The sequence below is a fragment of the Ruminococcus sp. RTP21359st1_H3_RTP21359_211015 genome, assembly GCF_040909065.1.
GTDB lineage: Bacteria > Bacillota > Clostridia > Oscillospirales > Ruminococcaceae > Hominimerdicola > Hominimerdicola aceti.
In genome coordinates this window covers 1-49,682 of the sequence record NZ_JBDGDD010000022.1, presented here as the reverse complement: position 1 = coordinate 49,682, position 49,682 = coordinate 1, and the positions used below count along the sequence as shown (strand labels likewise).

At 43.9% G+C, this 49,682-nt stretch carries 62 protein-coding genes and 1 other annotated feature; of the genes, 48 read left to right on the top strand and 14 right to left on the bottom strand.

What is annotated here, in order from left to right:
• Positions 1 to 258 precede the first annotated feature (258 nt).
• The 11 genes from AB5Z01_RS10050 to AB5Z01_RS10000 all read right to left on the bottom strand — a co-directional run bounded on the left by AB5Z01_RS10050 (position 259) and on the right by AB5Z01_RS10000 (position 14,330).
• Positions 259 to 4,551 carry a hypothetical protein gene (locus tag AB5Z01_RS10050; protein ID WP_287214311.1) on the bottom strand — a complete coding sequence of 1,431 codons (4,293 nt, stop codon included), beginning with the start codon at positions 4,549 to 4,551 and terminating at the stop codon, positions 259 to 261.
• Positions 4,535 to 5,227, bottom strand: coding sequence for a DUF6063 family protein (locus tag AB5Z01_RS10045; protein WP_287214313.1), 693 nt, complete (start codon positions 5,225 to 5,227; stop codon positions 4,535 to 4,537). Before AB5Z01_RS10045 ends, AB5Z01_RS10050 begins: the two co-directional genes overlap by 17 nt.
• Positions 5,224 to 6,750, bottom strand: a complete 1,527-nt coding sequence (locus AB5Z01_RS10040) for a hypothetical protein (protein ID WP_195220611.1) — start codon at positions 6,748 to 6,750, stop codon at positions 5,224 to 5,226. Before AB5Z01_RS10040 ends, AB5Z01_RS10045 begins: the two co-directional genes overlap by 4 nt.
• 4 nt (positions 6,751 to 6,754) lie before the next feature.
• Positions 6,755 to 7,777 (bottom strand): Wadjet anti-phage system protein JetD domain-containing protein, encoded by a 1,023-nt coding sequence (locus tag AB5Z01_RS10035; RefSeq protein WP_195220612.1) that lies wholly within the window; start codon positions 7,775 to 7,777, stop codon positions 6,755 to 6,757.
• A gap of 205 nt (positions 7,778 to 7,982) precedes the next feature.
• Positions 7,983 to 9,761, bottom strand: a complete 1,779-nt coding sequence (gene aspS, locus AB5Z01_RS10030) for an aspartate--tRNA ligase (RefSeq protein ID WP_287214315.1) — start codon at positions 9,759 to 9,761, stop codon at positions 7,983 to 7,985.
• Positions 9,762 to 9,803: 42 nt separating this feature from the next.
• A complete protein-coding gene (locus AB5Z01_RS10025; protein ID WP_368365511.1) occupies positions 9,804 to 10,322 on the bottom strand; it encodes a hypothetical protein in 519 nt (172 codons plus the stop codon).
• On the bottom strand, positions 10,322 to 10,636 hold the full coding sequence (locus AB5Z01_RS10020; RefSeq protein ID WP_022287018.1) for a hypothetical protein: 315 nt from the start codon (positions 10,634 to 10,636) through the stop codon (positions 10,322 to 10,324). The genes AB5Z01_RS10025 and AB5Z01_RS10020 overlap by 1 nt, the downstream gene beginning before the upstream one ends.
• A 3-nt stretch (positions 10,637 to 10,639) precedes the next feature.
• Positions 10,640 to 11,968 carry a histidine--tRNA ligase gene (gene hisS / locus AB5Z01_RS10015; protein WP_278461515.1) on the bottom strand — a complete coding sequence of 443 codons (1,329 nt, stop codon included), beginning with the start codon at positions 11,966 to 11,968 and terminating at the stop codon, positions 10,640 to 10,642.
• 145 nt (positions 11,969 to 12,113) lie between these two features.
• Positions 12,114 to 12,707, bottom strand: a complete 594-nt coding sequence (locus tag AB5Z01_RS10010; protein WP_287214320.1) for a YdcF family protein — start codon at positions 12,705 to 12,707, stop codon at positions 12,114 to 12,116.
• A 147-nt stretch (positions 12,708 to 12,854) separates the two neighbouring features.
• Positions 12,855 to 13,062: a binding site (T-box leader), on the bottom strand.
• A 14-nt stretch (positions 13,063 to 13,076) separates the two neighbouring features.
• The gene (gene mgsA, locus AB5Z01_RS10005) at positions 13,077 to 13,484 is read right to left on the bottom strand and encodes a methylglyoxal synthase (RefSeq protein ID WP_022287015.1); all 408 of its coding nucleotides are present in this window, start codon (positions 13,482 to 13,484) and stop codon (positions 13,077 to 13,079) included.
• Positions 13,485 to 13,592: 108 nt separating this feature from the next.
• The gene (locus AB5Z01_RS10000) at positions 13,593 to 14,330 is read right to left on the bottom strand and encodes a P-loop NTPase (protein ID WP_022287014.1); all 738 of its coding nucleotides are present in this window, start codon (positions 14,328 to 14,330) and stop codon (positions 13,593 to 13,595) included.
• A 459-nt stretch (positions 14,331 to 14,789) separates the two neighbouring features.
• Between AB5Z01_RS10000 and AB5Z01_RS09995 the strand changes: the two genes are divergently transcribed.
• From AB5Z01_RS09995 to rplQ, 48 genes are all read left to right on the top strand, one after another.
• A complete protein-coding gene (locus AB5Z01_RS09995) occupies positions 14,790 to 15,245 on the top strand; it encodes a DUF4830 domain-containing protein (RefSeq protein WP_117857149.1) in 456 nt (151 codons plus the stop codon).
• 26 nt (positions 15,246 to 15,271) lie between these two features.
• Positions 15,272 to 16,177 (top strand): pseudouridine synthase, encoded by a 906-nt coding sequence (locus AB5Z01_RS09990; protein WP_287214322.1) that lies wholly within the window; start codon positions 15,272 to 15,274, stop codon positions 16,175 to 16,177.
• Positions 16,178 to 16,330: 153 nt separating this feature from the next.
• Positions 16,331 to 17,473: an ABC transporter ATP-binding protein gene (locus tag AB5Z01_RS09985; RefSeq protein WP_022287011.1), complete on the top strand. Its 1,143-nt coding sequence runs from the start codon at positions 16,331 to 16,333 to the stop codon at positions 17,471 to 17,473.
• A gap of 112 nt (positions 17,474 to 17,585) precedes the next feature.
• Positions 17,586 to 18,833: an SGNH/GDSL hydrolase family protein gene (locus AB5Z01_RS09980; protein ID WP_368365510.1), complete on the top strand. Its 1,248-nt coding sequence runs from the start codon at positions 17,586 to 17,588 to the stop codon at positions 18,831 to 18,833.
• 486 nt (positions 18,834 to 19,319) lie between these two features.
• Complete coding sequence (gene cls, locus AB5Z01_RS09975; RefSeq protein WP_242989467.1) at positions 19,320 to 20,888, top strand: cardiolipin synthase; 1,569 nt, start codon at positions 19,320 to 19,322, stop codon at positions 20,886 to 20,888.
• 70 nt (positions 20,889 to 20,958) lie between these two features.
• Positions 20,959 to 21,843, top strand: a complete 885-nt coding sequence (locus AB5Z01_RS09970; protein ID WP_278340092.1) for a YitT family protein — start codon at positions 20,959 to 20,961, stop codon at positions 21,841 to 21,843.
• Between the two features lie 12 nt (positions 21,844 to 21,855).
• A complete protein-coding gene (locus AB5Z01_RS09965) occupies positions 21,856 to 22,503 on the top strand; it encodes an HAD family phosphatase (protein ID WP_330019434.1) in 648 nt (215 codons plus the stop codon).
• A gap of 639 nt (positions 22,504 to 23,142) precedes the next feature.
• Positions 23,143 to 23,292: a 50S ribosomal protein L33 gene (gene rpmG / locus AB5Z01_RS09960; protein WP_002848320.1), complete on the top strand. Its 150-nt coding sequence runs from the start codon at positions 23,143 to 23,145 to the stop codon at positions 23,290 to 23,292.
• Positions 23,293 to 23,313: 21 nt separating this feature from the next.
• Positions 23,314 to 23,568: a preprotein translocase subunit SecE gene (gene secE / locus AB5Z01_RS09955; RefSeq protein WP_022287006.1), complete on the top strand. Its 255-nt coding sequence runs from the start codon at positions 23,314 to 23,316 to the stop codon at positions 23,566 to 23,568.
• A gap of 44 nt (positions 23,569 to 23,612) precedes the next feature.
• The gene (nusG, locus tag AB5Z01_RS09950; protein ID WP_038672647.1) at positions 23,613 to 24,143 is read left to right on the top strand and encodes a transcription termination/antitermination protein NusG; all 531 of its coding nucleotides are present in this window, start codon (positions 23,613 to 23,615) and stop codon (positions 24,141 to 24,143) included.
• A 139-nt stretch (positions 24,144 to 24,282) separates the two neighbouring features.
• Positions 24,283 to 24,708 carry a 50S ribosomal protein L11 gene (rplK, locus tag AB5Z01_RS09945; RefSeq protein ID WP_022287004.1) on the top strand — a complete coding sequence of 142 codons (426 nt, stop codon included), beginning with the start codon at positions 24,283 to 24,285 and terminating at the stop codon, positions 24,706 to 24,708.
• Positions 24,709 to 24,812: 104 nt separating this feature from the next.
• Complete coding sequence (rplA, locus tag AB5Z01_RS09940) at positions 24,813 to 25,508, top strand: 50S ribosomal protein L1 (protein ID WP_022287003.1); 696 nt, start codon at positions 24,813 to 24,815, stop codon at positions 25,506 to 25,508.
• Between the two features lie 229 nt (positions 25,509 to 25,737).
• The gene (locus tag AB5Z01_RS09935; RefSeq protein ID WP_287214342.1) at positions 25,738 to 27,948 is read left to right on the top strand and encodes an alpha-galactosidase; all 2,211 of its coding nucleotides are present in this window, start codon (positions 25,738 to 25,740) and stop codon (positions 27,946 to 27,948) included.
• 177 nt (positions 27,949 to 28,125) lie between these two features.
• Complete coding sequence (locus AB5Z01_RS09930) at positions 28,126 to 30,414, top strand: cellulose-binding protein (RefSeq protein ID WP_287214330.1); 2,289 nt, start codon at positions 28,126 to 28,128, stop codon at positions 30,412 to 30,414.
• 115 nt (positions 30,415 to 30,529) lie between these two features.
• Complete coding sequence (locus tag AB5Z01_RS09925) at positions 30,530 to 30,661, top strand: hypothetical protein (protein ID WP_368365509.1); 132 nt, start codon at positions 30,530 to 30,532, stop codon at positions 30,659 to 30,661.
• A 1-nt stretch (position 30,662) separates the two neighbouring features.
• Positions 30,663 to 31,313 (top strand): hypothetical protein, encoded by a 651-nt coding sequence (locus tag AB5Z01_RS09920; RefSeq protein ID WP_287214333.1) that lies wholly within the window; start codon positions 30,663 to 30,665, stop codon positions 31,311 to 31,313.
• Positions 31,314 to 32,066: 753 nt separating this feature from the next.
• Complete coding sequence (gene rpsJ, locus AB5Z01_RS09915; RefSeq protein WP_022286999.1) at positions 32,067 to 32,381, top strand: 30S ribosomal protein S10; 315 nt, start codon at positions 32,067 to 32,069, stop codon at positions 32,379 to 32,381.
• A 94-nt stretch (positions 32,382 to 32,475) separates the two neighbouring features.
• Complete coding sequence (gene rplC, locus AB5Z01_RS09910) at positions 32,476 to 33,111, top strand: 50S ribosomal protein L3 (RefSeq protein WP_022286998.1); 636 nt, start codon at positions 32,476 to 32,478, stop codon at positions 33,109 to 33,111.
• 17 nt (positions 33,112 to 33,128) lie between these two features.
• Positions 33,129 to 33,752, top strand: coding sequence for a 50S ribosomal protein L4 (gene rplD, locus AB5Z01_RS09905; RefSeq protein ID WP_038672642.1), 624 nt, complete (start codon positions 33,129 to 33,131; stop codon positions 33,750 to 33,752).
• On the top strand, positions 33,752 to 34,042 hold the full coding sequence (gene rplW / locus AB5Z01_RS09900) for a 50S ribosomal protein L23 (RefSeq protein ID WP_038672640.1): 291 nt from the start codon (positions 33,752 to 33,754) through the stop codon (positions 34,040 to 34,042). The genes rplD and rplW overlap by 1 nt, the downstream gene beginning before the upstream one ends.
• A gap of 193 nt (positions 34,043 to 34,235) precedes the next feature.
• Positions 34,236 to 35,069 (top strand): 50S ribosomal protein L2, encoded by an 834-nt coding sequence (rplB, locus tag AB5Z01_RS09895; RefSeq protein ID WP_022286995.1) that lies wholly within the window; start codon positions 34,236 to 34,238, stop codon positions 35,067 to 35,069.
• A 23-nt stretch (positions 35,070 to 35,092) separates the two neighbouring features.
• Positions 35,093 to 35,374 carry a 30S ribosomal protein S19 gene (rpsS, locus tag AB5Z01_RS09890; RefSeq protein WP_022286994.1) on the top strand — a complete coding sequence of 94 codons (282 nt, stop codon included), beginning with the start codon at positions 35,093 to 35,095 and terminating at the stop codon, positions 35,372 to 35,374.
• A 19-nt stretch (positions 35,375 to 35,393) separates the two neighbouring features.
• Positions 35,394 to 35,729 (top strand): 50S ribosomal protein L22, encoded by a 336-nt coding sequence (gene rplV, locus AB5Z01_RS09885; protein WP_022286993.1) that lies wholly within the window; start codon positions 35,394 to 35,396, stop codon positions 35,727 to 35,729.
• A 20-nt stretch (positions 35,730 to 35,749) separates the two neighbouring features.
• Complete coding sequence (gene rpsC / locus AB5Z01_RS09880) at positions 35,750 to 36,532, top strand: 30S ribosomal protein S3 (protein WP_368365508.1); 783 nt, start codon at positions 35,750 to 35,752, stop codon at positions 36,530 to 36,532.
• Positions 36,532 to 36,963 (top strand): 50S ribosomal protein L16, encoded by a 432-nt coding sequence (rplP, locus tag AB5Z01_RS09875; RefSeq protein ID WP_022286991.1) that lies wholly within the window; start codon positions 36,532 to 36,534, stop codon positions 36,961 to 36,963. Before rpsC ends, rplP begins: the two co-directional genes overlap by 1 nt.
• Positions 36,963 to 37,160 (top strand): 50S ribosomal protein L29, encoded by a 198-nt coding sequence (gene rpmC, locus AB5Z01_RS09870; RefSeq protein ID WP_022286990.1) that lies wholly within the window; start codon positions 36,963 to 36,965, stop codon positions 37,158 to 37,160. Before rplP ends, rpmC begins: the two co-directional genes overlap by 1 nt.
• 21 nt (positions 37,161 to 37,181) lie before the next feature.
• Positions 37,182 to 37,442: a 30S ribosomal protein S17 gene (gene rpsQ, locus AB5Z01_RS09865; protein WP_022286989.1), complete on the top strand. Its 261-nt coding sequence runs from the start codon at positions 37,182 to 37,184 to the stop codon at positions 37,440 to 37,442.
• 73 nt (positions 37,443 to 37,515) lie between these two features.
• Positions 37,516 to 37,884: a 50S ribosomal protein L14 gene (gene rplN / locus AB5Z01_RS09860; RefSeq protein ID WP_022286988.1), complete on the top strand. Its 369-nt coding sequence runs from the start codon at positions 37,516 to 37,518 to the stop codon at positions 37,882 to 37,884.
• Positions 37,885 to 37,901: 17 nt separating this feature from the next.
• A complete protein-coding gene (gene rplX, locus AB5Z01_RS09855; protein ID WP_022286987.1) occupies positions 37,902 to 38,225 on the top strand; it encodes a 50S ribosomal protein L24 in 324 nt (107 codons plus the stop codon).
• A 16-nt stretch (positions 38,226 to 38,241) separates the two neighbouring features.
• Positions 38,242 to 38,784 carry a 50S ribosomal protein L5 gene (gene rplE / locus AB5Z01_RS09850; RefSeq protein ID WP_022286986.1) on the top strand — a complete coding sequence of 181 codons (543 nt, stop codon included), beginning with the start codon at positions 38,242 to 38,244 and terminating at the stop codon, positions 38,782 to 38,784.
• A 14-nt stretch (positions 38,785 to 38,798) separates the two neighbouring features.
• The gene (locus AB5Z01_RS09845; RefSeq protein ID WP_022286985.1) at positions 38,799 to 38,984 is read left to right on the top strand and encodes a type Z 30S ribosomal protein S14; all 186 of its coding nucleotides are present in this window, start codon (positions 38,799 to 38,801) and stop codon (positions 38,982 to 38,984) included.
• 16 nt (positions 38,985 to 39,000) lie between these two features.
• Positions 39,001 to 39,399: a 30S ribosomal protein S8 gene (gene rpsH / locus AB5Z01_RS09840; RefSeq protein WP_022286984.1), complete on the top strand. Its 399-nt coding sequence runs from the start codon at positions 39,001 to 39,003 to the stop codon at positions 39,397 to 39,399.
• Between the two features lie 13 nt (positions 39,400 to 39,412).
• Complete coding sequence (gene rplF, locus AB5Z01_RS09835) at positions 39,413 to 39,964, top strand: 50S ribosomal protein L6 (protein WP_022286983.1); 552 nt, start codon at positions 39,413 to 39,415, stop codon at positions 39,962 to 39,964.
• Positions 39,965 to 39,982: 18 nt separating this feature from the next.
• Positions 39,983 to 40,342, top strand: a complete 360-nt coding sequence (gene rplR / locus AB5Z01_RS09830; protein ID WP_022286982.1) for a 50S ribosomal protein L18 — start codon at positions 39,983 to 39,985, stop codon at positions 40,340 to 40,342.
• Positions 40,343 to 40,357: 15 nt separating this feature from the next.
• Positions 40,358 to 40,858, top strand: coding sequence for a 30S ribosomal protein S5 (gene rpsE, locus AB5Z01_RS09825; RefSeq protein ID WP_022286981.1), 501 nt, complete (start codon positions 40,358 to 40,360; stop codon positions 40,856 to 40,858).
• Positions 40,859 to 40,872: 14 nt separating this feature from the next.
• On the top strand, positions 40,873 to 41,049 hold the full coding sequence (rpmD, locus tag AB5Z01_RS09820; RefSeq protein ID WP_287214335.1) for a 50S ribosomal protein L30: 177 nt from the start codon (positions 40,873 to 40,875) through the stop codon (positions 41,047 to 41,049).
• A gap of 15 nt (positions 41,050 to 41,064) precedes the next feature.
• Complete coding sequence (rplO, locus tag AB5Z01_RS09815; RefSeq protein ID WP_022286979.1) at positions 41,065 to 41,505, top strand: 50S ribosomal protein L15; 441 nt, start codon at positions 41,065 to 41,067, stop codon at positions 41,503 to 41,505.
• Positions 41,506 to 41,507: 2 nt separating this feature from the next.
• Positions 41,508 to 42,803, top strand: coding sequence for a preprotein translocase subunit SecY (gene secY / locus AB5Z01_RS09810; protein WP_022286978.1), 1,296 nt, complete (start codon positions 41,508 to 41,510; stop codon positions 42,801 to 42,803).
• A 38-nt stretch (positions 42,804 to 42,841) separates the two neighbouring features.
• Entirely contained in the window at positions 42,842 to 43,474 is a 633-nt protein-coding gene (locus AB5Z01_RS09805; protein ID WP_287214338.1) for an adenylate kinase, read from the top strand.
• A gap of 16 nt (positions 43,475 to 43,490) precedes the next feature.
• On the top strand, positions 43,491 to 44,237 hold the full coding sequence (map, locus tag AB5Z01_RS09800; RefSeq protein WP_022286976.1) for a type I methionyl aminopeptidase: 747 nt from the start codon (positions 43,491 to 43,493) through the stop codon (positions 44,235 to 44,237).
• Positions 44,234 to 44,533 (top strand): KOW domain-containing RNA-binding protein, encoded by a 300-nt coding sequence (locus tag AB5Z01_RS09795; protein ID WP_022286975.1) that lies wholly within the window; start codon positions 44,234 to 44,236, stop codon positions 44,531 to 44,533. Before map ends, AB5Z01_RS09795 begins: the two co-directional genes overlap by 4 nt.
• The gene (infA, locus tag AB5Z01_RS09790) at positions 44,533 to 44,751 is read left to right on the top strand and encodes a translation initiation factor IF-1 (protein WP_022286974.1); all 219 of its coding nucleotides are present in this window, start codon (positions 44,533 to 44,535) and stop codon (positions 44,749 to 44,751) included. Before AB5Z01_RS09795 ends, infA begins: the two co-directional genes overlap by 1 nt.
• A 60-nt stretch (positions 44,752 to 44,811) precedes the next feature.
• Positions 44,812 to 44,925 (top strand): 50S ribosomal protein L36, encoded by a 114-nt coding sequence (gene rpmJ / locus AB5Z01_RS09785; protein ID WP_022286973.1) that lies wholly within the window; start codon positions 44,812 to 44,814, stop codon positions 44,923 to 44,925.
• A 29-nt stretch (positions 44,926 to 44,954) separates the two neighbouring features.
• Complete coding sequence (gene rpsM / locus AB5Z01_RS09780) at positions 44,955 to 45,323, top strand: 30S ribosomal protein S13 (protein WP_022286972.1); 369 nt, start codon at positions 44,955 to 44,957, stop codon at positions 45,321 to 45,323.
• 14 nt (positions 45,324 to 45,337) lie between these two features.
• Positions 45,338 to 45,736 (top strand): 30S ribosomal protein S11, encoded by a 399-nt coding sequence (gene rpsK, locus AB5Z01_RS09775; RefSeq protein ID WP_022286971.1) that lies wholly within the window; start codon positions 45,338 to 45,340, stop codon positions 45,734 to 45,736.
• A gap of 92 nt (positions 45,737 to 45,828) precedes the next feature.
• A complete protein-coding gene (gene rpsD / locus AB5Z01_RS09770; protein ID WP_022286970.1) occupies positions 45,829 to 46,425 on the top strand; it encodes a 30S ribosomal protein S4 in 597 nt (198 codons plus the stop codon).
• Positions 46,426 to 46,556: 131 nt separating this feature from the next.
• Complete coding sequence (locus tag AB5Z01_RS09765; RefSeq protein ID WP_022286969.1) at positions 46,557 to 47,516, top strand: DNA-directed RNA polymerase subunit alpha; 960 nt, start codon at positions 46,557 to 46,559, stop codon at positions 47,514 to 47,516.
• 18 nt (positions 47,517 to 47,534) lie between these two features.
• Positions 47,535 to 47,876 carry a 50S ribosomal protein L17 gene (gene rplQ / locus AB5Z01_RS09760; protein ID WP_022286968.1) on the top strand — a complete coding sequence of 114 codons (342 nt, stop codon included), beginning with the start codon at positions 47,535 to 47,537 and terminating at the stop codon, positions 47,874 to 47,876.
• A 131-nt stretch (positions 47,877 to 48,007) separates the two neighbouring features.
• On the opposite strand, the gene AB5Z01_RS09755 is transcribed toward rplQ, so the two are convergent.
• The 3 genes from AB5Z01_RS09755 to AB5Z01_RS09745 are packed head-to-tail and all read right to left on the bottom strand — an operon-like array spanning position 48,008 to position 49,294.
• Positions 48,008 to 48,880 (bottom strand): glycoside hydrolase family 25 protein, encoded by an 873-nt coding sequence (locus tag AB5Z01_RS09755; RefSeq protein WP_368365507.1) that lies wholly within the window; start codon positions 48,878 to 48,880, stop codon positions 48,008 to 48,010.
• Entirely contained in the window at positions 48,867 to 49,064 is a 198-nt protein-coding gene (locus AB5Z01_RS09750) for a hypothetical protein (protein ID WP_195220623.1), read from the bottom strand. Before AB5Z01_RS09750 ends, AB5Z01_RS09755 begins: the two co-directional genes overlap by 14 nt.
• The gene (locus AB5Z01_RS09745; RefSeq protein WP_038672626.1) at positions 49,061 to 49,294 is read right to left on the bottom strand and encodes a hypothetical protein; all 234 of its coding nucleotides are present in this window, start codon (positions 49,292 to 49,294) and stop codon (positions 49,061 to 49,063) included. The genes AB5Z01_RS09750 and AB5Z01_RS09745 overlap by 4 nt, the downstream gene beginning before the upstream one ends.
• Between the last annotated feature and the right edge of the window lie 388 nt (positions 49,295 to 49,682).

Below are 49,682 nucleotides of genomic sequence, written 5' to 3'. Positions count from 1 at the left end.
TTATATACAACATTGAGAACGTAGTAAAGATCAGAACGAATGAAGAGGGTTATGACGCACTTCAGGACGATTAAGCCTTAAAGATGACGGGTGACTACCCAATAAAATTGCCCCCATCCCACTTATAAATTATAGCTTGGAACCCGTGGTCGAGTAATTCGGCTGCGGGTTTCAAGTTTTGTGGAGAAGCTCAAGGCATTATGAATAGATAGACAAAAGGGACATTGCCGAACGTTGGCAATGTCCCTTCGTAAATTATCAGAAAAGTGATAGCTGCTCAGATAAATAAAAAGCGTGTTCCATATGTTGCTTTGCCTCTGTTTCAAGTATTTCGACATTTGAGAGTGGAAGGTTCTTGAAACGAAGCTGATAGACCATATCAAAGAAGCTCGTTACAGCCGCAGTTCCAAGATGCGTAAGACAGATCAGCTGTATATGGAAATGCCTTGCTATGCGGAACATAGGCTCAAGAAGGTGAGGCGAAGAGATCGGTCCGAATGGATTATCAAGGATCAGTACGCCGCTTGTTGAATTTAGATTGTTTGTAAGGCTTCTTGTGTAATTCATAACGGATACGATCAGGGAAAATAAAACAACAAATTGTTCTCCGCCAGAGTTTGCTTTCAGAGCGTCCTGCCATGAACGATAGCGGCAGTTCTGAATATTTTTATCGATCTTAAATACATTGATAGGAATGTTCTCATTGCCAATGTAGCAATTCAAGAGGCGTCTGATATTAAGATGATCGTTATGAGTTTTCGTTGCTGTTGTATTTTCAGACAGATGCTTTTGGACTTGTTCAGTTATGAAATGATCGATCCTTTTATAAGGCTGATCGCTGTCTGGATCAATCTCAGGCAAAACTATCTGTATCATATGTTTTTTTACGTTACCGATCTGTACGACCGATCTACCAGACAGTGTTTTTAGATTATCATATAAACGTCCGGCACGCTGTTTGCAATGATCTACAAGTTGCTTTCTGCTGTCTTCAACATCTTTAAGCTGAATGGCAAGCTGAGCGATACGATCCTGATAACGCTTGATATCGCTTTCTGTTCGTTCATAAAGTGTAAAGTATTTATCTCCCTTGATATGATCGTCGTCGATCACTGATAGAATGCCGTCCAGTGTTCCCATAAACAAAGTATGTGTATTTCTGAATGGCTCAAGTTCACGGCTATGGTATTTCTTTGCTTCGCCCTCTGCTTGTGTAAGCTGATCGATGCAATGCTTTATTGTATCGATCAAGTTATCAGTATCCTGCGGGATCTCTGATATTTTAGGAGTATACTCTGTAAAATCAAGCTTGTGATCTTTTTTGCATCTATCAATGTATATCCATTTTATATTCAAACCGTTCAATTTCTTTTTGCATTCTTCACTTTCTCGCTCAGTTGCTTCTAATTTATTTTCACATTCTTTTATACGGCGTTCAAAATCAGAACCAACCTCAGAACGTGGCAAAAGCTCTGCATTGAGTTCTGCTAGCTTTTTCTTAGCATGTTCCAGATCATTTTTCACTTTGGCATGATAGCTCGATGCTTGAGAATGTTGCTCATAAGCCTGCGATCTTGCTTCTTTTGCCAGATCAAGCTGTTGTTCAGTGTCATTATAGGCGTTGGCAGAATATTCTGTGCTTTTGTATTCTGTTGGTTCTATATGGAATCTTTTGATATCATTTTCTTTATGAACGATGCTTTCTTGCACCTGTTCCAGTCGCTTCTGCAGCGTTTTGCGGTTAGCTGAATTATTCTCAAGATAAAGTCGGTATTCCTCGAGCATGACCGAATGATCCTCTGTAAGTATTTCTGCTTTCGGTGTGTCTTTCAGCTCATGCGACAGTTTTTGATGATCGGTCAGCTTATTCTGGAGGTCACGGAGAAGAATATCATTATCCTGTATACTCTTATCCAGTTGTTTTTCTTTCTGATGCATTCCATCTATTTGTTCAGAAATCTCTCTGCAAATAGTTTCCAATTCTATGATCTTTTCGCTAACGCTCTCATATTGTGAGATGATCTTACAAATACGCTCAAATTCGGATCGTTTATTTTCAATATGGGATTTTGATATTTGACTTTTTTCGCTTATTTGACGATTTTCCTTTGCTCGTGCTTTGATCTCGCTCTTTTGCTTCTCAAGAACCGAGAGCTTAGTTTGTATCTTCTGAAGCTTTTCTTTAAGCTTCCCTATGCCTGCCTGTAATTGCTGCTCATGATCTGCGGCGTATGTAAATTGTGATAGTATGCTGCGTTCTGATTCCCATTCCGATATCTGATGCTGTAGATTATCTTTATCTGCTTGTGTTTCGCCAAGTCTTTTCTGTATATTTTCTTTATAAGTAAATGCGTCCTGAAAATATTCTTTATCATATGCAGAAATAAAACGTTCAGGCTCGTTCCAATCTCCATCAGCCATATCCGCAAGTTCAGAGCGTGAATATACTGGAACAACAGCCGATAACCAAGAATCTGGCGATTGTGACAGCAATTTGGCCTTCTCCTTTTCAGAATCAACGATCACAGAATAAGCAACGAGAGGATTGACGGTAAGGATATCTTCTCGTATTTTTGCATTTTGTAAATTTAGGTACTGCTCGCCTGTTTGATAAGCGATACCTGATTCCTGCAAAAAGCTTACAGCTGTTTTTGAGAGGTGAAGCTGACCTGCATTTATACATCGTAGCTGCTCGCTTAGCAATTCAGCACAGCGTTCCGTTTGCCGAAGCTGTTCTCTTAGCTTTGCAAGTATTTGCCCAAGGCTTGATAACGGCTCATCAGTAAATAATCTGTCTTTAGATATTGATAAATGCTCTAAGACTTTAATAACTGCATCATATGCTTGCTGATATTCTTTCAATTCTGCTTCCTGCTGCTTTAATTTGGCTTTACATTCCTCTTGCGTTCGGTGAAGCTCACCCATCTGATTATCCTGAGCGTCACGTTCCTGTTCAAGCCGGCTCTCCTCAAGCAGGCACTTTTTGATATTCTCCTCAGCAAGCCTGAGCTGCTCATCGTAGTCCGCACGAATGCTCTCAGCGTCTTTCTTAGAAAAGCTTCCGTCAAGCATAATAGTCATATGCAAAGCAAGCGTTGCCAGAGCCTTGTTGATCTGATCAAGCAAACTCTTTTTTTGACCGATATCCTGATTTAAGCTGTCATTCTTGTCATTATGCTGCTTATTAAGGCGTGAGATCTCTTTATTTATGGAATCCAAAGCTTCAGACAGTTCTTTTTTAGTTGCTTCCTTCTGCTTTAATTTGCCCTCAGTCTGCCTTATCAGCTCTGTTGTTAGCAAAGACAGTGAATATTTTAAAGAAAGTATATGGGAATCCTGCGTTCCTTGGTCAAGCTCTCTGATCTGTGCAGTCAATGCCTTCTCATCATTTTGCTGTTTAAGCAGCTCCTTGTACTCTTTCGCAGCGTTCAGGACCTTGACTTTATGTTCAAGCCTGTTATACTGACTTTCGGCATCATCTTTTTTCTGTTTGCATTCTGCAAGCCATATGGTTGATTTATCAAAATCAGCCTGTGAAAGATAAACAGCTTTTGATGCTGCTTCGGTTTTGATGTGCTTCTGTTTTGTCTTTAAGTCGGATATTGCTTTTTCAAGCTGTTGTTGTCTTTCTTTGTTCAGCTTGATTTGATGCTGAAGTGTAAATGAATGATCAGCCAATTGGTGTATAGACTGTATCTTCTGATCTTCTGCGTTCCACATATCCTTTATTAGCTGAAGCATACCCTGCAGCTTATCTGTAAAATCCCTGATCTGCGACTTTAAGAGTAGATTTTTCTCCTGCCCGGCATAGCTGACCGCATAGTTGATAAACATTTCTTCAAGGGATCTTGTTGACGTATCGTTGCTCGGCATAACGCCAGGAATAATAAATTTGTCAAGTAATCTGTCGCTCGTTTTATATTCCTCAAAGAACTTTGTAATGCCGCCTTCTACTGCATTGATCGGCACAAGAATGTTTTCCCATTCGGTATGGAAAATACCGAATTCCTCTAAACGCTTCTGATAACGGCGCAATGAATCGGAAGGATAGTATTCGACCCTTCTGTTTTGCAGATATTTGCGAAGCTCGTCAAAAGAGATCGGACGGATATGACTGCCTGTGCGCTGTGAAAGAGGGAGGCTGATAAGATCGAGCTTGTCGCCTGCTCTTGTGTAATCATGTATGAAAGTATAATAACGAATGGTCTTGCTCTCATTTTCGTCATCTGCTGTGGTGCTTGCAGCCAGTGCGATCCCTGTGAGCAGACTATTATGTGATCCGTCCAATGCCCACTCAATCAAGACAAACGCATGATCCGTGCCTTTCTGAAAATAATCGCTGATATTACGATTCTGAACTTTTGCCTTCGGGCAAATAGGCTGGAGCAACAACTGAACGATAACAGACTTGCCTCCGCCGTTATCCAGATTAAAAAGAGTATCTATTGGTTTTCCTTCAGCGTTCTCAGTGCAGAAAATCTCGTCCGGTATCAGCTTTGCACCATTATTGAACCTGAAATTTACAATTCGTATCTTACGGATCGCTGGCATCTGGTTTTCCTCCTTCAAGAATAGAATGTATTTCAGTAATGCGGTTCTGAGATAAATAATACGGCATAAGATCATTCAGCTTGACCGTTGGTTTCCATACACCGTCAGCGTCATACAGCAATTCCTCATCACGAAACTTTCTGATGATCTTCATGAAACAGCCATGTTTGGTATCTACAGAGTTGGATTCATCACCACGCTTTGCGAGCCAGTTGTCAGCAAGGTGCAGAAAATCTATGCTGTACTGTGCTGAAGCATTTTTTAAGGATTCTCCTTCAGAGCGTACCTGCTCACAATGCTTTGTGAACTCGGAAAGAAAATCTGATTCTTTGATGTAATATCTTGTTTGCAGTGTGTTTTCTTTTCCGCCGTAAAGCTCATGTAAAAGAAAGATCGCCATATAATTCAGCAAATAAAGCTCTTCAAGCTTTTCATTGCCAACGCTGCGGCGGAAATCATTGTTATCCTGCGAAAATAATTCGTTGTTTGGATCCGGCAAAAGATAAAGTCTGCCGTTCGTTTTGTAAAGAGTGAAATCGAGCTCCTGTTCCATGATCGCAAGTTCAGAAGCTATTTCCGGATCATTATAATATTCATAATACGCAGGGGACTGCTCACGGGTAATGTAACCATTTTCCATAAGCTTTGCAAATAGTTTCAGACTTTCAGGCCTCATCTTCTCACCTCGATCTTAAAATCATTCATCTCGATATGTCCGCCTTTATGATCAGACAAAGTTATAACATTATCGAGTTTATATATCATTATCGACTCAATTTGTACCGATTCTTCAGGAAGCTCGCTCAGACAATAAGAGAGATCAAATTCTCCCACAGGAACGATTATGTCATGCTGTGCCGAACGCCAGCCTGCAATATCTATCTCTCCAAGTCCGTAGAGCTTCAGCATGACGTCAGGCAATGCTTTTTCCTGCATTTGTTCATGCAGCTGCATTTTAGATACAGTGTCAAGATATTCGCTAAAATTAAAGACCGCCCTGTTTTCGGCAAAAGACAGCAGTCCTCTTATTATCTCAACATATCTTTCGTTTCTGATATCTGCCACATTTTCAGCAGTGTCATCAATTGTGATATCTATACCGTCATCTCTGCTGACCTCTCTTATAGAATTTTGCCGTCTGTAAAAAAGATCAATACCAAACAGATGCGGAAATTCTGGACGATAAAGCGGTGCAAATAATTTTCCCACATCTTTAGAATCTTTTAATTGCATTTTCTGCAATGGGAGCAGTAACTCCTGTTCAATGTCAAAGTGACCCGCCTGCAAATAAGAGAAGCTATCATCTAAAAGATCAGCATATAGTTCAGATAGTGTGAATTTCTGGTTAAATACTCGGCTTTGCTCGCTTATTACAGTATCAATGTTTTCAAGGATCTCATGTATCTCTTTTTCGGTCTGACATATTTGGCGGTCTTCTTTTATTTCAGCGACTGCGAATGCCTGCAATTTTGCCGATACAAGGCTGCGGATATCGCTGAGCTGTTTGTTTTCGTTCTCAAAGGAATCTCTGACCTGATCGACGATATCTTCGTATTCATCGATCGATACCTCAGAAATATTGATCCTACATCGAAGCATAAAGTCGTCCATTCTTGTTTTCAGATTTCTGACTCTGCTAACTAATTCACGGCTTTCACGAAGTGCTTTGCCATAGTTTCCACGCTTAATAAACTCTTGTAACTTGAATCGGCTTACGGAAAAGTCCAATTCGCTGTCGATCTCCTTGGTTCTGAAAAGAAACTCATAGGCTTCATTTGTCAGAACATAGCTTCCGCTTTGCTGCTCGAATAAGATCAGAGAGCCCTGTTCATGGAATTTTTCGTCATGACTATCGAACGTTTCAAATCTTCGCACTTTTCCTCCGCTTTGCAGTACATCTGTTACGATATAATCTGTCAGGGTCTTTGCCTCCTCCGGCTCATATCCATAAATATCGGCTAATTCACGCAGAAATACTGTGATATCCTGCTTGGTACAGCGTTCGCCATAGCGAAGTGTATTGTCCATGATAAAGACCATTACCATAAGTATGAGATTATCGGTTTTATCATCATCATTATGCAATATTTCACGGATCTCTGTGGGTTTGCTTCTTTGTAGCCAGTATTTGATGAGATTCACGAATCGCATACGTTTTTCAAAATCTTGTAATAATTCTTTGGAACCTGCTGAGATCATTATTTTACCTCATATTATCTGCCAGTACGGGATATGAGAGTATCTCCTGTGGCAATCGTTTATTATCCTCGATTATTTGTGTGATCTGTTTTTGCTCGTCATCAGAAAACAATGGCAATATCCCTGACATTTCGGGAATGATGCGTCTTCCGTCGCTGCTGTCAGGGAGCCTTATGCTTCGACTCAGTTCCAGCATTTTCTGATATGCAGGAACGAACAATTCAATATGAAGCTCTTTTGCTTCCTTGCAAAGACGAAGAAAAATGTCAAAACCAGCTCTGTCAATATCCCCGCAATACAGAAATCTTGTTTCATCTGCTCCTAAATATTGTGCGTAGGAATGAAATTTTTCTTTTCCTGTAATGTCATTCCCCTGACCAAAGATCACTCCGTCGATCTTAGTATCAAATATCGAGCAGGCTCCGGAGCTATACATTAAGCGTCTTATATTGAACCAGATATCCTTGTTTTCGCAAATAAGCAATGTCATTCTGTTTTTACGAACGGGAATATAATCGGAAAAGCACTGTTCCGGTGTTTCGTAAAATTTAAGCACATCGCCAGTGATGCCCATTCTTTCTAATAGTCTTAAATGGTCGTCTAATTTTTTCTCGTCACCAAATATAGAAAAGGAACGTTCACGTCGGGACATCATATCACTGTCCTTGTCATACGTCAGCCATTCACTTAATCGAAGTAAAAAAGCCTTATTTTTTACAAACTGTATTCGATTGCGAAGAAGATATTCATTCTTTGTCAGCCTTGGATGGAGAGCATCGATCTCATAACGTGATATTTGCTGTGGCTTTTCTATAGAGATCGTATATCTCATATACAGTGGTATTTTCAGATTGCCATTTGTTCCACTGCTTTTGACAGGAGTCAAAATGCCCTGCTCAGTAAGCTCGCTGATCTGTTGGGCTAACTGTTCATGATCTTGACATATTCGGTTTAGCTCCTCCAGTGAGATCCGTTTTCGAGTATGATCCTGCAGAGCTTTATATAACGGATTATTGTTTTTGTTCATACTTTGCCACCTCTGTTATGAATTAATAACAACATATACATATTGTATCATGATTTAGTCAAAAAAACAAGTTATTATTAACAAAAATGGTGTGCTATATGGTTTTATACGTTATTATAAAGTAAAGGGCAGATACCTCGATAATGAAGTATCTGCCCTTTGTGATTCATAACTGTAATAAAGGATCTACTTTGTTTAATGCGAATTATTCTTCTATTTCTGTGGTCTTGATGTGAAGCTCTTCAAGCTGCTTTGCATCTACTGTGGACGGACAAGCACTCATAAGTTCGCTGGCGTTCTGTACCTTTGGGAACGCTATTACATCTCTAAGGCTGTCGGCATTGCAGATTATCATGGAAAGTCTGTCAAGTCCTATGCCCATGCCGCCATGCGGTGGTGCGGCATAACGATAGGCGTCTACGAGGAAGCCGAACTTTGCTTCTATCTCTTCGTCTGTCATGCCCAGTGCTTCAAACATTTTCTGCTGAAGCTCAAAGTCTGTTATTCTCATTGAGCCTGATGAAAGCTCTGTGCCGTTGAGGACAAGATCCCACGCCTTTGCACGGACGTTTGCAGGGTCGGTGTCAAGATAGTCAAGACACTCCTCCATTGGCATTGTGAATGGGTGGTGCGCTGCTACCCATGCGTCGTTCTCGTCGTCATACTCAAAGAATGGCATTTCTGTTATCCATACAAAATTGAACTTGCCCTCCGGGATAACGCCAAGACGCTTTCCGCAGATAAGTCTGAGTGCGCCCAAAGTTGGAAGAACTACCTTGTTTTTGTCGGCACAGATAAGAACAAGGTCGCCCTTTTCTGCTCCAACGGCTGCGTTTATCTTCTCAAGGTCGCCCTCACCGAGGAACTTCTTGAATGAGCAGTTTGGCTCGTCTGCCCAGCGGATATACGCTAGACCCTTTGCTCCTATTCCCTTTGCGTGCTCAACGAGCTTGTCGATCTCTTTTCTTGTGTATGTTGCCGCACCGCCCTTGACGTTTATTGCACGAACTGAGCCGCCTGCCTCGATAGCTGACTTGAATACCACAAAGTCAATATCCCTAACGGTGTCTGTGATATCCTGTATCTCCATGCCGAAACGTGTATCAGGCTTGTCAGAGCCATAACGGCTCATAGCGTCTGCAAATGTAAGTCTTGGCAGTGGGAGAGTTACCTCTACACCGAGTATCTCTTTGAAAAGCTTTTCGATATAGCCCTCGATACAAGCCTGGATATCCTCCTGATCGACAAAGGACATCTCAAGGTCTATCTGTGTGAACTCAGGCTGTCTGTCAGCTCTAAGATCCTCGTCACGGAAACATCTTGCAAGCTGGATATACCTGTCATAACCTGATATCATAAGGAGCTGCTTGTATATCTGCGGTGACTGTGGAAGTGCATAGAACTTGCCTGCGTGAACTCTTGAAGGAACGAGGTAATCTCTTGCTCCCTCTGGGGTGGACTTCATCATCATAGGAGTTTCTATCTCAAGGAAACCATTGTCATAGAAATACTCTCTTGTTATCTGAGCGATCTTATGACGGGTGATGATATTCTTCTGAAGCTTTGGATTTCTAAGGTCAAGGTAGCGGTATTTGAGCTTCAGCTCATCGTTTACCTTATCTGAGTTTGTTACCTCAAATGGTGTTGTTTCAGCCTTTGAGAGAATTCTCAGGTCTGTTACGGCAACTTCTATCTTGCCTGTTTTTAGCTTTTCGTTCACGCTCTCACGAGGACGTACCATACCCTTTGCCATGAGGACATACTCGCTTTTTACAAGCTGAGCCTTTTCAAAAACGGCTCTGTCAGTTTCATCATTGAATGCAAGCTGTACAAGTCCAGTTCTGTCACGGAGGTTAATGAAGATAAGGTTGCCCATATCTCTTACTCTGTCGGCAAAGCCGCATACAACGACTTCCTGCTCTGTTTCAGGCACTTCGCCGCAGTAATGGGTCCTGCGTAAGCCCTTCATTGTATCAAGTTTCATTTTACATTACTTCCTTTTCTTTGGGTTTATATTGATAAAAAATTATTCGTCGCTTTCGTCTGTTTTGCTGACGGCAGGCGGGAAGCTGTCGAGATATGCTCTGACGAACTTCTTCTTGTTGTCCCAGAACATGAGGAACAATCCCACGAGCCATATTGCGGCAAAGCATACTGCGCCTGTTTTCTCTTCCAGTGCCACAAGCATAAGGGTGAGAAAAAGCACAAGCACTGTCCATATGATTCCCACAACATAGGCATAGATAGGCTTTCTGAACTTGCCGTATATCCTGGAGCCGTTGGGGGTCTTTTCTACCTTGCCATAAAAGCCTGTTGAGCCTCCGTCACGCTTTTTGGCGGTGTGGTGGAATATCTGAAAGCTTTCGGCGTCTGTGCGGTAGCCATAAAAAATGGTGTCGTCACGGTGGTTTTTCATGAACTTGCTTTGGGAGAGAATGTTTATGGTGGGTCTATGCTCGATAAGGTCACCGTCAAGCTTTCTGAGAACTCTTTTGGGCGAAAGTGAGGTCTCTACCTCATAGGTCACGGGTCTTATTGCAAGCATTATTTATCTTCCTTTTTATCGGGATAATCAGCAGGGTCAAAGACCTTGTCGTTTATCTTTATCTGTCCGCCTGTGTGGGTGTTGCAGAGCATACCATAGATAGTGCCGCATTTCGTACACCTGAACTGGTGGAAAAGCTTTTCAGCATACCACTTGTTGTCGTTATCCATTATCTTATCAAGTGGGCAGGTCTGATAGGTCATTTCAACTTCCCCTGCCAGCAGCATTCTCGCAAGAGAACCTATGCAGAGCATATATTCCTGCGGAGTGTGTATTTCTACCAGAGGTATTTTCTCGCACTGTTCACATCTCATTGCTTAGTTCTCCTTTCCGATAAATTTCTCTATATCGGCGTCGATATCCTTGAACATATCTGCCATAAGGGCATTTGAAAAGTTCTCGGCAATGGTGTTGTCAAGCCTGATATCTGTCTGCTCGCCTGTTGCCATGTTTTTGAGCTTTGCAACGCCTGATTCTATCTCGTTGTCGCCAAGCACCATAACGAACTTTGCACCTGTTTTGTTTGCATACTTCATCTGAGCGTTAAGTCCTTTGCCTATAAGGTCATATTCTACGAAACAGCCCTCTTCTCTAAGCTCGGAGGCTATGCCCATTGCCTTTTTAAGGGCGTCCTCACCCATTGGTACGATATAAAGGTCGCAGGTCTTTGGCTCCATATAGTCGCAGCCCTGAGCGTCCATTACCATGAGAAGTCTTTCAAGTCCCAGACCGAAGCCGAGGGCAGGGGTCGGCTTGCCGCCAAGCTGCTGGATAAGACCGTCATAACGTCCGCCGCCGCAGACTGTACCCTGTGCGCCTATTTCATCGGTGATGAACTCGAAAACTGTTCTTGTATAGTAGTCAAGACCTCTTACTATCTTAGGGTTGATGTCAAAGTCGATGCCCATTACGGAGAGGTACTCCTGAAGCTTCTCAAAGTGTTCTTTGCAATCATCACAGAGATAATCGAGGATAACAGGGGCGTCCTTGCCAAGCTCCTGACAGTGTTTGATTTTACAATCAAGTATTCTCATTGGATTTTTGTCAAGTCTGTCCCGACAGGTCTCGCAAAGCTGGTCTTTTCTTGCGGCAAAATACTCTTTCAGAGCCTTGCGATACTCTGCACGGCAGGTTGGACAGCCTATAGAGTTGATGTTGAGCTTGATGTTTCTGAGCCCTGCTCTGTCAAGAACGCTTTTTGCAAGTGAAATTACCTCTGCGTCTGCTCTTGGGCTTTCAGAGCCGACCATTTCACAGCCGAACTGGTGGAACTCTCTGAGTCTGCCTTTCTGTGTGTTCTCGTGTCTGAAACATGAGAGGATATAATAGACCTTCTGCGGCAGACCCTCGTTCATAATGCCGTTTTCAAGAACTGCTCTCATTGCGCCTGATGTTACCTCCGGGCGGAGTGTGAACTTAGAGTCGCCTGCTGCGGAAACTGAATACATCTCTTTCTGAACAACGTCTGTTGTTTCGCCAACAGAACGCACGAACAGACCTGTTTCCTCAAAAGTTGGTACTCTTATTTCTTTGAAGCCGTATATTTCGGCAGCTTCGGAAACTATCTTTTCTACAGTGTGCCACTTATAGACCTTTGAGGGAACGATGTCCTCTGTGCCTTTTGGCTTTTTAACTATCAATGCCATATAATAACGATCCTTTCTGTATTTTGTCTTGAACTTTTGAATACCGATATCGTTTAAATAGCTGTGATATCGGGACGTTGTTAATAAAAGGGCGAACACTGTTCACCACTACATTAAAGAGCCTTGGTGCTGTAATTACAACGTTTCAAATTTCAAAATCGTCAATAAAACCCTTTTTTATATAATAACCGAATTTAAGACATTCGTCAAGTGCTGTTGTGCTGCCTTTTTCGGTCATTGACCAATTATTTCGCTGTGTACTGCCACGGCTGGCAGGGCAGGGGATAATTTTCTGTGTGAAAAAATGCTCCGCAAGCTTTTTTGCGCGGCGCATATGATATGCGGTAGTGACTATAATAATGCTTTTGCAGTTTGGAAAATGCTTTTTTACAAGCTCGGCTGCGTTTTGCAAATTTTCCACGGTATCAAGAGAGTGTGTTTCCACAGTTATGGCGGAGGTCGGTATGCCGCATTTTTCGGCGGATATGAGCATGGCTTTATATTCTGCCATGTCACCAAGGGAAGTCTTTTGCACCTTTCCTCCGCAGAATATGAGATGTGGGGCTTTTCTTTCCTGAAAAAGCTTTGCCGCAAGGGGAACACGATAGTCGCAGGCTTTGCGGCTTCCCAGAACTATTATAACGTCGGCAGTTTCGCCTTTATAGTCAAGACCCTCGAAAAGAAGCTTGTCTACTATTTCGGGGGTGATGTTTTCTTTTGTTAGCTGGCTGGCTTTCATTGTCATACCGCCTTTGCTTTTTGATGTGCTGAGATAAGGTATTCGAGAGTAAGTGAGGAGCGAAAAAGCGGGACGTTGCATTTCTGTGAAGCAGAAATTGAGCCGCTCCCCTACGGGTGGTGGATAAAAAAATAAAGCCGTCCCCTAGTAAGGGACGACTTTTACCGTGATACCACCCTAATTATCCGAACATCTTCGTGCCGGATCACTCTAACGCTTTAACGCAGCTATACGTCCGTTCTTGAACAAACGGAAGCTCCAAGGTGTCCTTCTTCCTGCCCTTTGTGTGAACCCTCTCACCAACGGCTCTCGCTGAAACATAAGAACGGAATACTCTCCCTTTCATCGCTTTTGTATATGAAATTTCAATTATATCTTTGTAGGATTAACGATATCTCTCCAGTCAAGATCGCCTCGCTCAAGTGCGTGGATAAGCGCTTCGGCAGTGGCAATGTTTGTGGCTACCGGAATGTTGTGTACATCGCAAAGTCTGAGGAGATTCATATCATTAGGTTCGTGTGGCTTCACTGAGATAGGATCTCTGAAAAACAGAAGCAGGTCTATCTCGTTGCAGGATATTCTCGCTGCGATCTGCTGGTCGCCGCCCTGTGAGCCACTGAGATAACGCTGAACGTTAAGGCCTGTTGCTTCGGCTACCATTTTTCCCGTAGTACCTGTGGCACAAAGATTGTGCTTGCTGAGTACACCGCAATAGGCGATACAGAACTGTACCATGAGTTCCTTTTTTGTGTCATGAGCAATAAGTGCAATATTCAATGGAAACCCCCCGTTTATATATTGGTATATTAATGAACAAATAAGTTTCGTGATATAAAACAGCCGCACTATGCGCAGATATCCTCACGCACACGGCTGATAATATACTCAGACCTTGATGGAGAGGGGTATATGCTCGCCCTTTATTCTTCTTGAAATAGCAGAGAATGCAAGGAAGCCCATAGAGCTTGATGAAAGCGGCGCACCCTTTCCTGTTGCAAGAGGGATAGCGCTGTCCTCAGGGATAACACCCAGAAGCTGAACGCCGACTGTGTCGATGATAGCGTCAAGGTCGTCCATTTCGTCAAACTCGAATATTCTCTTGTTTGCCTTGTTGATAACAAGTCTTTGCTTCTGATTTCCTCTCTTATAGAACTCATCTGACATCATTCTCGCATCTCTTACGCATACAGGATCAGGAGTTGTAACTATAAGTATAAGGTCGGAATTAGTAACTATATCAAATACAGACCCGTTGATACCTGCAGAGGTGTCAATGATTATGTATTCAAAATACTTTCTCATTTCCTGTGTGATCTTTTCGATATCCTCAGCCTTGAGCTGAACGAACGGGTCGGACGGAGCACAGAGAACGCTCAGGTTTGAAGCAAGCTTAACAGTTGTTGTTGCCTTGTATACGTCGCAAGTACCCTCAAGAACGTCACCTAGATCGTATGTAATATTACCCTGCATACCAAGCATGATATCCATACATCTCAGACCAAAGTCAAGCTCAATTATAAGTGTACGGTTTCCCTGCTTGGCAAGGGCATAACCGAGACAGGCGCTTATAGAAGATTTGCCTGTTCCGCCTTTACCGGAAGTAACTGCAATAATTTTTGACATAAAACTCATTGCTCCTTTCATATATCAATCCTGCGGCTGACCGCAGAACGCATCAGCAATAATAGCTTGCCCCTTCACAGCCGTGAAAAGGCAGATTTAAGAAAACGTTTCAGTACCCTCCGCAGGCAATGCGGAGAAGCATAGCGTTACCTAATAATATTGTACCACATATTTTGAAATTGTCAAAGACATTTGTACAAAAAAATACAAAATCGTTAATTCACATTAATTTTCACTTTTATTTTTGTCAATTTTGCACAATGTCATATCAGTGCTACAGAGTTTGTGATAATAAATCATAGCAAACCGATAAATTTATTATACGATAATATTATTAATGCTATAAAAATTATTTTTGAAAATTATATAACAAAATAAAAAATCGGACAGGTAGTTATAATTTTTGGGACAACACATATAAATGTACAAACTTTGAAAACAGAAAGCGAGGAAAAGGGTATGTTTATCAAGACAATAAAAGTAAAAAAGCCAACATTTGCGGTGATCGGGGCGGTTCTGGCGGCGTTGGCACTGTTGGCGGTGATAATAGTGACAGTGGTGAGGATATCGTCGCCTGCGGTGTACGAGATGAAAAGCGAAGCACAAAGACAGGCATTTTTGAAAGAAATGGGCTGGGAGGTGTCTGACGAATACGATGAATGCAAGGCGGTGACCATACCGAAAGAATTCAATGAGGTGTATGAAAAGTATAATAAGCTTCAGAAGCAGCAGGGATTTGACTTGGAGGACTATAAAGGGAAAACCGCTGAGGTGTATACATATGCTGTGAAGAATTATGGGAATAAGAAGCAGGAGGTCAGGGCTAATCTTATCGTCTGTGAGGGACAGCTTGTGGGAGGAGATGTATGCTCAGCGGAGCTGGACGGATTTATGCAGGGGCTGAGGAAAAAGTAGGCGTCTGAGCGTGGAACGTCGGCACTATGAATAAGGGTAAACCAATGCTTCCTAGGTCGAAAAAACCGATACGAATAGTAATAAAACGCCTGTGGAGCATATCTGCAGGCGTTTGCTTTTGGTCAAGCTTTTTTTTCGCATATTTGACTTTTGGCGGTATCGTATGCTATAATCTTTATAAGAAAATTGTCAGAAAGGCTTTTGCTATGAGACTTGATAAATTTGTTTCTTCACAGCGTAATGATATTTCCCGAAGCATGGTGAGAGAGCTTTGCAAAAAAGGTCAGGTGACTGTAAACGGAAAGGTCGCCAAGGCGGCTGATGCTAAGGTCAGCGAAAACGATATTGTTGCTGTAAAGGGCGTGGAGATATGTTATAAAAAGTTTGTCTACATAATGATGAACAAGCCGCAGGGTGTGGTTTGCTCCACTCGTGACGGAGAGTCGAAAACTGTCCTTGAGCTAGTACCTCCTGAGATGTTCAGGGAGGGACTTTTCCCTGCGGGCAGGCTCGATAAGGATACTGAGGGCTTTGTGCTTCTCACTGATGACGGAGCTCTCGCCCACAGAATGTTGTCCCCTAAGACCCATGTTCCGAAAACCTATTTCGTCAGACTTCGTGACCCTTGGCAGGGAAATTATGCTCAGGCGTTCGCTGAGGGCATGACTATCGACGGCGGGGAGAAATGTCTGCCTGCGGAATTTTCCGCAAGTGTGAACTGTCCCGATGAATGTACTGTTGTGCTTCATGAGGGTAAGTATCATCAGGTCAAGAGAATGTTTGAAAAGCTGGGAAATAAAGTTGTTTTTCTTAAGCGGATAAAGATCGGAGAACTGCCTTTAGATCCGGATCTGCCTCTTGGAAGCTGTTTAGAAATAATGCACAAAGATGTTGAAAGATTATTGACAACGAAATCGTTTAAATGTAAGTAATTACCTATTATATGTGAATTTTCGTCAATATTCATAATGAGATATAATAAAGTTTAGTAAAAAAAACTCTTGCGGGTATGTTAAAAATTTGTTATGATAAAAGCATAGCTAATTAGGATATTAGTAAAATTCAAATAGGGAGGTCCTTTTTTAATGGCAAGTGTATCATTAAGGGAAATTTATAAGAAGTATGCAGGCGGCGTTATCGCTGTTTCAGACTTCAACATTGAGATCAAGGATAAGGAGTTTATCATCCTCGTAGGTCCTTCTGGTTGTGGTAAGTCTACAACACTTAGAATGATCGCAGGTCTTGAAGAGATCAGTGAAGGTGAACTTTACATCGGCGACAGACTTGTAAACGACATCGCTCCTAAGGATAGAGATATCGCAATGGTATTCCAGAACTACGCTCTGTATCCTCACATGACAGTATTTGAGAACATGGCATTCGGTCTGAAGCTCAGAAAGGTACCAAAGGATGAGATCGCAAGAAAGGTAGAGGAAGCAGCAAGAATACTTGACATCGCTCACCTTCTTGACAGAAAGCCAAAGGCTCTCTCCGGTGGTCAAAGACAGCGTGTAGCCCTCGGTAGAGCTATCGTTCGTGAGCCACAGGTATTCCTTCTTGACGAGCCTCTTTCAAACCTCGATGCTAAACTGAGAGCACAGATGAGAACTGAGATCTCTAAGCTCCATAAGAAGCTCGGTACTACATTCATCTATGTAACTCATGACCAGACAGAGGCTATGACAATGGGTGACCGTATCGTAGTTATGAAGGACGGTTACATCCAGCAGATCGACACACCAACAAATCTTTACAACGATCCAGTAAACCAGTTCGTTGCAGGATTCATTGGTTCACCACAGATGAACTTCATCGACGCTAAGCTTCTCAAGGTAGACGGCAAGTATGTTGTTGAGTTCGGTTCTGAGGATACAAAGACAACAAGAGGCGTTAAGTATCAGGTAACAGTTCCAGAGTCTAAGGTAGATCCTGAAGTTCTTGAGCCACTGGTTGATCAGGAAGTTGTTCTTGGTGTTCGTCCAGAGTGTATCCACGATGAGCCTGCATTCCTCGCTCAGGCTACAACAGGCGTTATCAACACAACTGTTGAAGTAACTGAAATGATGGGTGCTGAAACATATCTGTACCTCAACTGCGAGGGTATCCAGCTCACAGCTAGAGTTTCACCTCGTTCTGACGTTCGTCCACAGGATGAGCTTAAGGTCGCTATCGATCCTAACAGAATCCATATCTTCGATAAGGAAACTGAGAAGGCAGTTCTTAACTAATAAGAATTTTTATCATATTGATATAACCAAAAAGTACGGCTTTGTCCGTACTTTTTGTGTTATATGCGGTGTGAAACCGATTTCGTTATCATAGATTAGAAAGGTACAAATAATGGATACAAAAAAATTGTTGGCAGTGCTTGTGAGTGTTGCTATGTGCGGAGCGGCTTTTGCAGGCTGCGGAAATAATGCGGACAGCTCAAAGGCTGAAAGCAAAGCGGAGTCTTCAAGCTCGCAGGTCGAAAAAATGCCTGAAACTGACGAGGAGTGGACGCAGGCTATGTATGACAAGGCTATGGTGTCATACGGCAACACTTCTATGATGCAGAGTGTTATAAAGAAAGCACAGTCGGGCGAAAAGGTCACTGTGGCGTATCTTGGCGGCTCTATCACTGAGGGTATTTCTGCCGGTGCAGAGGGCTGTTATGCTAAGCTCACTTATGATTATTTTGCACAGAAATTCGGTACGGGGGATAACGTTCAGTATGTAAACGCAGGTCTTAGCGGTACGCCGTCTAAGCTTGGAATACTCAGGCTCGACAGAGATGTGCTGGCTTATGAGCCTGACATATGCTTTATCGAATTTGCAGTAAATGACGGCACTGAGACTGACTATCAGAACGCTTACGAGTCCATAGTCAGAACGCTTTTGCAGAAGAATATCACTCCTGTTCTGCTGTTCTCGGTGACAGAAAACGACCATTCTGCTCAGGATTATATGAAGCAGATAGGCGAGTTTTATCACCTGCCGATGATATCATACTGTGACGCACTAAGATATCTTTTCGCAAACAACAGAATGACTTGGAAAGATTTCTCTGACGATCAGTCACACCCTAACACTGAGGGTCACAAGCTTGTGGCTTCAATGGTGGACTACTATTTTGACACTGTTATGGACGTTGCGCCAGAGGGCGATTATGTTATGCCGACAGACACTGTTTTCTCTCCACGAGAGGTGGACGCTCATATGTATGAGGGCGACAGCCTTACGCCAACAAGCCTTGGAAGTTGGAAGGAAGGCTCTACTATCGCAAGCTTCACAAATGGCTGGACTTACGACAACACCGGGGATAACAGCCCTATCGTATTCGAGTTCAAGGACAAAAAATTCTTGTACATGATATACAAAGAGGTGAAGCAGGGCGAGTTCGGCAAGCTTCATGTTAAGGTGACAGCAGACGGAGAGGTGTATGACGAAAGCGATTACGATACCATAAGTCCGTCAGGCTGGGGAAATGCTCAGATACAGAATATCGCCATGATGCCTGAAGCAACTAACTATACCGTTGAAATATCAATGGCGGCAGGCGATGAGGACAAACAAGGAGAAGTGCTTGCCTTTGGCTATACTGAATAGCTGTTGGAAATTTTAGCAAAAATAATAAGGCAGATGGTTTTTTAGCGGCTGTGGGAACGGCTTGCTCCGGAAAGCCGTCTGCCTGTTTTTTTTGTGTGTATTTATGTGGCGTTATGTTTAGAATTGTAGGGGACGGCGCCCTCGACGTCCCGTTCGGAGCGGTGTGGTTTCAATTTGTCACTAAATATAAGAAGCAGACAATGTTTTGAAACAATGTGCCAAATGTTGTACGGATATCGTAGGATTGAGCAGGCGAACACAAGCGGGACGTCGCATTTCTACAAAGCAGAAATGCGCTGCTCCCCTACATTGTTCGTGCGTTGTTTCGCAAATTGTTGTCAACAATAAGATAACAAAAGTTGTGTCATTGTCACAGAAATTCGTGAAATCAGGGCGGATTAACTGCATTTTTGCGTATTGCAAAAATCAAAAATAAATGTTATAATCAGTTGTGTATCACTATTTTCAGAAAGGCAGGCGGATAATGTGGCGGAAAAGATAAGCGAAAAAATACAAAAGAAAAAACCGAAAAAACTTATAAATATGATATTCTCACAGAAAACCACTATTATCCTGCTTCTTGCATTGCAGCTTATTTTCATTTTTATCATCTTCCAAAGCTTCGCTGTGCATTATGCCTATCTGCATATCGTTTTTTCTACTGTGGCTATCGTGCTTGCTATCTATATCCTTAACAGCAGCGAGAACCCTGCCTATAAATTGGCGTGGATAGTACCCCTTGTTATCGTGCCTATCTTTACGGTGGTGCTTTATATATTACTCAAAAATCAGTTTTCAACAAGAAAGGTCAGAAACCTTTATGCTAAGAAATCCGCCAATACAAGACCTTTCCTTAAAACAAATGAACAGATAATGAGCTATCTCCATGAAAGTGAGCCTGACTTTTATAAGCTTGCAAACTATGTGGATAAGTCGGGTGGCTACCCTGTCTGCGGTAATACGGAGGTCACTTATTTTCCCCTTGGCGAAGATAAGTATAAGGCTATGCTTGAGGAGCTTCAGAAAGCTCAGGAGTTTATCTTTATGGAGTATTTTATTATCGACGACGGCGAAATGTGGCGTGAGATAGTTAAGATACTTCTTGAAAAAGCTAAGGCGGGCGTGGAGGTAAGACTGCTCTATGACGGCATGGGCTCTCAGTTCACTTTGCCTTTCAGATATAAGAAAAAGCTTACCGACCAAGGGGTAAAATGCCTTGTTTTCAATCCTTTCCGCCCTATGCTTTCTACTATACAGAATAATCGTGACCATAGAAAAATTCTCGTTATAGACGGCAACGTGGCTTTCAACGGGGGCGTTAATATCGCCGACGAGTATATAAACCGCAAGGAGCGTTTCGGCCATTGGAAAGATACCGCTGTTATGCTAAAGGGAGATGGCGTTTGGAATTTTACCATGATGTTTCTGCAAATGTGGGAGGTCATCTCAGGTGATAAAACTGAGTATAATATGTACCGCCCAACTGTAAAAAACGTTGTGAACAACGGCTATGTTATCCCTTATGGTGACTCCCCTCTCGATGACGAGAATGTGGGCGAGCTTGTCTATATGGATATGATAAACAATGCCAAGGATTATATCTATATCTCTACCCCGTATCTTATTCCTGACAACGAAATGCTCACCGTCCTGGGCTATGCGGCAAAAAGCGGTGTTGATGTTAGGATAATCACTCCTGAGATACCTGATAAATGGTATGTGAGCGTTATAACAAGGTCTTTCTACAGAGATCTTGAAACGCTGGGTGTGAAAGTCTATGAGTATAAAGGCGGCTTTAACCACGCCAAAATGTTCCTCTCGGACGATAAGTCGGCCGTGGTGGGTACGATAAATCTCGACTACAGAAGTTTGTATCTCCATTTTGAGTGTGCAACTTATATGTACAAAACAAGTTGTATAAAGGATATAAAAGCGGACTTTGACGATATGTTTGAAAACCGCTGTCATAGAATAACACATGACGATATAAATAACCGCAGCTTCTGGTCAAGGTTCATGTCGGTCATTCTCAGGACCATTGCGCCTCTTTTGTAAAAATGTATTTTACGAGGTATCAGGGGAAAAATAAGCCTATCTTTGCTTTTGCATAGCTTGGAGGGCTTTTATGATACTTCTGAATAAATTGTTTTCGGCAGAAAAGTCCGCAAAGGCCAGAGTGGACTATCCTCTCTTGCTTCTCGGTGCGGTCATATATGGCGTGAGCGTGGGGCTGGTTTTAAGCCCTAACGAAATTGCCCCCGGAGGTGCTTCGGGGCTTGCTGTCATGTTGTCAAGATTTCTGCCTCTTGGTGTCGGCTCGCTTACAATGGCGATAAATCTTCCTTTGTTGGCGGTTAGCCTTTATGTGTTCGGCTGGCGTTTCCTTTTGGGAACTGTTGTAGCTATTGCAGTTTCGGGTCTGACTGCGGATATGTGTACGCTTTTTACACCACTCACAAATGATATTTTTCTCAGCGCAATAGCAGGCGGTATTCTGTTGGGTGCAGGCTGTGGGATAGTTTTTCGCTCAGGGGGAACAACAGGCGGAACTGATATCGCCGCTAAGCTTATCAAAAGGAAAAAGCCCTACATGGCGGCAGGTCAGATCTTTATGCTTGCAGACGGTGTGATATGTGTGCTCAGCGGTTTTGTTTTCGGCAGTATCGACAATGCACTGTATTCGTTCTTTACCCTGTGGGTGTTCTCAAAAACACTGGATATGATACTCTACGGCGGCGACAGAGGAAAGCTTGCGCTGATAATAAGCCCTGCCGCAGATAAAATACTCCATAGGCTTCTTAATGAGGGCAACTTGGGGTGTACGGTCATAAAAGCCCGAACGGGATACACGGGAGAGGACAGAGATCTTATACTTTGCGCAGTGAGAAAACGCAGGATAACGGACGTTCGCAGAATAGCATCGGAAACTGACGAAAAGGCTTTCGTGCTTGTGGGTGACGTGAGCGAGATAATAGGCGAGGGCTTCAGGCTCTCTGATGAATACTTCTGAAAGGACATTACAATGGACATAAAAGATTTTAAGGGACACATTTTCGACTTGGACGGCACTCTGACAAGATCAAATCACGTTTGGTCAAAGATAGACGAGGAATTTCTCGGCAAGCGTGGGATAAAAGTGCCTGAGGACTATTTCAAGCAGGTGTCTGCAATGAATTTCGAGCAGGCGGCTGTTTATACAAACGATAGATTTTCTCTGGGTGAGAACATTCAGGATATAATGAAAGAATGGTTCGATATGGCGGTGTATGAGTATACGAACGTTATCGAGCTTTGCGGAAACGCAGGGGAGTATGTGCGAAAGCTTAAGGAACAGGGCAGGAAGATAGCATTGGCGACCGCTTCAACTGAGGAGCTTTATAAGCCTGTGCTAAAGAGAAACGGCATTTTGGGTCAATTTGATTGCTTCGTGTCTACAGAGCAGGTGGAGAGGGGAAAAGGCTTTCCTGATGTTTATGAACTGGCGGCTGAAAAACTGGGGCTTGAAGCAAAGGTTTGCGTGGTTTATGAGGATATCGTTGAGGGCATAAAGGGAGCGAAAGCAGGTGGGTTCTTTGCTGTGGCTTGCTTGAATGACCATTACTCGCATGACTGGGACGAGATGAGAGAGATCGCTGATGCGACCGTGGAGAATGGGGAGTTTCCGGTTTAATGAGGAATGAGGAATTAGGAATGAGGAATGGGCATAGCTGACCAGAGCTGTGCCCCAGCACCGAGCGTAGCGAGAGATAAAACGCAGGCTCAAGCCCGGCGTTAGAGGGCTTGCAGGGTCAAGGGACAGAGTCCCTTGTGGAGTTTGAGGCAAAGCCTCAATCGGCGTAAGCCGACCAAGCGGTGCAGATTTAATTAGAAAAAGCACGCAAAAGTCTGATATCAAATAAAGGTAATATCGGAGCAAAAATCTGCACCGCCTACCCTATCCCTAAGTAAATGTAAATCCGCAAAGAGCGTAGCGATTTTGCGGCATGGCAAATTTGCCCGAAGAAAAATAATCATCGCCGCAAGGCGATACCATAATTCCTCATTCCTCACTCCTCATTCCTCACTTCAAACAAAGAAAAAGTTTACAAAAAATTAATAAAATTCTTTGACAAATGATTGACAAAGAAGAACACAGATGTTATAATTGTAGTACCTCTTTATGAGGTCTATTTTTTTGCACTCTTTTTTTGAGCGTAAAAAAGCATAAGTTACCTCAGGGCTGTGTGACAGCTTGCGTGAAAACGTATGAGGGAGGCAGACGTACCCTGAATGTTCTTGCGGGGTATAAATTTCGTCAGGAGGTGCCGAAATGAGAGTAAAAATTACACTTGCTTGTACTGAGTGTAAGCAGAGAAACTACAACACTAAGAAGAACAAGAAGAATGACCCTGACAGACTTGAAATGAACAAGTATTGCAAGTTCTGTAAGAAACACACTCTTCACAAAGAGACTAAGTAATATTGAAAGGAGCTATTTCTAATGGCTAAAAAAACAGATGTTACTAAGTCTTCAAAAAAGGATACCGGCAAGGATCAGAAGAAAAAGGGCGGAATAAGAAAATATTTCAGAGAGCTTAAAGCTGAAATGAAAAAGGTCGTTTGGCCTACAAGACAGCAGGTGACTAAGAATACGGGAGTTGTTCTCTCGGTAATGGTCGTTATGGCTCTGTTCCTTTTCGGAGTTGATTCAGGTCTGGGTGCAGCTATCAAGGCTATCCTTAAAATCGGCGGTTAAGCCGTCACAGCGGTTTTGACAACATCAATATGGAGGTAAGAAACATGTCAGAAGAAGCAAAGTGGTATGTTGTTCACACTTATTCAGGTTATGAGAATAAGGTAAAAAGCAATATTGAAAAGGTTGTTGAAAACCGAAACCTTCAGGATCTGATCCCTGAGGTAATGATCCCAATGGAGGAAGTTACCGAAGTAAAGGGCAATAAGATCGACAAGGGCGACAGAAAGCTTTTTCCAAGCTATGTGCTTGTAAAAATGGTGCTTACAGACGATTCATGGTATATCGTTAGAAATACCAGAGGCGTTACGGGCTTCGTTGGTCCTGCGTCAAAGCCTGTTCCGCTGACCGATAAAGAGGTCGCTGCACTGGGTGTTGACACACAGAGAAGCGCTAACGTTCAGGTCGGCTTCAAGGAAGGCGACAACGTCGTTGTAACAGCAGGCTCATTCGAGGGCTTCACAGGAGTTGTGGAGAAATTCGATATGGAAGCACAGACGGCAGACGTCAGAGTATCTATGCTGGGCAGAGAAACAACTGTTACTATGCCGCTGACACAGATAAAGTCTGAGGAATAAGGAAAAAGGCGGTAAAACTCCGCAAACATTCGTGAAAATGGAAGCAAAGCCGTCAATGACGGTTCGGATATACGGCTTCCGGAAACGTGGGAGAGCGTATGGCGCTCGCCTTACCACTTAATTATGGAGGTGCGAACAAATGGCACAGAAGGTAGTAGGCTATATTAAGCTTCAGATTCCAGCAGGAAAGGCAACTCCTGCACCACCGGTTGGTCCAGCTCTTGGTCAGCACGGTGTAAACATCATGGCGTTCACAAAGGATTTTAACGAGAGAACTAAGAACGATATCGGTCTTATCATTCCTGTTGTTATCACAGTTTACGCAGACAGATCATTCACATTCATCACCAAGACTCCTCCGGCAGCAGTTCTCATCAAGAAGGCTTGCAAGATCGAGTCAGGTTCCGGTGTTCCTAACAAGACTAAGGTCGCAACTATCACAAAAGAGCAGCTTCAGAAGATCGCTGAGCAGAAGATGCCTGACCTGAACGCAGCAAACATCGAGAGTGCTATGAGCATGATCGCTGGTACATGCCGTTCAATGGGCGTTGTAGTTGAGGACTAATCAATCGTACTGTGCATTCATGCACGGCAATGGTGGGAGGAATTTTCCGCTAACCGACTAGATATCCACTGTCGGTATTACCACTTAATGAGGAGGAAATATTAATGAAACATGGCAAGAAGTATGTTGACAGCTTCAAGGCTATCGACAAGGCTAAGCAATATGACGCTCCTGAGGCTCTGGAACTTGCAGCTAAGGGTGCTAAGGCAAAGTTCGATGAAACTATCGAGCTTCACATTCGTCTGGGCGTTGACTCAAGACACGCTGATCAGCAGGTAAGAGGTGCTGTTGTACTTCCAAACGGAACTGGTAAGACTGTAAGAGTTTGCGTATTCTGTAAGGAAGACAAGTACGAGGCTGCTAAGGCAGCAGGCGCTGACTATGTTGGCGGCATGGATCTCGTTGAGAAGATCACAAAGGAAAACTGGATGGATTTCGACGTTGTAGTTGCTTCACCTGACATGATGGGTGTTGTAGGACGTCTTGGTAAGATCCTCGGACCTAGAGGACTTATGCCAAACCCAAAGGCAGGAACTGTTACTCCTGACGTAGCTAAGGCTGTTACAGAGGCTAAGGCTGGTAAGATCGAGTATCGTCTTGATAAGACAAACATCATTCACTGCCCTATCGGTAAGGCTTCATTCGGTGTTGAGAAGCTCGAGCAGAACTTCAACACACTTATCAACGCTGTTGTAAAGGCTAAGCCAGCTGCTGCTAAGGGTCAGTACCTTAAGAGCGTAGTTGTAGCTTCTACAATGGGCCCTGGTATCAAGATCAGCACTGCTAAGTACGGCAACTAATCTGATAACAGATAAATATTGAATTTTTAAGGGACTTGTGCTAAATGCATAAGTCCCTTTTTTATATATTCCCACAATTTGAACCAACCGTGTTCAAATATTTGCATTATCAAGAAAAATTAACAAAATAATTTTTAAAGTAATCGTTTTACCCTGTTGCATTATTTTTTCTATGTGTTATAATATCAATTGAGCCGTAAGGTTCAGATTTTTGCAAGGAGTGATAATTATCAATATCTTTTATAACGAAAAAGATAAGGCTTTCAAGCTGAGAGCCAATAATACAGACTATATGATGAAGGTCTGCGAGGAGGGCTACCTCGCTCACGTTTACTATGGAAATAAAGTCCCTGACGAGGATCTGACTTATCTTCTCCGTCTTGACGAAAGCCCTTTCACACCTGCCACTAACGACCGTGACAGAGCAAGCTTTATGGATACACTGCCTTTTGAATATCCATGCTTCGGCCTTGGCGACTACAGAGAGTCTGCTTTCAAAATAATGGACGCTAACGGTATGTCGACCTGCGACCTGAGATATGTTTCTCATAAAATGTATGAGGGCAAGCCAAAGCTTGAGGGTCTGCCTGCTACTTTCGCTACTGAGGAAAGCGGTTGTTCAACTCTCGAGATAACAATGTATGATAAGTATGCCGATATCGAAGTTGTTCTTATCTACACAGCTTTCGATAAGCTTGACGTTATCACACGTTCCGCTGTTATCACAAACAAGAGCGAAAAGCCGTTTAAGATAACAAGAGCCCTTTCAGCTTGCGTTGATTTCGATACTGACAAAATGGATATGATTACACTCAACGGCTCATGGGCTAGAGAAAGAGCTGTTGAAAGATGCAGACTTCACCATGCTAAACAGCTTGTTGATTCCTGCAAGGGCGAATCATCACATCAGAACAATCCGTTCGTTGCTCTTTGCGACAATAACGCTGACGAGGATAAGGGCGAGGTTTTCGGTTTCAACTTTGTTTACTCTGGAAACTTCTATGCTCAGGCAGAAGTTACTCAGCATAAGAAAACTCGTTTCCTTATGGGTATAAATCCTCTTGACTTCCAGTGGCTTTTGGAAAAGGGCGAAAGCTTCACCTGCCCTGAGGTAGTAATGGTGCACTCTGACGAGGGTATAGGCAAAATGTCAAGAACTTTCCATGACCTCTATAGAAACAACCTTATCAGAGGCGAGTATAAGGATAAAAGACGTCCGATACTCATTAACAACTGGGAAGCTACTTACTTTAATTTCGATACTGACAAGCTTATAGATATCGCAAAGGAAGCTTCAAAGCTTGGTATAGAAATGCTTGTTATGGACGACGGCTGGTTCGGTCATAGAGATTCTGATAACTCATCACTGGGCGATTGGTTCGTTTATGAGAAGAAGCTCAAGGGCGGTCTTAAATATCTTGTTGACGAGGTAAATAAGCTTGGCATGAAGTTCGGCATTTGGTTCGAGCCTGAAATGATATCCCCTGACTCTGAACTTTATAAGGCTCACCCAGACTGGGCTATCCAGATAAAGGGCAGACCTCTGACGCTTTGCAGAGAGCAGTATGTTCTTGACTATTCGAGAAAGGAAGTCAGAGATCATGTTTACGGCATGATGAAGAAGATTCTCGACAGTGCGAATATCGAGTACATCAAGTGGGATATGAACAGACAGCTTACAGAGGTCGGCTCGGCTACCCTGCCTGCTGAAAGACAGAGAGAGCTTTGGCATAGATATGTTCTCGGTGTTTATGACCTTATGGACAGACTTACAACAGATTATCCTCATATCCTGCTGGAGAACTGCTCAGGCGGCGGAGCAAGATTTGATCCTGGTATGCTTTACTACAGCCCACAGATATGGTGCTCTGACGATACAGACGCTATCGAAAGACTGAAGATACAGCACGGCACTTCAATGTGCTATCCATGCTCAGCAATGGGTGCGCACGTTTCCGATTGCCCTAACCATACTGTTGGCAGAAACACTCCTTTTAAGACAAGAGGTCACGTTGCTATGGTGGGTACGTTCGGCTATGAGCTTGATGTAACAAGGATACCGCAGGAGGACAGGGACGCTATCCCTGCACAGATAGAGGAGTTCAACAAGTTCAACAAGCTTGTAAGAACAGGCGACCACTACAGAATAGGCAATATGTTCGAGGACAACACCTGGGACGCTTGGGAGTTCGTTGCAAAGGACAAGAGCGAAGCACTCTTTGAATTCGTTCAGGTGCTTGGCAGACCAAACGAAAGATCAAGACGTATCAAGCTCAAAGGTCTTGAAGCTGACGCTTACTATTATGAGGAGAATGATCCTGACAAAAAGATATCAGGTGCGGCACTCATGAACGCAGGCATCAATATCGCAAAGATGTGGAATGGTGACGGACTTTATGGCGACTTCTGCTCAAAGATTCTTCATTTTATAAAGGTGTAAGAGCAAAGCGTTTATCAAAGTTGTGGTAAGTTTAGATAAATACACAAAAGACTATTGACAATTTGAAGATATTGTAGTACAATAGTTGTAAAATAAGTTCAAATTTTAAAGGCGGAGCTCTTCCGCCTTTAAATAACACAGAGATGTAAACGAATACAACTTATAAGGAGAATTTTTATGAGGTTAAAAAAGCTAATGGCAGTGGCTTGTGCCGCCGCCCTTACAGTGACAGCTTTCGCAGGCTGCTCAAAAAAGAACGATTCCTCCAGCGGCTCTGACAGCAAGGGCGACGCTAAGAAGGAGTATTACAACGCTCAGCCTGTTGACACTGGCTGGGAGTGGGGAAATGTCGAGATAGTTGACGGTGGTTTTATCCCTGACGTCATCTATAACCCTACTGAGGAGGGGCTTATCTACGCCAGAACAGATATGGGCGGCGCTTATAAGTATAATAAGGATACTCAGCGCTGGGAGTGCATAACAGATTGCTTTGGTGGCGACGATTGGAACTATAACGGAACAGAGAGCCTTGCAACTGACCCTGTTGAGCCAAACAGAGTTTATCTTGCGGCTGGTACATACTCCACAAACAACGGTGCAATATTTGCTTCTGACGATTACGGCAAGAACTGGACTATCTGCGAAATGCCTTTCGGCATGGGCGGTAACGAGGTCGGAAGAGGCTGCGGTGAAAGACTTCAGGTAGACCCTAACGATAACTCAATACTTTACTTCGGCTCAAGAGCTGACGGACTTTGGAAGTCCACAGACTATGGCGCAACATGGAACGAGGTCACTTCATTCCCTACAAAGGGCGGATATACTGAAGACGGATATTCTATCGGACTTACATTCGTGGCATTCGATAAATCAAGCTCTGAAAAGGGTCAGGCAACAAAGACAATAATCGTTGGCTCAGCAGGAACACAGGGGGATTATCTCTATCGTTCTGATGACGCAGGCGAAACCTGGACAGCTATCCCTAATCCAAAGTCTGAGGCTACAGGCGACAAGACCGAGAAGCTCAAGCCTTGTCAGGGCGAGATATCTTCTGACGGATACCTCTATTCAACATGGTCGTATAAGGTAGGACCAAACGGTGCTTCTGACGGAGCAGTTCAGAAGTATAACCTTAAAACAGGCGAGTGGACAGAGATAACTCCTGAGAGATCTTATACTTGCGGTTACAATGGTATCTCAGTAAACCCTAACGACCCTAACATGATAGTATGCACAACTCTTGACCTTTGGGCATATTTCGACAATCTTTTCGTTTCCTATGACGGAGGCGAAACTTGGAACGGCATTTGGGGCAGTGACGAGAACGGCAAAGAGGTAAACAACTTTAATCTCGATATAAGCAATGCTCCTTGGTTGGATTGGCAGGGACAGCTCAAGCCGGGCTGGTGGATGACAGGTGTTGCTATCAACCCGTTCAACCCAGATGAAGTTCTTTACACAACAGGTGCAACTATTTTCGGCACATCAAATCTTTCAAAGATAAAGGACGAGCCTGTTGACATAAGCGTAAAGGCAATGGGCATTGAAATGACAGCTATCTTTGACTTCGTTTCACCTCTCGATAATGGCGAGGGTACTCCTGAACTTTATTCCACAATGGGTGACCTTTACGGCTTCCGTCATGATGATGTAACAAAAGCTCCTCAGGAGCATTACGGCGACTTTAAGGCAACTTCTATCGACTGTGCGGCACAGGATTATAAGATAGTAGTAAGAGCAACCAGCGACGGTGACGGCTCAGTTTACTATTCGACAGACGCAGCCGAAACATGGCAGGCAGTGGAAACACTCCCGGAGGGTGTTGAGAAGAAAGCAGGCGGCACAGCTAAGCTTTCCGCTGACGGCAAGACCATTTTCTATCAGAGCGGCACAACAGGCGTTGCTGCGGCAGTAACAAGCGACTTTGGCAAAACATGGACTACCTGCGAGGGACTTCCTGCCGGTGCAGTTATTGAAACAGATAAGGTAAATCCTGATAAGTTCTACGGCACATATGACGGAACGTTCTATATGAGTACAGACGGTGGAAAGACTTTCAGCCCTATCGCAAATATGCTCGTTTCAGCAACATCAATAAAAGCTTGTCCTGATAAAGAGGGCGACCTTTGGATACCTGTAGGTGCGGGCGGAGTTTACTATCTTGACTCATCAACAGGCACTCTCGCTCCTACATCTCAGGACGTTACACTGTGCGATGCTATTGGTCTTGGTAAGGCTGAAAAAGACGGCGACTATATGGCACTCTACATGATGGGCGAGGCAAACGGCGACGGCTACGGAATCTACCAGTCCACCGACAAGGGCGTAACATGGAAGCGTATCAATGATGACACACAGAAGTGGGGCAACGTTAGAAAGATAATCAGCGGCGACCCTAAGGTATACGGCAGAGTTTATGTAGGCACTGACGGACGTGGTATCATTATGGGAAACGTTAAGCAGTAATACATTATAATATAGCGAACAGAGCGGTGCAGATAGTGCCGCTCTGTTTTTGTCTTTGCCCGAATGCAAAGCATTTCTGCACATTGTATAAGTGAATAAAATCGGAAGTGCAAATTTGTGCATTGTTATGATAAATCTTAAAATCATCTTAGCAAAATTACAAATGCTTGCATTTGGTGCAGATTTTTGTAATTATGTTACTGTAAGAACAGATCAGAAGATACAGACAACAGAAAGGGGCGCTTAATATGAACGATGCAAATAAAGAAACAAACGTAGCTTATGAAGAGCCGAAAAAGAAAGTGCATATAAAGCTGCTGATATTCCTTGCGCTGATAGCGGCGCTGGTCATATGTTGGGGGCTGAAAATCGTGACGTTTTATTACAAAACTCACGGCATAGGGGGATACTATTTTTATAAGGGCAGCGATGTTGAGGTCGTCCACCAACTGCCAGAGGGTCTCACTGACGAGGATATCTCAAATGCGGTGATAATACGCACATACAATAGAGGCGAAGCAAATGACTATGAGAATGCAGGCAAAAACGACTTTTTTGTGGAATCCCATTATCTTATGGGCGTGCAGAGTATCGACGATGAGACCTGCAAGGTCTATATACTGAGCAATGACGGACATTATAAAGGTGCGGGCAATATGTACAGCGGCGGTCTGGTCGTAAGAATGTTGGACTTTAAAAAGCAGGACGACAATTGGACAATGACCAAGATGTGGGAGCCGAGAGGCGGAGCAATGTATGAAGGCTCGATCAGGGAAACTATCCCCTCTGAGCTTGCTGATCTTATATTCAGCGATGAGGAAACAGAGATCAAAAAGACGATCACCGATGAAACGGAAGAGAAGGTCAAGGCGTACTATGACACTGACGAAGTGGCGTAATATAAACTTTGTATAACATGATACAGCAAAATGGGACGTCGAGGACGCTGTCCCCTATACCATTCCTCTTGTAAGGGCGACCTGTGATCGCCCGTTCTTTTTGCGATAGCAAAATTATTGCGATAAATAGTAGCATTTTACCCTGCTAAAGCCCCGAAAAACCGACTTTTATAACGAATATGAATAAAATGTAGCGGCAAATGATACTCATAGTGAAATTTGTGCAATGTGCATATAAACGCGTTGAGAAGTAGGTGAAAATTCTATATTGTAATTTGTCTGTAACCGCTTGCAAATGGCTTGAAAGTAGTGTATAATAATACTTGCGTGACTGCACAGTGTATTTAATGTACACGATGATGATATGCGATGAAGCGGAAGGTTGCTGACAGTTGGTCAGGTAATTTCCGTGGAGTATGTCCGATTTTAAACCGGGCGACTGTTAATACCGAACACAGTATGTGCTTATGCTTCTTGCGATAGCGGATAAGGTCTGCTTTAGCGTGAGTATGTGTGATGCTGTGTGCGCTGTTTTCTGAGTCCGAAAGCCTTGTGGGTTTCGGAATTTTTTATGAGAACGGCAGGGAACACACGGCAGAGTGTAAACGGGTATCAACAGAAAGCTTTTAAAGCTCGAACCTGTCAATTGCGTAAGCGATCGGCACGCCTCGATCATTTACGCAATTGACTGAGGCTTGAGTGAAAGAAAGCTGCCCCCTAAACTTTTTTAATTTGCACAAGGAGGCGATTTAAGTGGCAGTCAATGAAAAGATCAGAATCAAGATCAAGGGTTACGAGCATGCGGTTGTAGACGCAGCTGCAGCAAAGATCGTTGAGGCTGTTAAGCGTTCAGGCGCACAGGTTTCAGGTCCTATCCCACTTCCTACAGACAAAGAGGTAATCACTATCCTCAGAGCTGTACACAAGTACAAGGATAGCCGTGAGCAGTTCGAGATGAGAACTCACAAGAGACTTATCGATGTTCTGAGACCTACAAAGGAAACAACAGCAGCTCTTGAAAATCTTGAACTTCCTGCAGGCGTTAACATTGTTATGGAGATCAAGTAATCTCCAAATGAGATCGCGTGCGATCTCAAAAAACATTTAACACGCAGGTCACGTCGGACAAGTCCGACCAATAACCACATAGGAGGAAAACATAATGCAAAAGGGAATCATCGGTAAGAAAATCGGTATGACACAGATTTTCGATGAAGCAGGAAAAGTAATTCCTGTAACAGTTGTTGAAGCTGGTCCTTGCGTTGTCGTTCAGAAGAAGACAGTTGAGAATGACGGCTATGAGGCTGTTCAGCTGGGCTATGGCGACATCAGAGCGAAGAGAGTAAACAAGCCTCTTCAGGGTCACTTCAAGAAGGCTGACGTTGCAATGAAGAGAACTCTTAAGGAGTTCAGACTTGCTGACACATCAGCTCTTAATGTTGGAGATATCGTAAAGGCTGACACATTTGCTGCAGGCGACATCGTTGATGTCAGCGGTACAAGCAAGGGTCACGGATTCTCCGGTACGATCAAGCGTCACAACAACTCAAGACTTAAGGAAACTCACGGTACAGGTCCTGTACACAGACATGCAGGTTCTATGGGTGCTTGTTCATCACCTTCAAGAATCTTCAAGGGCAAGGGTATGCCTGGTCAGTATGGTAACGTAAAGGTAACTGTACAGAATCTTGAGATCGTCAAGGTAGACGCAGAAAACAATCTTATCGCAATCAAGGGCGCAATTCCTGGACCAAAGAACGGTACAGTTACAATTTGCGACTGCGTTAAGAAGGCTTAGTGGAAGGAGGAATCATAATGTCACAGATTTCAGTATTTGATATGACAGGCAAAAAGGTTGCCGACACTGAGCTTAACGATGCTATTTTCGGTATCGAGCCAAACAAGGCTATCATGCACGCTATGGTTGTAAATTATCTTGCTAACCAGAGACAGGGCACACAGTCAACTCTTACAAGAACAGAAGTAAGAGGCGGTGGTAGAAAGCCATGGAGACAGAAGGGAACAGGTCACGCAAGACAGGGTTCTATCAGAGCTCCACAGTGGGTACACGGTGGTGTTGCTCTCGGTCCTAAGCCAAGAGATTACAGCTATTCACTTAATAAAAAGGAAAGAAGACTCGGTATGAAGTCTGCACTTTCAACAAAGGTCGTTGACGAGAATCTCGTAGTTGTTGATTCAATCAAGCTCGAGAGCTACAAGACAAAGGCAGTTGTTGAGATGCTCAAGGCACTTGGTGCTGAGGGTAAGGCTCTCATCGTTACAGCAGAGTCTGACAAGACTGTTGTCAAGAGTGCAGCCAACATTCCTGGCGTTAAGACAGCTACTGTAAATACTCTCAGTGTTTACGACATTCTGAACTATGATAAGTTTATCGTTTCTTCAGAGGCTGTAAAGAAGATTGAGGAGGTTTACGCATAATGAGAACTGCTCAAGATATAATTTTAAAGCCAGTTATCACTGAAGACTCTATGGACAGACTTCAGGCTAACAGATACACTTTCAAGGTCGCTAAGGACGCTAACAAGATCGAGATCGCTAAGGCAGTTGAAGAGCTTTTCAACGTAAAGGTAGCTAAGGTAAACACGATCAGCGTTAAGGGTAAGCAGAAGAGAATGGGAAGAAGCGTAGGCTACAGACCAGACTGGAAAAAAGCGATCGTTACTCTTGAGGGTGACAAGACAATCGAATTCTTCGAGGGCTTGTTCTAAATCCTCTAAAAGAGGTGCAGCGTAAGGCTGCATTGCTCCGAAGAACTTCATGAATACCGAGAAGCCTTCGGAAAGGTCTTGCGAGGCGGCGAGGACCGCTCATCATTTCACCGCAGGACGTAAGTATGGAAGGGCGCTTGGCGTGAAAACGCTTTGACCTTTTCGCAAAACTCAGATAAGGAGTGAATTTCAAATGGCAATAAAGAGCTACAAGCCTACAACAGCCGGCAGAAGAGGTATGACAGTTACCGATTATTCCGAGCTTTCAAAGGTTGCTCCATGTAAGTCTCTGCTTGAGCCACTCAAGAAGAACTCAGGTAGAAACAGCTACGGTAGAATCACTGTTCGTCACAGAGGCGGCGGAGTAAGAAGAAAATACCGTGTAATTGATTTTAAGAGAAACAAACTCGATATGAACGCAACAGTTCTTACTATCGAGTACGATCCAAACCGTTCAGCATTCATTGCTCTTGTAGAGTATGAGGACGGCGAGAAGAGATACATCATCGCACCTTATGGTCTTAAGGTTGGTGACGTTATCAGAGCAGGCGCAGACGCAGACATCAAGCCTGGTAATGCACTTGCAATGATAAACATTCCTGTTGGTACTTTCATCCACAACATCGAGCTTTATCCTGGTAAGGGCGCACAGCTCGTTCGTTCAGCAGGAAACATGGCTCAGCTCATGGGTAAGGAAGACAACTACGCACTTGTAAGACTTCCTTCAGGCGAGATGAGAAAGGTCCCTGTAAACTGCATGGCTACAATCGGTCAGGTAGGAAACATCGACCATGAGAACGTAAATATCGGTAAGGCGGGTAGAAAGCGTCATATGGGCTGGAGACCTACCGTTAGAGGTTCTGTAATGAACCCATGCGATCACCCACACGGTGGTGGTGAGGGTCGTGCTCCAGTTGGTAGACCAACTCCAGTTACACCTTGGGGTAAGCCTACAATGGGATACAAGACCCGTGCTAAGCATCATCGCTCCGATAAGTTTATCGTAAAACGCAGAAACGGTAAGTAATGCTGAAAGGAGGCAGATGATCAATGGGTAGAAGTGTCAAGAAGGGACCATACGTACAGGAGGTCCTTTACAAGAGAGTTAAGGCAATGAACGATGCAGGCGAGAAGAAGGTGCTCAAGACATGGAGCAGAGCTTCTACAATATTCCCTGAATTCGTTGGTCACACATTCGCAGTTCACGACGGACGTAAGCACGTTCCTGTATATGTAACAGAGGACATGGTTGGTCACAAGCTGGGAGAGTTCGCTCCAACAAGAACATTCAAGGGTCATGCAGGTTCAAAGACCTCAAACAACGGTAAGTAGTGCGGAAGGAGGAATACAAATGGAAGCAAAAGCAATTCTGAGAAATGCTCGTATTGCTCCTCGTAAGGTACAGATCGTTCTCGATCTGATCAGAGGAAAAGACTATGATGTTGCAATGGCAACAGTAAAGCATACACCAAAGGCTGCAAGTGAATATCTTGAGAAGCTTCTGAAGTCCGCCGCTCACAACGCTGAGAACAACCATAACATGGATAAGAACAACCTTTACGTTGCAGAGTGCTATGTTTGTCCAGGACCGATAATGAAGAGAATCATGCCAAGAGCACAAGGCAGAGCATATAGAATCCTTAAGAGAACATCACACGTTACGATCGTTCTTAAGGAAAAGGAATAAGCTGAAAGAGGAGGTAAACTATGGGACAGAAAGTAAATCCACACGGACTTCGTGTCGGTGTGATTAAGAATTGGGACTCCCGCTGGTTTGCAGAAAAGGGTACTTTTGGCGATACACTGGTTGAGGATTACAACGTTCGTAACTTCATTCTTAAAGAGCTGAATACAAGATCAAAGAATCCAGTAGATAAGTGCGTATACGCCGGCGTTCCAAAAGTAGAGATCGAAAGATTTGCCGATAAGGACGGCGGTCAGAAGGTAAGAATCCACATCCACTGTGCAAAGCCTGGTATCGTAATAGGCAGAGGCGGCGCAGAGATCGAAAAGCTCCGTGCAAACGTTGAAAAGATGATCGGCAAGAGCGTTGCTATCAACATCGTTGAGGTAAAGCAGCCTGACATCAATGCACAGCTCGTTGCAGAAAAGATCGCACACGATCTTGAAGATAGAATCTCATTCAGAAGAGCAATGAAGCAGTCTATCGGCAGAGCAATGAAGCTCGGCGCTAAGGGTATCAAGGTTAGATGCGGCGGCCGTCTTGGCGGTGCAGAGATCGCTAGAGCAGAAACATACCACGAGGGTACAATTCCACTTCAGACGATCAGAGCTGACATCGACTATGGTACAGCTGAGGCACACACAACTTACGGTAGGATCGGCGTTAAGGTATGGATATACAGAGGCGAGGTTCTTAAGGGCGAAGTTGCTGCTTCAGACAAGAGAGAGTCAAACGACAGAAGACGCCAGAACAGAAATGGTAAGCGTGACTTCAATAAGGCTAAAAAAGAGGGAGGTAACAAGTAATGCTGCTTCCAAAGAGAGTTAAGTTCAGAAAACAGCACCGTGGCCGTATGACAGGCAAGGCTATGAGAGGTAACACAGTTTCTCACGGTGAGTATGGTCTTCAGGCTCTTCAGCCTGCTTGGATCACATCAAATCAGATCGAAGCTGCCCGTATCGCAATGACAAGATACATCAAGCGTGGCGGTCAGGTTTGGATCAAGATCTTCCCAGATAAGCCTGCAACAAGAAAGCCTCTTGGAACTCGAATGGGTAAAGGTAAGGGCGCACCTGAGTATTGGGTAGCCGTTGTTAAGCCAGGCAGAGTAATGTTCGAGATCGCAGGAGTACCTGAAGAGACAGCTAGAGAAGCAATGCGTCTTGCAATGCACAAGCTGCCTATCAAGTGTAAGTTCGTTAAAAGAGATACTCAAGAAACGGGTGGTGAGCAATAATGAAGGCTAATGAAATCAAGGATATGACAGTCGACGAGCTCAACAGCAAACTCGCTGAGCTCAAGCAGGAGCTTTTTAACCTTCGTTTCCAGCACGCTGTAAATCAGTTGGAGAATCCTAAGAGACTTCAGGCTGTGAAGAAGGATATTGCTCGTGTAAAGACATTCATTCGTAAGCAAGAGTCCAATGTTCAGTAATTTTCGAAGGGAGGATTAACTGTGAGCGAAGAGAGAAATTTGAGAAAAACCAGAGTTGGCGTTGTAGTTTCCAACAAGATGGATAAGACTATCGTAGTTGCTATCAAGGATAACGTACAGCATCCACTTTACAAGAAGATCATCAAGAGAACAGTTAAGCTTAAGGCACATGACGAAAACAATGTCTGCAATATAGGCGACAAGGTTGAAGTTATGGAAACAAGACCTCTGTCAAAGGACAAGAGATGGCGTCTTGTTAACGTTCTTGAGAAGGCTAAGTAATTAAAACGCAATAGTGCAGGTGGCAGATAACTTCTGCCGACCGCACGTTAAATTCTGAAAGGAGGAACGCACTGTGATACAAATGCAGACTTACCTGAAGGTAGCAGATAACTCCGGAGCAAAGGAGCTTATGTGCATCAGGGTACTCGGCGGAACACGCAGAAAGTATGCAAACATCGGTGACGTTGTAGTTTGTTCTGTTAAAAAGGCAACACCAGGCGGAGTTGTTAAAAAGGGCGACGTTGTTAAAGCAGTAATCGTTCGTTCAGCTAAGGGTCTTCGTCGTGCAGACGGCACATATATCCGTTTTGACGAAAACGCAGCTGTTATTATCAAAGAAGACAAGAACCCAAGAGGTACTCGTATATTTGGACCAGTAGCTAAGGAGCTCAGAGAGAAGGATTATATGAAGATCCTTTCACTTGCTCCAGAAGTTCTTTAATTGGAGGTGTCGTAACAATGAATAAGGTACACGTAAAAACAGGCGACACCGTCGTTATCCTCTCCGGTAAGGACAAGGGTAAGAAGGGCAAGGTCCTGGAAGTTTCCCCTAAGGAGGGAAAGGTAATCGTTGAGGGTCTTAACATTGCTACAAAGCACGTTAAGCCAAGACGTCAGGGCGAGCAGGGCGGCATAGTTGAGGCTGAGGCTGCAATGTATGCTTCAAAGGTACAGGCAGTTTGCCCTAAGTGCGGCAAGCCAACAAGAGTCGCTCATAAGTTCCTTGAGGACGGTACTAAAGTTAGAGTCTGCAAGAACGCAGACTGCGGCGAAGAATTTTAATTAGGAGGATATTACGATGGCTAGACTTAAAGAATATTATGTTAGCGACGTAGCTCCTGCTATGATGAAGAAATTCGAATACGCTAACGTTATGCAGATCCCAAAACTTGATAAGGTAGTTATCAACGTGGGCTGCGGCGCAGATAAGGATAACAAGAAGGTTATCGATGCTATCATGACTGATCTGGCTGCTATCACAGGACAGAAGCCGATCGTTTGTAAGGCAAAGAAGTCCGTTGCTAACTTCAAGCTCAGAGACGGACAGATCATCGGTGTTAAGGTAACGCTGAGAGCTGAGAAAATGTATGAATTCGTTGACAGACTTTTCAACGTAGCATTTCCTCGTGTAAGAGATTTCAGAGGTATCAACCCTAACTCTTTCGACGGCAGAGGCAACTACTCTACTGGTCTTAAGGAGCAGCTGATCTTCCCTGAGATCGAATACGATAAGATAGATAAGGTTCGTGGTATGGATATCAACTTTATCACAACTGCAAAAACTGATGAAGAGGCAAAGGAGCTGCTTTCACTTATGGGTGCTCCATTTGCTGATAAGTAAGAGGAGGATAAAAAATGGCTAAGAAGGCTATGATCAACAAACAGCAGGCTACGCCTAAATATTCCACTCGTGCTTACAACAGATGTAAGATCTGCGGAAGACCTCACGCTTATCTGAGAAAGTTCGGCGTTTGCCGTATCTGTTTCAGAGAGTTGGCTCACGAGGGTAAGATTCCGGGAGTTAAGAAGGCTAGTTGGTAAAAGGAGGTTAACACGCATGCAAATTACTGATACAATAGCGGATCTTCTTACAAGAATCCGTAACGCAAGTACTGCGAAGCACGCAACAGTTGACGTTCCTGCATCTAATATGAAGAAGTCGATCACACAGATCCTCGTAGACGAAGGATACGTTAAGGACTTCAAGATCATTGAAGACGGTAAGCAGGGTATCATTAGAATTACTCTTAAATATGACGAGAACAGAAATCCAGTCATCACAGGACTCAGAAGAGTATCAAAGCCTGGTCTGAGAATTTACGCAAGCTGCGAGGATATGCCAAAGGTTATAAAGGGTCTTGGCATTGCTATCGTATCTACTTCAAAGGGCGTTATCACAGACAAGAAGGCTAGAGAGCTGAATGTCGGCGGAGAAGTTCTCGCATTCATCTGGTAAGGAGGACTAAGTTATGTCAAGAATAGGTATTAAGCCAATTAGTGTTCCTGCAGGTGTAGAGGTTACTGTTGCAGACGGAAACGTAGTTACAGTAAAGGGTCCTAAGGGTTCACTCACAAAAGAGTTCCACAAGGATATGATAATAAAGTGTGCAGACGGCGTGATCACAGTAGAGCGTCCTTCAGAGGATAAGCTCCACAAGTCACTGCACGGTCTGACAAGAACACTCGTACACAACATGGTAGAGGGTGTTACAGAGGGTTTCGCAAAGAAGCTTGAGATCGTTGGTGTAGGTTACAGAGCACAGAAGCAGGGTAAGAACCTTGTTATGAACCTTGGTTTTTCTCATCAGGTAATCGTACCTGAGACAGATACTATCAAGATCGATGTACCTGACGCAAACCACATCGTAATTTCAGGTTGCGACAAGCAGGAAGTAGGTCAGTTTGCTTGTGAGATCCGTGAGAAGCGTCCACCAGAGCCTTATAAGGGTAAGGGTATTCGTTACGAAGGCGAGTATGTTATCCGTAAGGAAGGTAAGGCTGGTAAGGGCAGCAAGAAGTAATAAAAGGAGAGAATTACTATGGTTAAAAAGCTTGACAAGGCTAAGGCAAGAGCAAAAAGACATCAGAGAGTCCGCAACAAGATCAACGGAACAGCTGATTGTCCTCGCCTCAACGTATTCCGCTCCTCTAAGCATATTTATGCACAGGTTATCGACGACGTAAACGGCGTAACACTTTGCAGCGCTTCCTCAATGTCCAAGGACTTTGAAGGCAACGGCGGCAACAAGGAAGGCGCTCGTAAGGTCGGCGAAATGATCGCTCAGGCGGCTAAGGCAAAGGGCATCGAGAATGTCGTATTCGACAGAGGCGGCTACCTTTACCACGGACGTGTTCAGGAGTTGGCAGACGGAGCCCGTGAAGGCGGACTTAAGTTCTAAAGAGGAGGGTAAACATTGGCTTTAATAGATGCTTCAAACATGGAACTTACTGAAAAGGTCGTTGCAATTAACAGAGTATCAAAGACTGTTAAGGGCGGCCGTATAATGAAGTTCTCAGTCCTCGTAGTAGTAGGCGACGGAAACGGAGTAGTAGGTTTCGGAATCGGTAAATCAGGAGAAGTTCCTGACGCAATCAGAAAGGCAATCCAGGACGCCAAGAAGAACCTTATCAGAATTTCACTTAAGGGAACAACGATCCCACACGAAATTATCGGTAAGTTCGGTGCAGGCGAGGTTCTTCTCAAGCCTGCAGCACCAGGTACTGGAGTTATCGCAGGCGGCACAGTAAGAGCCGTTGTAGAAGCTGCTGGAATTAAGGATATCAGAGCTAAGCAGCTCCGTTCAAACAATCCTTACAACGCAGTAAGAGCTACAATAAGCGGTCTTGCTAACATCAGAAGCGCTGAAACAGTAGCAGCTCTCAGAGGCAAGACAGTTAAAGAAATTACAGGCTAAGGAGGATAACAGTTATGGCAATAAACATCGAACTGATAAAGAGCCTTAACGGAAGAAGCGATAAGCAGGTCGCTACCGCTAATTCACTGGGTCTCAGAAAAATCGGGGATAAGACTTGTCAGCCTGACAATCCTCAGACAAAGGGAAAGGTAAAGGTTATCTCCCATCTTATTAAAGTAACTGAAGTATAAGGAGGTGCAATCTGAATGAAACTGCACGAATTATCACCTGTTGCAGGCTCCGTAAAGGAGAGCAAGCGCAAGGGCAGAGGTCACGGTTCTGGTAACGGAAAGACCGCAGGCAAGGGACACAAGGGTCAGAAGGCTCGTTCCGGCGGCGGAATAAGACCGGGCTTTGAAGGCGGACAGACAATGCTCGCAAGAAGAATCCCTAAGCGTGGATTCAACAATATTTTCGCAACAAAGTATGCTATCGTAAATGTATCTGATCTTGATAGATTTGTTGACGGCACAGTTGTTGATACTGAGCTTCTTAAAGCTTCAGGCATCATCAAGAAGGAACTTGACGGCGTCAAGATCCTCGGAAACGGCGAATTAACTAAAAACCTTACCGTTAAGGCTGCTAAGTTCTCAGCAGCTGCTAAGGAAAAGATTGAAAAGGCAGGCGGGAAGGTTGAGGTGATGTAATTGTGATAGAGACATTTCGTAATGCCTGGAGAGTTCCGGAATTAAGAAAAAAACTTCTATTTACTTTTTTCATCATCATCATCTACAGAGTCGGCGGTACAGTTCCTGTACCTTACCTTGACTCAGTCGCATTGTCAGCATGGTTTGAACAGAGTGCTTCGTCAGGTGACTTTTTCAGCTATCTGAACGTTCTGTCAGGAGGTAACTTTTCAAAAGCTACTCTCTTGGCGCTCTCCGTTTCACCTTATATCAATGCACAAATTATCATTCAGCTTCTGACCTACGCTCTTCCACCGCTGGAAAGACTCCAGAAGGAAGGTCCTGAGGGTAGAAAGAAACTTAACAAGATAACAAAATATGCGTCACTTGCTATTGCTATCTTCCAGGCGTGGGCTTATTACCTCACCATGAAGAAAGCGGGTGCTTGTGTTTACACAGAGGGCTTTAGCAAGATATTCGCAGAGATAGTTATTATCGCTTGCTTTACAGCAGGTGCGTCACTGACGATCTGGCTTGGTGATGAGATAAACGAGAAGGGTATCGGAAACGGTATCTCAATGCTCCTGTTCGCAGGTATCATTGCAAGAGGTCCTTCAGCAGTTATCGGTCTGTTCGATTACATGAAGACAGGCGAGGCTAAGAACATCATTCTCGTAATTGCTATCCTTGTTGTGTTCGTTCTGATGATAGGCTTTATCATCTTCATGAACGAGGCTGAAAGAAGAATACCGATACAGTACGCTAAGAGAGTGGTCGGTAGAAAACAGTACGGCGGTCAGAATACTTTTATTCCGATCAAGATCGCAATGAGCGGCGTTATGCCTATCATCTTTGCAATGGCTTTCATGTCACTGCCTTCAACACTCAAAATGTTCATTGAACCAAAGAGCGGAAGCTTCTACGATCACTTCCTTCACTGGTTCGAGTACACTCATCCGTTCTACGCTTGTCTGTACTTTGTGCTGATAATCGGCTTCAACTATTTCTATGTTTCAATGCAGTATAACCCACTTGAGATCGCAAACAACCTCAGACAGAACAACGGCGGTATCCCTGGTATCAGACCTGGCAGACCAACTTCCGATTATCTTAAGAAGGTTCTGTCAAAGATAACATTGGTAGGAGCTGTGTTCCTCGGAATAATCGCTATCTTCCCTATTATCTTCACTTCGATCACAAAGATGAATATTGCAATGGGCGGTACTTCGATCCTTATCGTTGTATCAGTTGCTCTTGAAACTGCAAGAACTATGGAATCTCAAATGATGATGCGTCATCATAAGGGCTTCCTTGAATAAACCATAGGCTTTACGTTTGAGATAAAAAGGAGTTAAAAATGAATATCATTCTTTTAGGTGCTCCCGGTGCGGGAAAAGGAACTCAGGCTGAGGTCATCTGCAAGGCTCTGAACATTCCTACTATTTCTACAGGCAATATGCTCAGAGCTGCTGTTAAGGCTGGCACTGAGTACGGTCTCAAGGCTAAGGCTGCTATGGACGCAGGCGACCTTGTATCAGACGATATCGTAATTGGTATCCTTAAGGACAGGATCGCTGAGCCTGACGCTCAGAACGGTTTCATTCTGGACGGTTTTCCAAGAACAGTTCCTCAGGCTGAGGCTCTTGACGCTATGGGCGTTAAGATAGACAAGGTCATAGAGATATATGTTGCTGACGAGACTATTCAGCAGAGACTTTCGGGCAGAAGAGTTTGCCTCGACTGTGGCGCTACTTACCACACAGCTTTCAAGCCTTCAAAGGTAGAGGGCGTGTGCGATGTTTGCGGAAAGCCGATCGTTATCCGTAAGGACGACGAGCCTGCAACAGTTATCAGCAGACTTCAGACATATCACAAATCAACCGCTCCTCTTAAAGATTACTACGGTAAGCAGGGTAAGCTCGTTACTGTTGAGGGACAGGATAAGGTAGAGGACACTTCAAAGCTTGTTCTCGAAGCTGTTAAGGCATAGATCCGAGGCGTTTTTAATGATTTGCGTTAAATCCAATAAAGAGATCGAGAAAATGCAGAAGGCGGGCGCAATAACCGCCGGAGCATTGATCGCTGCGGGCGAGGCTATCAGACCGGGTATGACTACCTACGAGCTTGATAAAGTCGTTCACAGATATATCACTTCTCATGGTGCAAAGCCAAGCTTCCTTGGCTACGGCGGATTTCCAGGCTCAGCCTGCATTTCCGTCAACGATGAGATAATCCATGGTATCCCCGGTCCACGCAAGCTTTGCGAGGGCGACATAGTTTCAGTAGACGTTGGTGCTTACATTGACGGCTATCACGGAGATTCCTGCAAGACCTTTGCTGTAGGCAAGATTTCCCCTGAGGCAGAGGCTCTGATGAAGTCCACCGAAGAAAGTCTGTATCTTGCAATAGATATGGTAAAGCCGGGCGTTAGACTTGGCGACTTGGGTGCGGCCATTCAGAAATACAATGAGGACAACGGCTACTCCGTTGTAAGACAGTTCGTAGGTCACGGTGTGGGCAAAAACCTGCACGAAGATCCGGAAGTTCCAAACTATGGCAAGGCTGGTCACGGCATCAGACTTGTGGCAGGCATGGTAATAGCCATAGAGCCTATGATAAACATGGGTACGGCTGATATCAAGACAATGCCTGACGGTTGGACTGTCAAGACAAAAGACGGAAAGTGGGCGGCTCATTTTGAGCATACAATCGCAGTTACTCCTGACGGGGCAGTTATCCTGACCAAAGTATGACGGAGAAAAGCGTTGTAGATATACCGATCGGTTCAGTGGTGCTTGCGAACGCAGGCCGTGATAAGGGCAGATATTTTGTTGCGGTAGCTGCCAGCGGCGGTTTTGTGTATATCGCAGACGGCAAGGAGCGTAAGCTTGAAAAGCCAAAGCGTAAAAACATAAAACACATTTCACCTGCGGGCGTCAACATCAGCACTGATGAGCTGACAAACAGGAAATTAAGACGGCTGATACAAGGTTTTGACCCAAACCGTGTTACAGCAGACCAAAACCTTTTAGATGGGGAGGTTTTTTAATGTCAAAGGAAGACGTTATCGAACTTGAGGGAACGGTAATTGAGGCTAAGCCAAATGCAACGTTTCTGGTAGAACTTTCAAACGGTCATAAAATCCTTGCTCATATTTCGGGTAAGCTGCGTATGAATTATATTCGTATCGTACCCGGAGATAAGGTAACGGTCGAAATGTCACCGTATGACTTGACAAAGGGAAGAATCACATGGAGAGCTAAGTAAGCTTTCCCGTAAGTTTAAGAATTTTTAATTCTTGTCGCTAAATTCAAAGGAGGTATTTCAATGAAAGTAAGACCTTCAGTTAAGCCTATCTGCGAGAAGTGCAAGGTAATCAAGAGAAAAGGCAAGGTTATGGTAATCTGCCAGAATCCTAAGCACAAACAACGTCAGGGCTAACAAACCAATAATGGAGGTGCAGCTAAATAATGGCTCGTATTGCTGGTATCGACCTGCCAAAGGATAAGAGAATTGAAATTGCTCTTACTTATATCTATGGTATAGGTCAGAAAACTGCTACTAAGATTCTTAATGAAACAGGCGTAAATCCTGACACAAGAGTTAAGGATATGTCTGAGGACGATGTAGCTAAATTGCGTGAATATATTGACCATAACATCACTGTTGAGGGTGACCTCAGAAGAAATGTTGCGCTCAATATCAAGAGATTGACAGAAATCGGTTGTTATCGTGGTCTTCGTCACAGAAGAGGTCTCCCAGTTAGAGGTCAGAGAACAAAGACCAACGCAAGAACTCGTAAGGGTCCTGTAAAGACAATCGCTAATAAGAAGAAGTAAGGAGGGTGTGAACAATGGCTCAGGCTAAGAAGAAGACTACTATTCGTCGTCGTCGTGAAAGAAAGAACATTGAACAGGGACAGGTTCATATCCAGTCTACTTTTAACAACACTATCGTAACTATTACAGATATGCAGGGCAATGCTATTTCTTGGGCATCTGCCGGCGGACTCGGCTTCAGAGGTTCTAAGAAGTCTACTCCATTCGCTGCTCAGACAGCTGCTGAAACTGCTGCAAGAGCTGCTAAGGAGCATGGCCTTAAGACAGTTGAAGTTTTTGTAAAGGGACCTGGTGCTGGCCGTGAGGCTGCAATCAGAGCTTTGCAGTCTGAGGATCTTGAAGTTAGACTTATCAAGGATGTAACTCCGATCCCTCACAATGGATGCCGTCCTCCAAAGAGAAGACGTGTATAGTTTATAAGACAATTTGAGTTTGTAGTTTACTCAAAGTCGGGTAAGCAATTCGGCTAAGACCCGATAACATTTAGAAAACGGAGGTATTTACCATGGCAGTAAATAGAGAACCAATACTCAAGAGATGTAAATCTCTCGGAATCAGCCCAGCAGTTATGGGTATCGCTAAGGAAACAAAGCGTGATCCTAACGCTAACAAGAGAAAGAAAGTTTCAGAATATGGTATGCAGCTTAAGGAAAAGCAGAAGCTCAAGTTCATCTACGGCGTTCTTGAGAAGCAGTTCCGTCACCTGTTCGAGCTTGCTGAGAAAATGGAGGGTCAGGCCGGTGCTAACCTCATTACTCTTCTCGAGTCAAGACTTGACAATGTTGTATACAGAATGGGTCTTTCAATGACAAGAAGAGAGGCTCGTCAGCTCGTTGTTCACGGTCATTATCTTGTTAACGGCAAGAGAGTTGACATTCCTTCTTACAGAATCAAGGAAGGCGATGTTATCTCACTTAAGGAAAACAGCAAGAAGAGCGAGAAGTTCAAGCAGATCATTGAGGCTAACGCTTCAAAGGCAGCTCCTACATGGCTTGATGTAAACAAGGACAACCAGACAGCTAAGGTTCTTCGTATGCCTGTTAAGGAAGACCTTGACTATGACATCGAGGAGCACCTCATCGTCGAGTTGTATTCTAAATAATGTATTGATAGTGGTTCTTACGGTATGCACTCTTTAAGAGTGCGTATCGAAGAAATACTTGATATGTTTTTGGAAGTGTATGTGTTATTGATCATATAAAACAATCGAGTTTGAAAACAGGAGGGTCTTAAATGCTTGAAAAAATAGAAAAGCCTGAAATCGAAACAGCCGAGCTAAAGAGCAACGGAACATACGGCAAGTTTATTCTCGAGCCTCTGGAGCGTGGCTATGGTATTACGCTCGGAAATAGTCTGAGACGTGTACTGCTCTCCTCTTTGCCAGGCGTCGCCGTTACATCGGTAAAGATCGACGGTGTACACCACGAACTATCAACAATTCCCGGAGTTAAGGAAGATGTTACTGAGATCATTCTTAACCTCAAGGGTTTAACTGCAAAGCTTTACGGCGAGGGTCCTAAGACTATCTACATTGAGGCCGAGGGCGAGTGCGTTGTCACTGCCGGCGACATCAAGACAGATTCTGAGGTGGACATTCTTGTTCCTGATATGCACATTGCAACTTTGGGACCGGGCGCAAAGCTTTATATGGAAATTGTCATCGACAGAGGTCGTGGATATGTTTCTGCGGAAAAGAACAAGGCGCTTATGCCTAACGCCCCTATTGGTGTTATTGCAGTAGACAGTATTTATACGCCTGTATTAAAGGTGAACTTCACGGTTGACAACACCCGTGTTGGACAGATCACCGATTTTGATAAGCTGACATTGGAGGTTTGGACCGACGGTACTATCTCCGCTAAGGAAGCTGTATCAATGGCAGCCAAACTCCTCAACGAGCATCTGAATCTCTTTGTTGATCTCTCAGAAGAGACTAACGTTGTAGAGATGATGGTTGAAAAGGATGAAAAGGGCAAGGAAAAGATCCTTGAGATGACCATTGAGGAACTTGACTTATCTGTGCGTTCATTTAACTGTCTGAAGCGTGCAGGAATTAACACGGTTAACGATTTGATTGAAAAGTCTGCTGAAGAAATGATGAAGGTAAGAAACCTTGGTAAGAAGTCATTCGACGAGGTCAAGGAAAAGCTTCATTCATTGGGTTACGACCTTAATTCAGAGGACGATAATTAAAGTAAGGAGTGAAAATCTATGCCAGGCACAAGAAAGCTGGGAAGAACTAGCGACCAGAGAAAAGCAATGCTCAGAGCTATGGTTACTTATCTTCTCGAAAACGGTAAGATTGAAACCACTGTAACAAGAGCTAAGGAAGTTGCTGCTATGACTGAGAAAATGATTACTCTCGGCAAGGCAGGCGACCTTCACTCAAAGCGTCAGGTACTTTCTTATGTAACTAAGGAAGACGTAGCTAAGAAGCTGTTTGACAACATTGCACCTTCATATGAGGGCAGAAACGGCGGCTATACAAAGATCATCAAGATCGGACCACGTCGTGGCGACGCTGCTGAAATGGCTATCATTCAGTTGGTTTAATAAATTTTGCATAGCATTCAAGGCTGTATCCGTAAGGGTACAGCCTTTTTTATGTGCTTATATTTGGGCATTGGTATCAAGATATGCGGGCGAACGCTGTTCGCCCCTACAAGTGTGGCTATGGTTTGTGGTTATTTTAGAAGTTCATTGCCAATGAGGTCAATGAATTTCTTGCCTGCTATGCCGTTTTGTGAATAGCTGTGGTTTTTGAGTATATTGTTCACGGCTTTCTGAGTACCTGCACCGAAAATATCGTTTTTATCAAGGTTGATATTGTGCATACCCTTTTTCTTTGCAAGCATAAGAAGATATTTCAGTGCAAGGACGCCATTGCCTTTATCACCTTTTTTGTAGCCTGTGGTATCGAGAGCTTTTGCTTTGGAAGGGTAAAGGTTAAGGCACTTTTTCTTCATTATGGCAGGGTAGTCTTTGTAGGCGTAGTTGCAATCACAGCGGTCGGGAACACCATTTACAGTTCCTTTGCTTGTATACTGCCACATTCCATAGTTTGATATGGCAGGCTTTGCAACGTCAAAGTGTGCCACCCAAATGTCGTAGCGGTTTTTTACGGAGTCTGACACCTTGCGTTTGAGAAAATCTGCGTAGCTGTAGACAGCCGCATAGTAGCCGTTGCTTTCGAGATAGTCGCAGAAGGCTTCTATAATTTTGTTTATGGCAGCGTTTGGAAGTTCACTTTGGGAAGCGTCCTCGATATCAAAGGCGAGGGGATATTCAAACTTCTTGCCTTTGACCGCTTCAAGAAAAGTTTTCGCTTCCGCAAGTGCATCGGCTTCCGTAAGAGCGTAGGAATACCAGTATGTGCCGATATTAAGACCAGCCTTTCTGGCGGCGGCATAGTTCTTCTCGAAATTTTCGTCTTTTTGACTGATGTACTTGCCGTAGCCTGCGTTTATCATCACAAAGCTGTAACCCTGTGACTTCACCTTTTCAAAATCTATTCTCCCCTGCCAATGGGAAACGTCAATGCCCTTAGCCTTTTCCATTGCCGTCACCTCCAGATTTTTTTGCCGTCTGTACGCCAAAGTAAAATGATATCACCACGGTGAAAACTGTGATGAACTGCTCTCCGCTGACTATCCCTTTCAGCGTGAGGATACAGAACACGCTTGTCATAAGCAGTGTGACAAGCGATTTTACGTCAATGAGCTTTGCGATTCTTTCTTTCATGAATATCTCTCCCTTTCCATGTCTGTTATCTTTTGTTCCGCCGCCGCCATTCTTGAAATGAGTGCGTTATGTTCGGAAACTGTTTGTTCCAGCCTATCTATTCTATATATAATAAGCCGTTCGGTGGCTTCCTGTGATTTTTTGTTTTCTTTAGCTCCCGAACGAGCTATTATAAGCTGGCAGGCTATGCTGGCGGCCGCCGCTATGAACGCCGCTATTACTGCTTCCATGTTTATCACCTCCTACTTATCCCGAAAAAGAGGTGTTTTGTTGCATAAAAAATGCAACAATTGCAGAATTGTTGCCAAATTAAAATATAAATCATTTGTTTGCACAGTTTTGGTGCGGCACTTTTGTGCATTGGTCACATACTTTCATGAACAGAAAAGATATTTGTTAAGACGTAAAAAAGGGGCTGTAAAAAAAAGCGCAACAAAGCCCGTGGATTTCCTCGATATGGAAGCCCACGGGCTTTAATATATCACACAGCAAAAAAGAACTATCTAATCTTGAAAAAAGTGTACAGCAAACACACCGGCAGAAATACAGCGCTTTTTGCCGATTATTAAAATGTTGAAAAATATCTTTTTCAGGCTGCTTTTCTGATTGCGATCTTCT

What these genes read in the sequence shown, in the direction of transcription:
- AB5Z01_RS10050 (WP_287214311.1), bottom strand. Translation starts at nt 4,551, where the DNA reads ATGCCAGCGATCCGTAAGATACGAATTGTAAATTTCAGGTTCAATAAT.
- AB5Z01_RS10045 (WP_287214313.1), bottom strand. Translation starts at nt 5,227, where the DNA reads ATGAGGCCTGAAAGTCTGAAACTATTTGCAAAGCTTATGGAAAATGGT.
- AB5Z01_RS10040 (WP_195220611.1), bottom strand. Translation starts at nt 6,750, where the DNA reads ATGATCTCAGCAGGTTCCAAAGAATTATTACAAGATTTTGAAAAACGT.
- AB5Z01_RS10035 (WP_195220612.1), bottom strand. Translation starts at nt 7,777, where the DNA reads ATGAACAAAAACAATAATCCGTTATATAAAGCTCTGCAGGATCATACT.
- aspS (WP_287214315.1), bottom strand. Translation starts at nt 9,761, where the DNA reads ATGAAACTTGATACAATGAAGGGCTTACGCAGGACCCATTACTGCGGC.
- AB5Z01_RS10025 (WP_368365511.1), bottom strand. Translation starts at nt 10,322, where the DNA reads ATGCTTGCAATAAGACCCGTGACCTATGAGGTAGAGACCTCACTTTCG.
- AB5Z01_RS10020 (WP_022287018.1), bottom strand. Translation starts at nt 10,636, where the DNA reads ATGAGATGTGAACAGTGCGAGAAAATACCTCTGGTAGAAATACACACT.
- hisS (WP_278461515.1), bottom strand. Translation starts at nt 11,968, where the DNA reads ATGGCATTGATAGTTAAAAAGCCAAAAGGCACAGAGGACATCGTTCCC.
- AB5Z01_RS10010 (WP_287214320.1), bottom strand. Translation starts at nt 12,707, where the DNA reads ATGAAAGCCAGCCAGCTAACAAAAGAAAACATCACCCCCGAAATAGTA.
- AB5Z01_RS10000 (WP_022287014.1), bottom strand. Translation starts at nt 14,330, where the DNA reads ATGTCAAAAATTATTGCAGTTACTTCCGGTAAAGGCGGAACAGGCAAA.
- AB5Z01_RS09995 (WP_117857149.1), top strand. Translation starts at nt 14,790, where the DNA reads ATGTTTATCAAGACAATAAAAGTAAAAAAGCCAACATTTGCGGTGATC.
- AB5Z01_RS09990 (WP_287214322.1), top strand. Translation starts at nt 15,272, where the DNA reads ATGAATAAGGGTAAACCAATGCTTCCTAGGTCGAAAAAACCGATACGA.
- AB5Z01_RS09985 (WP_022287011.1), top strand. Translation starts at nt 16,331, where the DNA reads ATGGCAAGTGTATCATTAAGGGAAATTTATAAGAAGTATGCAGGCGGC.
- AB5Z01_RS09980 (WP_368365510.1), top strand. Translation starts at nt 17,586, where the DNA reads ATGGATACAAAAAAATTGTTGGCAGTGCTTGTGAGTGTTGCTATGTGC.
- AB5Z01_RS09970 (WP_278340092.1), top strand. Translation starts at nt 20,959, where the DNA reads ATGATACTTCTGAATAAATTGTTTTCGGCAGAAAAGTCCGCAAAGGCC.
- AB5Z01_RS09965 (WP_330019434.1), top strand. Translation starts at nt 21,856, where the DNA reads ATGGACATAAAAGATTTTAAGGGACACATTTTCGACTTGGACGGCACT.
- rpmG (WP_002848320.1), top strand. Translation starts at nt 23,143, where the DNA reads ATGAGAGTAAAAATTACACTTGCTTGTACTGAGTGTAAGCAGAGAAAC.
- secE (WP_022287006.1), top strand. Translation starts at nt 23,314, where the DNA reads ATGGCTAAAAAAACAGATGTTACTAAGTCTTCAAAAAAGGATACCGGC.
- nusG (WP_038672647.1), top strand. Translation starts at nt 23,613, where the DNA reads ATGTCAGAAGAAGCAAAGTGGTATGTTGTTCACACTTATTCAGGTTAT.
- rplK (WP_022287004.1), top strand. Translation starts at nt 24,283, where the DNA reads ATGGCACAGAAGGTAGTAGGCTATATTAAGCTTCAGATTCCAGCAGGA.
- rplA (WP_022287003.1), top strand. Translation starts at nt 24,813, where the DNA reads ATGAAACATGGCAAGAAGTATGTTGACAGCTTCAAGGCTATCGACAAG.
- AB5Z01_RS09930 (WP_287214330.1), top strand. Translation starts at nt 28,126, where the DNA reads ATGAGGTTAAAAAAGCTAATGGCAGTGGCTTGTGCCGCCGCCCTTACA.
- AB5Z01_RS09920 (WP_287214333.1), top strand. Translation starts at nt 30,663, where the DNA reads ATGAACGATGCAAATAAAGAAACAAACGTAGCTTATGAAGAGCCGAAA.
- rplC (WP_022286998.1), top strand. Translation starts at nt 32,476, where the DNA reads ATGCAAAAGGGAATCATCGGTAAGAAAATCGGTATGACACAGATTTTC.
- rplD (WP_038672642.1), top strand. Translation starts at nt 33,129, where the DNA reads ATGTCACAGATTTCAGTATTTGATATGACAGGCAAAAAGGTTGCCGAC.
- rplW (WP_038672640.1), top strand. Translation starts at nt 33,752, where the DNA reads ATGAGAACTGCTCAAGATATAATTTTAAAGCCAGTTATCACTGAAGAC.
- rplB (WP_022286995.1), top strand. Translation starts at nt 34,236, where the DNA reads ATGGCAATAAAGAGCTACAAGCCTACAACAGCCGGCAGAAGAGGTATG.
- rpsS (WP_022286994.1), top strand. Translation starts at nt 35,093, where the DNA reads ATGGGTAGAAGTGTCAAGAAGGGACCATACGTACAGGAGGTCCTTTAC.
- rplV (WP_022286993.1), top strand. Translation starts at nt 35,394, where the DNA reads ATGGAAGCAAAAGCAATTCTGAGAAATGCTCGTATTGCTCCTCGTAAG.
- rpsC (WP_368365508.1), top strand. Translation starts at nt 35,750, where the DNA reads ATGGGACAGAAAGTAAATCCACACGGACTTCGTGTCGGTGTGATTAAG.
- rplP (WP_022286991.1), top strand. Translation starts at nt 36,532, where the DNA reads ATGCTGCTTCCAAAGAGAGTTAAGTTCAGAAAACAGCACCGTGGCCGT.
- rpmC (WP_022286990.1), top strand. Translation starts at nt 36,963, where the DNA reads ATGAAGGCTAATGAAATCAAGGATATGACAGTCGACGAGCTCAACAGC.
- rplX (WP_022286987.1), top strand. Translation starts at nt 37,902, where the DNA reads ATGAATAAGGTACACGTAAAAACAGGCGACACCGTCGTTATCCTCTCC.
- rplE (WP_022286986.1), top strand. Translation starts at nt 38,242, where the DNA reads ATGGCTAGACTTAAAGAATATTATGTTAGCGACGTAGCTCCTGCTATG.
- AB5Z01_RS09845 (WP_022286985.1), top strand. Translation starts at nt 38,799, where the DNA reads ATGGCTAAGAAGGCTATGATCAACAAACAGCAGGCTACGCCTAAATAT.
- rpsH (WP_022286984.1), top strand. Translation starts at nt 39,001, where the DNA reads ATGCAAATTACTGATACAATAGCGGATCTTCTTACAAGAATCCGTAAC.
- rplF (WP_022286983.1), top strand. Translation starts at nt 39,413, where the DNA reads ATGTCAAGAATAGGTATTAAGCCAATTAGTGTTCCTGCAGGTGTAGAG.
- rplR (WP_022286982.1), top strand. Translation starts at nt 39,983, where the DNA reads ATGGTTAAAAAGCTTGACAAGGCTAAGGCAAGAGCAAAAAGACATCAG.
- rpmD (WP_287214335.1), top strand. Translation starts at nt 40,873, where the DNA reads ATGGCAATAAACATCGAACTGATAAAGAGCCTTAACGGAAGAAGCGAT.
- rplO (WP_022286979.1), top strand. Translation starts at nt 41,065, where the DNA reads ATGAAACTGCACGAATTATCACCTGTTGCAGGCTCCGTAAAGGAGAGC.
- AB5Z01_RS09805 (WP_287214338.1), top strand. Translation starts at nt 42,842, where the DNA reads ATGAATATCATTCTTTTAGGTGCTCCCGGTGCGGGAAAAGGAACTCAG.
- map (WP_022286976.1), top strand. Translation starts at nt 43,491, where the DNA reads ATGATTTGCGTTAAATCCAATAAAGAGATCGAGAAAATGCAGAAGGCG.
- AB5Z01_RS09795 (WP_022286975.1), top strand. Translation starts at nt 44,234, where the DNA reads ATGACGGAGAAAAGCGTTGTAGATATACCGATCGGTTCAGTGGTGCTT.
- infA (WP_022286974.1), top strand. Translation starts at nt 44,533, where the DNA reads ATGTCAAAGGAAGACGTTATCGAACTTGAGGGAACGGTAATTGAGGCT.
- rpmJ (WP_022286973.1), top strand. Translation starts at nt 44,812, where the DNA reads ATGAAAGTAAGACCTTCAGTTAAGCCTATCTGCGAGAAGTGCAAGGTA.
- rpsM (WP_022286972.1), top strand. Translation starts at nt 44,955, where the DNA reads ATGGCTCGTATTGCTGGTATCGACCTGCCAAAGGATAAGAGAATTGAA.
- rpsK (WP_022286971.1), top strand. Translation starts at nt 45,338, where the DNA reads ATGGCTCAGGCTAAGAAGAAGACTACTATTCGTCGTCGTCGTGAAAGA.
- rpsD (WP_022286970.1), top strand. Translation starts at nt 45,829, where the DNA reads ATGGCAGTAAATAGAGAACCAATACTCAAGAGATGTAAATCTCTCGGA.
- AB5Z01_RS09765 (WP_022286969.1), top strand. Translation starts at nt 46,557, where the DNA reads ATGCTTGAAAAAATAGAAAAGCCTGAAATCGAAACAGCCGAGCTAAAG.
- rplQ (WP_022286968.1), top strand. Translation starts at nt 47,535, where the DNA reads ATGCCAGGCACAAGAAAGCTGGGAAGAACTAGCGACCAGAGAAAAGCA.
- AB5Z01_RS09755 (WP_368365507.1), bottom strand. Translation starts at nt 48,880, where the DNA reads ATGGAAAAGGCTAAGGGCATTGACGTTTCCCATTGGCAGGGGAGAATA.
- AB5Z01_RS09750 (WP_195220623.1), bottom strand. Translation starts at nt 49,064, where the DNA reads ATGAAAGAAAGAATCGCAAAGCTCATTGACGTAAAATCGCTTGTCACA.
- AB5Z01_RS09745 (WP_038672626.1), bottom strand. Translation starts at nt 49,294, where the DNA reads ATGGAAGCAGTAATAGCGGCGTTCATAGCGGCGGCCGCCAGCATAGCC.